The organism is Dactylosporangium cerinum, assembly GCF_042653625.1.
Lineage (GTDB): Bacteria > Actinomycetota > Actinomycetes > Mycobacteriales > Micromonosporaceae > Dactylosporangium > Dactylosporangium cerinum.
The window spans coordinates 1-54,598 of the sequence record NZ_JBHSIU010000105.1 but is presented as its reverse complement, the minus strand read 5'-3'; the positions used below and the strand labels follow the sequence as shown (position 1 = coordinate 54,598).

The window sequence follows — 54,598 nt, the reverse complement described above, 5'->3', positions numbered from 1 at the left end:
CCGCCGATCGGCACCGTGACCCGCCAGCCGCTGTCGGTGGGCGCCACGTCGACGGTGAGCAGCGCCCCCGGCTCGGCGGCGGCCAGCCCGATGCCGATCATCGCGTCGACGAGCCGCCGCAGCAGCACCCGCTCACCCTCGATCGTCGCGTCGGACGCGCCGCCCGCGGTCAGGTGCTCTGCCGGCGGAGCCTGGCCCGGTCGGCGAGGCGGTGCGACACGTCCCGCAGGACGAGACAGCGGCCCTCGTGTGCGGTGCCGGGCAGCAGCTCGCTCCAGCTCCACTCGGCGACCAGGCCGGGGCGCGGCGACCAGCGGTCGGTGTCGCTGCCGGTCATCGCCGCGGCGACGGTGTCGCCGACCGTCTTGCCGGTCGTCGCGTCTTCCAGCAGGTCCCGCGTCGCCTGGTTGGCCGCGACCACGGTGCCGTCGGCGCTGGTGATGAGCAGTCCGGTGCCGAGCTGGTCGAGCGCCGCCGAGAACAGCTCCGGATCGACCGTCATCACCTGACCACGCTTTTCGTCGGTTTTGTCCTCTTGATGCGTTTAAGTGACGGCCACCCGACCGCGCGTAGCGATTGACACCCGCCGACGGCCGCCCATACGGTTCGAGCCACAATGACGCACCTCGGCGGATCGTCCAAGCTGCTCAGGGCCATGAACGACGCGGCCGCCCTGAGTCATGTCCTCGAACGCGGCCCACTCACGCGCGGCGACCTGCGTGAGCTGACCGGCCTGTCCAAACCCACGATCTCCGAGGCGCTGCGGCGGCTCACCGAGGCGAAACTCGTCACGGTCGTCGGGTATGTCAGCGCCGGCCCCGGCCCGAACGCCGAGGTGTACGCGGTCAACCCCGACGCGGCGTACTCCGTGGCGCTGTCCGTGCGGGACCGCACGGTGTCGGCGCCTGATGCCTCCGACCTGTCGGGCTCACTGCCGACGGTCAGCGCGGCGGTCACCGATCTCGCCGGGACCGTCCGCGGCCGGCTGGAGCTCGCCGTCGACTTCACCCGCACCGACCCGGTGTCCGCCGTCGTGGACGCCGTCCAGGACGTGTGCAAGGAGGCCAGGATCGCGCCCGACCCGGTCGCGCAGGTGCAGATCGCCGTCGCCGGGTCGTACGACCCCCGCACCGACGTCTTGCACCACGTCGAGGTCCCCGGCTGGGGCCGCCCCGGGCTCGTCGACGACCTGCGCAGCCGCCTCGGCGTCCCCGTCGGCGTCGACAACGACGTCAACCTCGCCGCCGTGGCCGAACGCGCACACGGCGCCGGCCGCGACGCGGAGAGCTTCGCCCTGCTCTGGCTCGGCGAGGCCGGCCTGGGTCTGGCCATCGACCTCGGCGGCACCCTGCTGCGCGGCGCCCGCGGCGGCGCCGGCGAGATCGGGTACATGCCGATGATGCTGCCCGGCGTCACCGGCGGCCGTGGGTTCACCGGCCGGGTCGACTTCCAGGACCTCGTCGGCGGTGGTGCCGTGCTGGACCTCGCCGCCGAGTACGGCCTGCAGGAGAGCACCGCCGCCGGCACCATGGCCGCCGCCGTGGCCCGGGCGTCGGAGCGCGACGACGCCGCCCGCAGCTTCGTCACCACCCTCGCCGGCCGGATCGCGATCGGCCTGTCCGCCGTGGTCGCGGTGCTCGACCCGCCGCTCGTGGTCATCGGCGGCGAGGTCGGCCAGGCCGGCGGCCCGGTCCTGAGCGCCGCGGTGGCCACCGCGCTGGCCGAGGCCGCGCCGCTGGAGACGGCGATCGCGACCAGCACCCTGGACGACGACGCCGCGCTGCTGGGCGCCCAGGAGGCCGGCCGTTCCTCCGTCCGCGACGGCATCCTCGCCGCGCTGCGCAGACCCGCCAGCTGAGCGAAGTCAGGTCCAGGTGGCCGGGGCGGTGCCGTACGCCGGTGGCAGGTGTGGCCAGGTCAGCGGCGTGCCGTCGAGCGTGCCGGGCGGGGTGACGCCGGTCCAGCCCGCGCCGAGCGGGGCGAGGAACGCGGCGACCGGCGTGTCCACCGGGGGCGACGGGTCGACGGGGGTCTCGAGGAGCCATCGGGCGGTCCGGGCCAGGGAGAGCTCGAGGTGGGCGGCGACGCCGGTGCGCTCGCGGGACGCGAGGGCGCTCAGGGCGCCGGCGGCGGCGAGGTAGCCGGTTGCGTGGTCGAGCAGCTGGCACGGCAGTGCGCCGGGGCGGCCGGTGTGGTCCCTGGTGAGCCAGCCGATGCCCGAGGCGACCTGGACCAGGCTGTCGAAACCGCGGCGGGCGCCCCACGGGCCGGCCGTGCCCCAGGCGGACAGCGTGACCACGATCGTGCCGGGGTGGCGGTCGGCGACCTGGTCCGGGTCCAGGCCGAGGCGGCGCATGGCGCCCGGGCGGTATCCGGTGACGAGCACGTCGGCGCCGGCCAGCAGGCGGTGCAGCGTCTCCAGACCCGCGGGGGTGCCCGCGTCGAGCGTGGTGCTGGCCTTGCCGACGACGCCGTCGACGGCGTGCAGCGGCAGCTCGGGGCGGCCCGGGGCATCGACGCGCAGGACGTCGGCGCCGAGGGCGGCGAGCATGCGGGTGCCGACCGGGCCGGCGATGACCCGGGTCAGGTCCAGCACCCGGATCCCGGCCGCGGGAAGGGACCGGCCCGTAGCGTGGCCTGCGGTGGGCCGGGGGTGGCCGGCCTCGCCGAGCGGCGTGCTGCGCACCAGCGGCCCGGACGGACCCCCGGCCGCCGCACCGTCGAGGGCCGCTGCTGACCACCCGTCCGGCCGCCCGTCGGATCTCTCGGCCTGGCGCCCGCCCAGCGGCTCGGCCTGGCGCCCGGTCGGTGGGCCGTCCGGCCACCCGGCCAGGTGCTCGGTCGGTGGGCCGTCCGGCCACTCGGCGAGCCACTCGGCTGGGTGGCGGGCGGCCACGGCGAGGCCGCCGGCGGCGTACACCAGGCGCTCGACGTCCAGGGCGGACCGGGCCGCGATCGCGCCGGCCACGCCGGCCTCGCCGGTGTCCAGGGCGGTCAGCAGCGCGGCGCGGTGCCACGGGTAGTTCGCATGGGTGCGGACCCAGCCGTCGGCGGCCGGCCAGAGCCGTGACAGCGGGGCGAACCCCTCGATGCCGCGCCCGTCCGGGCCGCGCAGCAGCACCTCACTGCGCACGGCGGCGGCGACGTGAGCGGTGTCGAGGGCGACCGCCGGGCGCCGGCCGGTGCGGGCGTGGGCGAGGTCGGCGGCGGCGTCCAGGCACATCGTCACCGCTGTGGTCGCGCACCCGGCGACGGCGAGGGGCGCTGCCAGCACACCAGGGACAGCGGGACCGGAGAGGTTCATCCTGGCAATTCTCGCTCGACACCCCGCGGCGCGGGAGCGCATGCTCGCGGACACGATGGGTGCTCTGGACATGGTCGCCGCGCGGGTCGCGGCAGGCGCGACGGTGCAGTTCCGGCCGAGCGGATCCTCGATGGTGCCGCTGGTGCGCAGCAGGGACCTGGTCACGGTCAGACCGGTCGACCCGGCGAAGGTCGAGGTCGGCGACATCGTCCTGGCCAAGGTCGCCGGCACGGTCTACCTGCACCTGGTGTCGGCGATCGACGCCGCCGGCGGGCGGGTGCAGATCAGCAACAACCGGGGGCGGATCAACGGCTGGACCGGGCACGCCAAGGTGTACGGCATCTGCGTCGCCGTCGAAGGTGCTCGCCGGCCCCGCGTGGACGGGAAGATCCGCCAGTAAAGTCGGACAACGGTTGTCAGGTTTTGCTGGCACGGTCAACGCCATGAACACACCACTGAAGGGCAAGGTCGCGCTGGTCGCCGGGGCCACGCGGGGCGCGGGCCGGCAGATCGCGGTGCAGCTGGGGGCGGCGGGCGCCACCGTGTACGCGACGGGACGCACCACCCGGCAGCAGCAGTCGGAGATGGGGCGGCCGGAGACGATCGAGGAGACCGCCGAACTCGTCACCGCGGCCGGCGGCGTCGGCATCGCGGTGCAGGTCGACCACCTGGTGCCGGAGCAGGTGCGGGACCTGGTCGCCCGCATCGACGCCGAGCAGGGCCGCCTCGACGTGCTGGTCAACGACATCTGGGGCGCCGAGGGGCTGTTCACCTGGGACAAGCCGCTGTGGGAGGACTCCCTCGAGACCGGCCTGCACATCCTGCGGCTCGCGGTCGACACCCACATCATCACCAGCCACGCCGCGCTGCCGCTGCTCATCCGCCGGCCCGGTGGGCTCGTCGTGGAGGTGACGGACGGCACCCTGGAGTACAACGCCGACAACTACCGGGTGTCGTTCTTCTACGACCTGGCGAAGATGTCCGTGCTGCGGCTGGCGTTCGCGCAGGCGCACGAGCTCAAGGCGCACGGCGCGACCGCGGTCGCGATCACGCCCGGCTGGCTGCGCTCGGAGATGATGCTCGAGCACTTCGGCGTGACCGAGGCCAACTGGCTCGACGCGACCGCCAAGGAGCCGCACTTCGTGATCTCGGAGACACCGGCGTACCTGGGACGCGCCGTCGCCGCGCTCGCCGCCGACCCCGACGTGGCCCGGTGGAACGGGCAGTCGCTGGCCAGCGGGCAGCTGTCCGCCGTGTACGGGTTCACCGACGTCGACGGCAGCCGCCCCGACTGGTGGCGGTACTTCAAGGAGGTCCACGAACCCGGCAAGCCCGCCGACGCGACCGGCTACCGGTAGAGCGCGGTCAGCCGCGCTCCTGGTAGAGCGCGGTCAGCCGGGCTCTTGGTAGAGCGCGGTCATTCGCGCCGCTGCCGTGCGCATGAGGTCGCGCAGTGACGGCGGGTCGAGGACCTCGACCTCCGGGCCGAGCTTCAGCAACTGGGTGTAGGCGACCTCGACCGACTCGACCGGCAGTTGCAGCACCACCCGGCCCTGCTCGTCGGCCGGGTGGTGCACCGCCTCCCGCACGGCGAGGGCCTCGACCGAGTACCGCAGCAGCCACAGGCCGTGCGGCGTCACGCGGATCGTGACCCGCTCGGCCAGGACCTGCCGGACGAAGTCGTCGGCCCGGGCCGCCCAGAACCCGGGCAGGTCGAACGCCGGGTCCCGGGTGAACGCGGCCTCCTCCGTGGTCAGGTCCACGATCCGGTCGACCCGGTACACGCGCAGGTCGTCGCTCGTGCTGACCCGCCCGACGAGATACCAGGCGCCGTTCTTGAGGACCAGGCCGTACGGTTCGACGGTCCGGGTGACGATGTCGCGCCGCCGGTAGCGCAGCCGCACCACCCGGTCGTCCCAGACGGCGCGGGCCAGCTCGGCGAGCCACGGCGGCGGCTGCGCCGGGTCCTCGAACCAGCCGGGCACGTCGAGGTGGAAACGCTGCCGGGCCTGGCCGGCGGCGTCCCGGATCGGTGCCGGCAGCGCCGCGGCGACCTTCAGCTCGGCGACGGCGAGCACGTCACCGAGGCCCATGTCGCGGGCCGGTCCGGGCAGCCCCGACAGGAACAACGCCTCGGCCTCGGCGCGGCTGAGGCCGTTGAGCTTCGTGCGGTAGCCGTCCAGCAGCCGGTAGCCGCCGGCCCGGCCCTGCTCGGCGTACACCGGCACGCCGGCGGCGGACAGGGCGAGGATGTCGCGGTAGATGGTCCGCTCGGACACCTCGAGGGCCTCGGCCAGCTCGCCGGCGGTGACGGTGCCGCCGGCCTGCAGCAGCAGCACGAGCGAGATGAGCCGGGAGGCGCGCACGGGCTACTCCGGTGCCGGTTCCGGGTCCCGTGCCGGTTCCGGGTCGGCGGCCGGCGGGTTTGCGGGCGGCGGGTTCGTGGCCGGCGGGTTTGCGGCCGGCGGATTCGCGGGTGGCGGGTTCGTGGCTGCCGGGTCTGCCGGCGGCGGGTCGAGGGCGTCGACGACGCGGCGGATCTCGTCGGGGGAGCCGTCCAGCTCGACGACCGTGTCGCGGTGGCGGATGCGGACCCGTGGCGGCCGGGGGCGCGAGCCGCGCCACGACGCCACCGCGACGAGCAGGCCACCGAGCGCGATGCCGTTGCTCACCACGGCGCTGATGATCTCGAACGCGGCGCCCATCTCGCCGGGGCGCGGCGGCGTCGGGGTCAGGGTCACCGGCACCGTTCGGCGGATCTCGTCGTCGCGGAGCCAGCGATACAGCATCCGCAGGGATTCCTCGTCGTCGACCTCAAGGCTGATGTCCACGCCCGCACCGTACGCCATGTCTCGGTGCGCCAGGTGGGGGCGGCGCACGTTTCGCCAGGGCGTGCGGCGCTGGTTTGGTGAGGTCACGCTAAGCTTTTTCGAGTGAACGACCTGGAGCAGCACCCCGCCCGGCGCAACACCCGCCAGCGCGACGCCGTGATGACGCTGCTCAGCAACGTCGACGGGTTCCACAGCGCGCAGGAGCTGCACGTCATGCTCCGCGAGCGCGGCGCCAACGTCGGCCTCACCACGGTCTACCGCACGCTGCAGCTGCTCGCCGAGACCAACGAGATCGACGTCATGCAGGTGCCGGGCAGCGACACCCGGTACCGGCGCTGCAGCGACCGCCACCACCATCACCTCGTCTGCCGCGGCTGCGGCCGCACGGTCGAGGTCCTCGGCCCGGCCGTCGAACGGTGGGCGGACCGCGTCGGCGAGGAGCACGGCTTCACCGACGTCAGCCACACCCTTGAGATCTTCGGCACGTGCGGGCGTTGCGCCAGGTGATCGCCGCGGGTGATCGGGTAGGCTGAGGGCGCGCGAAGGGGAGTAGTCCTCCAACTGCGTGGTCGACATACTGGGGCGCTAGCGCTCCCGGCCACGCGGCCTCGTTGCTTCCGGCCCAGCCGGAGCTCCGGGGCGGACGAGACCTTCGACTCAGGCTGAACAAGCCGGGTCGAGGTCGTCCGTGCCCTCCTCCCGGTCCACCGGGAAGGTTTTCACTGCACATGAGCGGTTTCCTCGCTGCCCTCGCCATCAGCTTCGGTGTCATCTTCGTCGCCGAGCTGGGCGACAAGTCCCAGCTGATGGCGTTGACGTTCGCGACCAGGTACAAAACCGTGCCGGTCCTCATCGGCATCACCATCGCCACCGCTGTCGTGCACCTCGTGTCCGTCGCCGTCGGGTACGGCCTCGGCGCCTCCCTCCCCACCGGCTGGATCTCCCTCGTCGCGGCCGTCGCCTTCTTCGCGTTCGGCGCCTGGACCCTGCGCGGCGACTCCCTCACCGACGCCGAACGCGACAAGGCCTCCCAGCCCACCACCCGCTCCGCGATCGTCGCCGTCGGCGTGGCGTTCTTCCTGGCCGAACTCGGCGACAAGACGATGCTCGCCACGATCACCCTCGCCACCCAGCACGGCTGGTTCGGCACCTGGCTCGGCTCGACGATCGGCATGGTCGCCGCCGACGCCCTGGCCATCGTGGCAGGCCGGATGCTGGGCAAACGCCTCCCGGAACGCACCATCAAGTACGGCGCGGCGATCCTGTTCGTCCTGTTCGGCGCCTGGCTCCTGGTCGAAGCCCTCCGCGAGCTCCTGTAACAAGCCTGCCCCATGATCCCGTGCACCTTGCGGGATCATGGGAATTCGGCGTCGCCGGTGGCCAGGAGGAGTTCGATCGCGAACTCGGCGTCGGCCTGGCCGACGGCGAGCCCGACCCATCGGTCCGTGCCGGGTGGCCGCCAGACGGACAGCCGCAGCGTGAGCATGCAGAGCCGGGCCATCGGCTCGGGCACCTCGTCGTCGCTCCAGAGGTACGGCTCGAGGTCAACCACCTGGGGCTCGCCCCAGCGGGCCGTCAGCCCGGCCGCCAGGTCCTGGAAGGCGGCGTCGATCTCCGCCTGGGCCGGCTCGACGACCTCCTCGCTGCGGTCGTCCCAGAATTCCTGGCTGGCCTGCAGGACGTACACGTGGAAGCCGGGTCCGCTGGACTGCGATCCGTCCCGCGTGCCCTCGCCCGGAAAGGGCTGCGCGAGCAGCCGGTCGACGATCGCGAGCCGGTCTTGCACGATCATGGGACGAGGCTAGTCCACGCCCGCGAGATCCGGTGCCGTCGAGCGCGGAGGGGTGCTGGAAGCGCAGGAGCGCAGGGTGGGCGGCGAGGCCGGCCCGCGTCGGTTGTCCGGGCGGGCGGCCTCGCGGCCAGGGTCGTCGGTCGGGCTGGGCTACCGGCGCTTGGTGGGCTTCACGATCCGGTCGGTGCCGACCTTGTCGCGCAGCACCTCGGGCACCAGCACCGAGCCGTCGTCCTGTTGGAACTGCTCGAGGATCGCCGGGAAGATGCGGCTGGTGGCCAGGGCGGAGCCGTTGAGCGTGTGCACGAACCGGTTGTTCTTCGAGCCCGGGACGCGGTAGCGGATGCCGGCGCGGCGGGCCTGGTAGTCGCCGGCCCAGGAGACCGAGGACACTTCCTTGTACTTGCCGGTGCTCGGCATCCACACCTCGATGTCGATGGTCTTGCGCATCGAGGCGCTGGAGTCGCCCGCCGCCAGCAGCGACCGCCGGAAGTGCAGGCCGAGCGAGCTCACCAGGTCCTCGGCGTAGTCGACCATCTCCTCCAGGGTCTTCTCGCCGTCCTCGGGGGAGGTGAACTGGAAGATCTCGACCTTGTTGAACTGGTGGCCGCGCACGGTGCCGCGCTCGTCGGAGTGCGAGCCGGCCTTCTCGCTGCGGTAGCAGGGGGTGTAGGCATATGCCTTGTGGGGCAGGTCCGCCGTCTCGAAGATCTCGTTCTGGTAGGCGCCGAGGATCGCGGTCTCCGAGGTCGGCAGCAGGAAGCGGCCGCGCTCGTCGCCGTCGGTGGCGATGTGGAACACGTCGTCGTAGAACTTCGGGAACTGGCCCGCGGCATAGCCGGCCGAGTCGAGCAGCAGGTGCGGCGGCAGCATGAACTGGTAGCCGGCGGCGAAGTGCCGGTCGATGAACCAGTTGACCAGGGCCCATTCGAGGCGGGCACCCCAGCCGGTGTAGATCCAGAAGCCGGAGCCGCCGAGCTTGACGCCGCGCTCGAAGTCGACGAGGCCGAGCTCGTTGGCGAGGGTCACGTGGTCGCGGACGTTGTCGATCTTCGGTGCCTCGCCGAAGACCTTGACGACGACGTTGGCCTCCTTGCCGCCGGCCACGACGTCCTCGGCGGGCAGGTTGGGCAGCTCGCTCATCACCGTGGTGAGCTGCTCCTGCACGGCGGCGAGGCGGTCCTCGAGCTCCTGCAGCGCGGCCTTGGCGTCGCGGGTGGTCGGCTCGACGGCCTGACCGGCCGCCTTGGCGGCGCCGAAGGCGCGGGCCTCCTCCTTGCGGCGGGCCCGCTCGGCGTCGATGTCGCCGATGAGCTCGCGGCGCTGCTTGTCCAGCTCGGCGATCGCACTGAGCGCGCGGGACACCTCGGACGGCTCGAGCCTCTTGGACAGGGCGGCCTCGACAGAGGCCCGGTCCTTGCGAATCAACTCGATGTCGAGCATGGTTGCCGCGCACCTTTGGCTAGGGTTTTCGGGACACCACGGATGTTACCGGGTGGGTCCGACGGAATTTCCGACCGCCGCCGCCACCCACCCCGGGGATCAAGCCGCCGCCAGAAGGCGACGCGGCGGCGAATTATGCTTGCCGGCATGTCCGGAACAGCCCGGGAATCGATCTGGACCCGGCCCGACCGCCGGTCCCGGGGTCCGGTCCCGCAGCACAGCCGCGCCGAGATCGTGGCCGCCGCGACCGCCCTGGCCGATGCGGGCGGCCTCCCGGCCGTCTCGATGCGCGCCGTGGCAGCGGCCCTGGACACGGGCGCCGGCTCGCTCTACCGGTACCTCTCCTCCCGCGACGACCTGCTCGACCTCATGGTGGACGCGGCCCTCGGCGAGCTCCCCGTCGACCGTCCGCTGCCCGGCGACTGGCTCGACAGCCTCGTCGGGCTCGCCCGTGACCAGCTGGCGCTGTACCGCCGCCACCCTTGGCTCAGCGAAGCCACCCGCCGCCCGGGCGCGTTCGGCCCGCGGACCGTCGACTACTTCGAGCGCTGCCTGGCCATCATGGCGCCGCTGCCGAACGCGCCGGGCGCGAAGATGGAGGCGGTCGCCGTGCTGACCGGGGTGGTGGCCCTGTTCTCCGTGCCGGCACCCATGAACCCGCCGCCCGACGACCCGCAGGCCATGGCGCGCAAGCAGGCCGGTCAGCTGTTCGCCCTGGTCGACCCGGGCCGGCATCCGCACCTGGCCGCGGCGTTCACGACCCCTCAGGACAACGCCGACGCCGGGCCCGACCTGTTCGAACGCACCATCCGCGGCGTCCTGCGCGGCCTCCTGATCAAGCCTGTCTGAGCGGCGCCGCCGGGGGAGCGTCCACGGCGCAGTGCCACGGCGTCTCCGCCGGCACCGGCGCCTTCGGGTTGCGGATCGTGACGGCGGCCACGGCCCCGGCGAGCAGGCACAGCGCGGCGCAGATGAGCACCGCCGTGTGGAAACCGGCGGAGAGCTCGTCCGGGTGGAGGTACGCGGACCCGGTTATGCCGGCGGCGGCGGGCAGCACGGAGACGGCGATGAGCCCCGCGGCCCGGGCGACGTCGTTGTTCACGGCCGAGGCCATGCCCGCGTGGCTGGCGGGGGCGGAGGACAGCGCGGTGGAGGTGAGCGGGGCGACGGTCGTGGCCAGGCCCAGGCCGAGGACCACGACGGCGGGCAGGACCTCGGTCAGGTACGACCCCGACCCGGTGATCCGGGCGAACAGCGCCATGCCCACACCGACGAGGACGGGTCCGGCGCTCATCTGCAGGCGCGGGCCGATGCGGGCGGCGAGGGCGCCGGAGCGGGCCGACAGCAGCAGCATGATGACGGTGATCGGCAGCAGCGAGACGCCGGCCTCCAGCGGGCTGTAGCCGGCGACCTGCTGGAGCTGGATCGGCAGGAGGAACAGGGCGCCGCCGATGGCGCCGTAGATGACGAAGGTGACGACATTGGTGGCGCTGAACTGGGGTGAGGAGAACAGGTCCAGCGGCAGCATCGGATGGGCGGTGCGGCGCTCCCACCAGACGAACCCGGCCAGCAGCAGCCCGCCGGCGACGAGGCTGAGGGGATTGGACTCGATGAGGCCGTAGGTGAGGCCGACCAGGCCGAGGGTGACGAGGGTGCCGCCGGGGACGTCGACGCCTCCGGTGGCGGTGGTGTCGCGGGACTCCGGGACGTGGCGCCAGGCGATCAGGACGACGGCGGCGGCGATCGGGACGTTGATCGCGAAGATCAGCCGCCAGGACGCGGCGCCGACGAGCCAGCCGCCGAGGAACGGGCCGATCGCGGTGGCGACGCCACCCAGGCCGGACCAGGCGCCGATGGCGCGGCTGCGGTCCTCGGGGCGGAAGGAGGCCTGCAGGATCGCGAGGCTGCCGGGAGTGAGCAGCGCCGCGCCGACGCCTTGCAGGCCGCGGGCGGCGATGAGGGTCGGCGCGTCGGGCGCGGCGCCGCACAGGACCGACGCGACGGCGAACCAGATGACACCGATGAGGAAGACCCTGCGCCGCCCGTACCGGTCGCCGAGGGCACCCGCGATGAGCAGCAACCCCGCCAGGGCGAGGGTGTAGGAGGTGACCACCCACTGCAACGTCTCGAGGTCGGTGTCGAACGAGCGGCCGATCGCCGGCAGCGCGATGCCGACGACGGTCGCGTCGATCGCCGCGATGCCGGAGCCGAGGATGGTCGCGGTGAGGACCCAGCGACCGGTCGCGCTGCCGTACGAGAGCGTTGCCATGCGAAGAAGTTAGCCCGGCCCGAGTGAGCGCGGCGGCCCGCACCGGCGGCAGAGTCGGGGAGGAAGGAACAGGGAAAGGAGGCGGCAGTGCATCTCACACCTCGTGAGCTGGACAAGCTCACGATCCTCACCCTGGCGCAGATCGCCAACGCCCGCAAGGAACGCGGGCTGAAGCTCAACCACCCGGAGGCGGTCGCGGTCATCGCGGCCGAGGCGCTGGAGGGGGCGCGGGAAGGGGCGAGCGTCGAGGAGGTCACGGCCCGGGCCCGCACCGTGCTGTCCCGCGACGACGTCATGGACGGGGTGCCGGACATGGTGCCGTTCATCCAGGTCGAGGCGGTCTTCACCGACGGCAGCCGCCTGGTCACGGTGGACGGGCCCATACGATGAAGGAGCTGGGAGCGACGTGCTCGTCGAGCAGATCCGTGGCAACCTCGCCGACGGCGCGTGGCGCCCGGCCAACACCGACGTCCTGCGCCTGGACCAGTGGGAGGCGCAGAAGCGCCGGCTCCGCAAGCTGACCGACGGCGGCGTCGACGTCGCGCTGTCCCTGGACCGCGACAGCCGGCTGCGCGACGGCGACGTGCTGTGGGCCGACGAGGGCGGCGAGTCGGTGATCGTGGCCCGGCTCGAGATCGGCGAGGTGATGCTCGTCGACCTGCCGCGCCGCGACGCCGACGGCGCGCTGCGGGTCGCGGTGGAGCTCGGCCACGCCATCGGCAGCCAGCACTGGCCGGCCGTGGTGAAGGGCGGGCAGGTGTTCGTGCCGGTGACCCTGGACCGCACGGTGATGGACTCGGTGATGCGCAGGCACGCGTTCACCGGGGTCAGCCACCGGTTCGTGCCGGGCGCCGACGTCATGCCGTACCTGGCACCGCAGGACGCCGACCGGCTGTGGGGTACCAGATGAAACCCATCTGCCGCATCGGCATCGCCGGACCCGTGGGCAGCGGCAAGACCGCCCTCATCGAGGAGCTCGTGCCGCGCCTCGTCCAGCGCCGCCTCAAGGTGCTCGTCGTGACGGGGGACGTCGCCAGCACCGAGGACGCCGACCACATCCGGCTGGCGCTCAAGGGCATCCTGCCGGAGGACCGGATCGTCGGCGTGCCGGCCGCCGTCCGCAGGGACGCGGTCGAGGACCTGGAGTCCCGGTTCCCGGACACCGACGTCGTGCTCATCGAGAACGGCGCGGCCGACTTCGTCGTCCACGTCATCGACGTGGCCGCCGGCGACCGGATCCCGCGCAAGAACGGGCCCGGCATCAGCCGCTCCGACATCCTCGTGGTCAACAAGACCGACCTGGCGCCCTACGTCGATGCCGACCTCGGCGTCATGGCCGCCGACGCGGCCGTGCAGCGCGGCGGCAAGCCGGTCGTGTTCACCAACTGCCGCACCGGGTTCGGCATCCCGGAACTCACCGAACGGATCCTGGAGGGCGCGCTGTTCGACGTCGGGGTACGGGTCTGACACCGGGCGCTCAGTGGCGGTACCCCTTCACCTTGACCTTGAAGCTCATCGACGGGCCGGGCGTCGGCGCGGTCTTGGTGACGAGCGTGTAGCCGGGCGGGTCGAGCTCCAGGTCGAGGCGGTGGAACAGGCGCGCCATCGACAGGGCCATCTGCACGTCGGCGAAGCTCTTGCCGAGGCAGGTGTGCGGCCCGCGCCCGTACGGCGAGTACGCGCCCGGCTGCAGGTGCTCCGCGCGGGGCTTGGCGTAGCGGTCGATGTCGAACGTGTCCGGATCCGGGAAGTACTCCTCCATGAAGTGCGGGACGGTGGTGCCGATGTACACCATCTCGCCCTCCTTGATGGTGTGCCCGGCGAACTCGAAGTCCCGCGTCGCGGTCCGGGTCAGCGCGACCGCGATCGGGTAGAGCCGCATCGTCTCCATCAGCGCGTACCGGATCGACGGGATCCTGCTCAGGTCGTCGTCGGTGATCGGGCCGTCCGCGAACAGGGCGTCGGCCTCGGCCTGGACCCGGGCGAGCACCTCGGGGTGCTTGAGGACCGAGTAGATGAACGCCGCGGTCGTGTTCGCCACCGTGTCCAGTCCGGCGACATACGGGCCGGTGAGCGCGAGCACCAGGTCGTTGGCCGGCAGGACGCCCTCGCGGTTGAGGTGCACGTCCATGAGGTCCTCGACCAGGTTGCGCTCCTGCGCGGGCTTGCTGCCGGCGGTGGCCCGCAGGTCGGCGACCATCTTGTCGCCGAGCTCGAACACCCGGGCGCGGGCCTTCTTGTAGCGGGGGTTCTTCAGCAGGATCTTCGGCCGCTGCCTGGTGACGAGCACGTTGAGCACGTACAGCGTCATCGTGCGGATGTCCGGCACGTACTCCAGCGGCGCGTTGCCGGTCAGGATGATGCCGAGCTGGTCGGTGACCAGGTACTGCAGGGCGTGCACGACGGGGACCGACCCGCCGGCCCGCCAGTCACGTTCGATGACCCGGTCGGTGATCTCGACGAGCTCGTTGCCGCGGCCCTTGATGGCGTCGCGGGAGTAGCCGCGGCGCATGATCTCGCGCAGCTCCTTGTGGCTGTCGCCGTCCTCGCCGAGGATCGTGCGGGTGCCGCCGTACTCGTCGAGGAAGCCCTGCCAGAACTCCTTCGACCGCAGGCATTCCCGGCCCTCCTTGGAGCCCATGAAGTTGGCCGCGTCGGCGCCGGCGATGACCGGGTAGGTCTTGTTGAACAGCTTGATCCTGAAGACGGGGCCGTTGTCGCGGTACGCCCGGGCGAAGAACCGCCCCGGGTCCTTGGCCATCTCCAGGACGTTGCCGACGACCGGTCGCCCCTTCGCGAGGGGGATCGGCCGGGCCGCTGCCGGGGCTGTTTCGGTGACAGTCATGGGCGTCGACCCTCCGTGGAATCGGCAAAACGATGCGGATCATATCGAATGTTGTCGGTCCGCGACGTCCCTCGTGTTACCCGCCGGTGACGATCGGTGTGCACCATGATCAGTATGCGGTTGCGGCGGTGGGCGGACGGCGACGTCGAGGCGTTCTACGACATCTACTCCCGGTGGGAGGTGATGCGGCACCTGGGCGCACACCCCCGGCGGGTGGTTGCGGACCGCGAGGAGGCGCTCGCCCGGCTGGCGCGGCTGCAGGGGCGGGAGGACGGGCCGAGAGGGTATTGGGCGATCGAGGAGGATGGTGTACCGGTGGGAACGGTGCTCCTGCTTCCGCTGGACGCGTCGGACGAGGTCGAGATCGGCTGGCACCTGCACCCCGGCCATCAGGGCAAGGGCCTGGCCACCCGCGCGGCCCGGGAGTTGCTGTCCCGGACCGGCGGGCGGGTCCTGGCGCTCACCGACCAGGACAACCTCGCGTCGCAGGCGGTCGCGGTCCGGCTCGGCATGACCGACGAGGGGCTGACCGACCGCTGGTACGGCATCACCGCCCGCCAGTTCGCCATCACGCTCGGCTGAGCCGTTCACGCCCGGCTGAGCCGTTCACGCCCGGCTGAGCCGTTCACGCCCGGCTGAGCCGTTCACGCCCGGCTGAGCCGTGACGCCCGGCTGGGCTGTTACGCCCGGCTGAGGATCAGGTGGGTCGCCGAGTCGGAGGCGACCATCCGGGTGCAGGTGAGCCCGTCGGTGAGGCCGTCGGCGAAGAGGCGCTCGCCGCGGCCGAGCACGATCGGGATGATCGCCACGTGCAGGTGGTCGACGAGCCCGGCGCGCAGGTACTGCTGGATCGTGGAGACCCCGCCGCCGACCTGCACGTCGAGGCCTCCGGCGGCGTCGGTGGCCTGCTCGAGGGCGGCCTCGATGCCGCCGGTGACGAAGTGGAAGACGGTGCCGCCCTCCATGGTCACGCTGGGCCGGGCGTGCCGGGTCAGGACGAAGACCGGGTGGTGGAAGGGCGGGTCGGCGCCCCACCAGCCGGCCCAGGACTCGTCGGCGGCCCAGGGCCCGCGCACCGGCCCGAACATGTTGCGGCCCATGATCGTGGCGCCGATGCCGGTCCGCCCCGCGGCGATCATCTCGTCGTCGACGTCCTCGCTGCCGCCCTCCTCGCCCATCATCTGCCGGCCGGTGCGGGTCTTGAACAGCCACTCGTGCAGCTGTTCGCCGCCGACGCCGAGGGGGTTCTCGGGGGACTGATCGGGTCCGGCGCCGTACCCGTCGACGGAGATGCAGAAGTGGTGCACGCGCAGCATGGCTGTGTCCTCCAGAACAGTTCCAGAAACGGTGTCACCTACTGATCGCAGCGGGACGCCCGTAATCGACACCCTGGACAAAAACTAGCCTCCTAGGATGCCGTACGCGCCGTGGCCCCGGTAACCATGCGTTTTTGACAATCATTGTCAACAGTCGCCAGGATGGGGATCATGTTGCGTCGCGCCGTCCTCGCCGGCCTCACCGCCGGGTCCCTGTTGCTCAGCATCGCCGCGTGCGGTGGCGACGAGCCGAGCCCGCAGCGGCAGCAGGACGGCCGGCTGAAGATCGTGGCGGGGTTCTATCCGCTGCAGTACATCAGCGAGCGGATCGGCGCGGAGAACACCGCCGTCACCAACCTCACCCAGGCCGGCGCCGAGCCGCACGACCTGGAGCTCAAGCCCACCCAGCTGGCCCAGATCACCGACGCGGGCCTGGTGGTGTACCTGGCGGGGTTCCAGCCGGCGGTCGACGAGGCGGTGAAGCTGCAGGCGAAGGACAAGGCGTTCGACGTCGCGTCGGTGGAGTCGCTGCAGGCCGGTGGGGACCTGGACGGAGGGCACGGCGACGACCCGCACGTGTGGCTCGACCCGATCCGGTTCGCCACGATCGTCGGCAAGCTCGCGGACCGCCTCGCCGCCGTCGACCCGGCCAACGCCGACGCGATCAAGGTCCGGGCCGGGCAGTTGCAGGACGAGCTGCGCCGGCTCGACGAGGACTACGCGGCCGGGCTGCAGACCTGCGCGCGGCGCGAGATCGTGACCAGCCACGCCGCGTTCGGGTATCTGGCCGCCCGGTATCACCTGATCCAGGTGCCGATCAGCGGCCTGGACCCGGAGGCGGAGCCGAGCCCGCAGCGGGTGTCGGAGATCGCCGCCCTGGCCAGGCAGAAGGGCGTGACGACGATCTTCTTCGAGGCGCTGGTCAGCCCGAAGCTGTCGGAGACGGTCGCGAAGGAGATCGGGGCGAAGGCGGCCGTGCTGGACCCGATCGAGGGCGTCGAGGAGGGCAACGACTACATCTCCGTCATGGTGCACAACCTCGTCGCGCTGCGTGACGCGCTCGGGTGCAGCTGAGTCATATGCTTGGCCGGGTGCGTCGCCCATCGAGACTCCTCGCCGCCCTGACCGCGACCGCCGTCCTGGCCGGCTGCACGTCGACGGAGGGGCGGACCCTGGTCCCGCAGCCGCCGCCGCAGCAGCTGGACCCCGGCAACCTCGACGGCACGTCGACCCCGGTGGCCGACCCGTTGTATCCGGCGTATGGCAACCCGGCGATCGACGTGCTGCACTACGGGCTGGCGCTGACCTGGGCGCCGCAGACGAAGACCCTCACCGGGAAGGCGACGGTGAAGCTGCGGGTGCTGCGGGCCGAGCCGTCGTTGCGGCTGGACCTGACCGGCCCGTACACCGTGACCACCGCGACGATCGACGGCGCCGAGGCAGCCGGCCGGGTGGCCGACGGCAAGCTGACCGTGGACCGGGCGTTGACCGCCGGCACCACGATCACCCTGGTCGTGGGGTACGCGGGGACGCCGGCGCCCGTGCCGATGCCGTCGCACCGCGGCGACGCCGAGCCGCTGGGGCTGACGGTCACCGCCGACGGCGGGCTGTGGACGATGCAGGAGCCGTTCGGCGCGTCGACCTGGTATCCGGCCAACGACCAGCCGTCGGACAAGGCGCTCTACGACATCTCGGTCACGGTGCCGGAGGGCTGGGAGGCGATCGCCGGCGGCACGCCCGGGCCCGTGCAGGGCAGCACCTTCAGCTACTCCTCGACGCAGCCGGTGGCGACCTACCTGACCACCCTGGCGGTGGGGGAGCGGTATGAGCAGGAGCGGCTGACCGGCCCGAACGGCCTGCCGATCACGCTGTGGACCAGGCCCGGCACCGACGACCGGCTGCTGCCGGTGCTGCGCCGGGCGCCGGAGCAGCTGCGCTGGCTGGAGGCGCGGTTCGGGCGGTACCCGTTCCCGAGCGCCGGCGCGGTGATCGTGCCGTCGCGCTCGGCGATGGAGACCCAGCAGATGGTGACGATCGGCGGTGACGTGCTCGGCAACTCCAAGAGCGTCACGCCGCTGGACGGGATCATGCTGCACGAGTACGCGCACCAGTGGTTCGGCGACGCGGTCAGCCCGGCGAGCTGGAAGGACGTGTGGCTCAACGAGGGCTGGGCGACCTACGCCGAGGCGCTGTACACGGCGGAGCGGGACGGTTACGACATCGAGGACTGGGCGCAGCGGGCCCGCAAGAGCGACGCGGACGCGCGGCAGCGGCTGGGGCCGCCCGGCAACCCGCGGGCCGACAGTTTCGCGGAGGGCAACGTGTACGTGTGCCCGGCGCTGATGCTGCACGAGCTGCACAAGGCCCTGGGCGACCAGGCGTTCTTCGCCCTGGCGCGGGCGTGGGTGTCGCAGCACGCGGGGACGGCGCAGGACCGGGTGGCGTTCACGGCGTTCGTGAACCGGCAGACCGGCCGCGACTTCACCGCGCTGATCAACGCGTGGCTGGACTCGCCGACGACGCCCGCCTGACCTGCAGGCCGGCCTGGCGGCCGGCCTGGCGGCTATTCGTGCAGGCCGCCGGCGACGACGTGGATGAAGGCGGCCTGCACGTCGCTGGTCTGCATCGCGTTGTCGACGTAGGCGTCGATGGGTTTGAGGGCTTCCTTGAGCTTGTCGGCGGATTCCTTCTTGCCGAGCACGACGATGCTGACCTTGACGGGCTTGTTCGGGTCCTGCAGCGCGGTGAGCTTCTGCACGAGGCTCTGGACGGCCTGGGTGTTGGCGCTGTCCCTGTTCTGGTCGTCGGTGAGGATCAGCACCTGGTTGAACATGTCGTCCTGGAAGTCGTCGCGGACGGACTGGTAGCCGGCGACGATGGCGTCGAAGAGGCCGGGGCCGGACTTGTGGGCGGCGAGCTTGGCGACCTGTTTGCCGAACGCGGCGCGGCTGGCGTCGTCGAGCCGGTCGGTCGGCATGAGCTTGCGGTAGCCGGGGGTGCCGGGGTTGACCTCCCACAGGCCGAGGCGGGATCCGACCGGCATGAGGCCGGCCAGGACGGTGCAGCCGTCGCGGAGGACCTCGAGCGGGCCGGCCTTGTTGCCGGGCGGTGGTGAGGAGCCGGCGGTGGGGCTGCTGACGCTGTTGGTGGCGAGGTCGACGATGATGAGCAGGTTGCTGCGCCGGTCCTCGGGGTCCCAGGTGGCGAAGACGTGCTGGACGTGGTGCGGCTGGAGGACCTCGAAGGGTTTCGCGGTCGGCTCGGGCAGCACGTTGGCGCCGTCGAAGATCGGCCGGAGGTTGTCGGGGCCGCGCAGGCCGGCGTCGGCGATGGCGCGGCTGCCCTCGGGGCTGGTGAACGCGGCGTAGAGGCGGCGCAGCGCGGCGGCCTTCTTCGGGTCGGCGGCGGCGGTCGCGGACGGCAGCCAGGTGTAGCGCAGCAGCGCGGTGTGGTCGCTGCCGATGATGTAGCGCCGGTCGGACTTCGCCAGCCGCAGCGTGGCCAGCAGCGCGTACTCGGGGATCAGCCCGACCTCGCCGACGGCGTCGGGGATGGCGGCGAGGTCGTGGTTGACGGTGCGGGTGACGCCCAGGACGTTGGTGAGGACGAGCGAGGACGCGTCCATGCCCTTGTCGAGCCAGACGGCCTCGCCGACGGCGCCGGCGGCAACCATGCCGTCGCCGGACATCGCGGGGTTGCGCACGACCATCCTGACGCCGGAGTTCCTGGTGTTGAGCAGCCCGGCGAGGGCGAGCCAGCTGCCGCCGCCGGCGTTGATCCGGTCGCCGGTCGCGGGGTCGGTGACCATGTAGATCGGGCTCGTCGCCAGGGTGGCGTATGCGTTGAGGGTGCCCTTCTTCGCCAGGTACTGCGGCGGGGCGATCACGTCCCAGGCGGCGTCGTCGGGAATCCACAGGTCGGCGCGGCTCTGGCTGAGCTGCCCGCCGGCGGGGCGGCCGTCGGTGCTGATGGTGTCGACGAGGATGCAGTTGTCGCCGCCGCGCAGGGTGCGGCCGGCGGCGGAGACCACGGTCGCGAACGAGGAGGCGGTGACCACGTGCAGGGTGGTCGGGCAGCCTTCCTCGGCGCCCTTGGCCGCGTTGTTGCGCAGGACGTACCACCCGGCGCTGCCGACGAGGCCGACGGCGAGGAGCAGGACGAGCCCGCGCAGCAGTGCGCCGAGGCGGGGGCCGGTTTGGTGCTTGCCCATCGTTTGGGACCATCCGCGAGGTCAGAGGGGGTTCCGGGGAGGTGACCGACGGAAAGTATGCCATTGAGCAAGGAAGATGCCGGTCCTGCTCGACCGTCCGTCCGGCACCCTGAGCCGTTCAGCCAGGTGGCCCGGCCGGACGGTCATCGTCCGTCCGGCGGCCGGGGCCGTGGACGGCGATCGCCCGGATGTCCACAGTGGACACGGTAAACACGGTCTGAACAGGGAATAGACACCCGGGGATTGCGTATGCAGGGCACACTCGGGGTGTGAAAAGGACCGGATCGCTGATCGTGGTGGTGGCGCTGCTGGTCATCGCCGGCGCCGCCGTCGGCCATGTGCTCGGCCGCCGCGCCGACACCCGCGAGCTGACCGGCGTGATCGGATCGGAGAAGACGGCGTTCTTCGCCGACCCGGCCGTCAAGCAGGCCCTGGCCGGGCACGGCATCAGGCTGCGCCTCGACCCGGCCGGCTCGCGCCGCATGGCCGACATGAACCTCGGCGGCTACGACTTCGCGTTCCCCGGCAGCGCACCCGCCGCCGTCGAGATCACCCGCCGCCGGACCCCCGCCGCGGCGCCGGTCGCGGTGTTCAGCTCACCCCTCGCCGTCGCCGGCACCAGCCCGATCGCCGACCTGCTGCAGAGCACCGGGCTGGCCCGCCGCGGCGCCGGCGGCCACCGGGTCCTGGACCTGAAGGCGTTCGTCGCGGCCAACCAGCGCGGGCTGCGCTGGGATCAGATCCCCGGCAACGCGACGTTCCCGGTCGCCAAGGCGGTCCTGGTCGCCACGACCCGGCCCGCCGACTCCAACTCCGCCGCGCTGTTCGCCGCCGTGCTCAACCAGGTCACCGGCGGTGACCTGGCCGCGGTCACGAAGGTCTTCGCCGACCAGGGCGCGGTGGACACCACCACCGACGAGCCGTTCGAGAGCTGGCTGAGCCGGGGCAAGGACTTCGCGCCGCTGGTCCTGGTCTACGAGGCCCAGTTCCTCGACCGGGGCACCGGCGCCGATCACGTGCTGCTCTACCCGTCGCCGACGATCGTCAGCGAGCACACCGTCGTGCCGTTCACCGCCGCCGGCGCCGACCTGGCGAAGCTGCTCTCCACGGACCCGCAGCTGCAGCGGCTCGCCGCCGCGCACGGGTTCCGCACCGCCGGCGCGCCCGGCCCGGTCGCCCTCGGCGCCGCCGACACCATCCCGTCCCCGGACGAACCCACCCTGCACGCGCTGCTCATCGCGCTGGAAGAGAGACTGACATGAGGAAGCTGCTGATCGTGGCCCTCGCCGCCACGTGCGCCCTCACCGCCTGTACCAAGGAACCCCAGGCAGCGAAGGGGGAGCCGCCGTTCCTCAAGGGCGACGGGACCCTGCGTGTCCTGGCCGGCAGCGAGCTCGCCGACCTCCAGCCGATCCTGGACGAGGCGGCCCGCGCCACCGGCGTCACGGTCAAACTGACCGCGACCGGCACCCTCGACGGCGTCGAGTCCGTCGTCAACGGCGGCGCCGCGAAGCAGTACGACGCGACCTGGTTCGCCAGCAACCGCTACCTGCAGCTGCACCCCGACGCCGCGAACCGCACCGGCACCGCGACCAAGATCGCAACCTCGCCCGTCGTGCTCGGCCTGCGCAGGTCCGTCGCGCAGCAGCTCGGGTGGCTGGAGACCCGCCCGACGTGGAGCGAGATCGCGGTCGCCGCCGGCGACCGCCGCTTCACCTACGGGATGACGAACCCGGCCGGCTCCAACTCCGGGTTCGCGGCCCTCGTCGGGGTCGCCGCCGCGATCGCCGGGACCGGCGCGGCGCTGACCGCCGACCAGATCGGGCCGATCACGCCGCGGCTGCGGGCGTTCTTCGCCGGGCAGAGCCTCACCGCCGGCTCGTCCGGCTGGCTGATGGATGCGTACCTGCGCGCCGCCGCCGAAGGCCGGCCCGTGGACGGACTGGTCAACTACGAGTCGGTGATTCTGTCCCTGAACGCCTCCGGCAAACTCGCCGAGCCGCTCACCGTGATCTACCCGGCCGACGGGGTCGTCACCGCCGACTACCCGCTGACGCTGCTGACGGGCGCGTCGGAGCAGGCCCGCACCAACTACGCCGCCGTCGCCGACTATCTGCGCCGGCCCTCGGTCCAGCGCACGATCATGACCCGGACGTGGCGGCGCCCGGCGGTGCCCGATCCGTCGCTGACGCTCACCGCCGAGTTCGGGCCGAAGAGCGGCAACCTGCCGGAGCTGCCGTTCCCCGGCCGGCTCGACGCCGCCGACGCACTGATCGGGGCGTTCGGCGACTCGCTGCGCCGGCCCGCCCGCACGATCTACGTGCTGGACCTGTCCGGGTCGATGAAGGGCGAGCGGCTGCAGGGGCTCAAGACCGCGCTGAGCGGGCTCACCGGCGCCGACGCCAGCCTGTCCGGGCAGTTCAGCCGCTTCAACGGCCGGGAACAGGTGGTGCTGCTGCCGTTCAGCAGCCGGCCCGGCGCGGCGACGACGTTCGAGCTGCCGGAGGCCGGGTTCGAGCCGGTGCTGGCGCAGATCCGCGGCCACGTGGACAAGCTCAAGGCCGAGGGCGACACGGCGATCTACGACGCGCTGCTGGCCGCGTACGCCCTGGCCGGGTCCGGCGGCGACCGGTTCACCTCGATCGTGCTGCTCACCGACGGCGAACGCACCGCCGGGGCGGACCTCGCCGCGTTCCGGGCGAAGGTGCCGCAACTGCCCAGGGTGCCGGTGTTCACGGTGCTGTTCGGCGAGAGCAACACCGGCGAGATGACCGAGGTCGCCACGCTCACCGGCGGACGGACCTTCGACGCCCGCGCGGCCGGTGCCCTGCCCGCCGCGTTCAAGGAGATCCGGGGCTACCAGTAACACGCTGTTCAAACGCCGGTAGTGGTGAAACGTCGGGCGAGAGGGTACATCAGTGGAATGGCTGACCTCTCGCTCGACGACTACCTTGTCGAGGACGACGACGATGACGATCCCGTGCTGCTGCGCAAGGACGGCCGGCCGATCGACACGTGGCGGGAGGACTACCCGTACGACGAACGGATGACCCGCGACGAGTACGACCGGACCAAGCGCCTCCTGCAGATCGAGCTGCTGAAACTGCAGAACACGCTGAAGTCCCGCGGTGAGCGGCTCGTCATCCTGTTCGAGGGCCGCGACGCCGCCGGCAAGGGCGGCACCATCAAACGGTTCATGGAGCACCTCAACCCGCGCGGCGCCCGGGTCGTCGCGCTGGAGAAGCCCAGCGAACGCGAGCTGACCCAGTGGTACTTCCAGCGGTACGTCCAGTACCTGCCCGCCGCCGGGGAGTTCGTGCTGTTCGACCGGTCCTGGTACAACCGGGCCGGCGTCGAACGGGTCATGGGCTTCTGCACCCGCGCCGAGTACCTGGAGTTCATGCGGGAGGCACCGGAGCTGGAGCGGATGCTTGTGCGGTCCGGGATCAACCTGGTGAAGTTCTGGTTCTCGGTGTCGCGCAACGAGCAGCGGACCCGGTTCCTGATCCGGCAGGTCGACCCGGTCCGGCAGTGGAAGCTGTCCCCGATGGACCTCGCCTCCCTTGACAAATGGGACGATTACACCGAGGCGAAGGAGGCGATGTTCTTCTACACCGACACCGCCGACGCGCCCTGGACCGTGGTCAAGTCCAACGACAAGAAACGCGGCCGGATCGAGGCGATGCGGCACGTGCTCAACCGGTTCAACTACGACGGCAAGGACGTCGGCCTGGTCGGCACCCCCGACCCATTGATCATCGGTGCTGCCGCGCTGGCGGACGAGGCATTGGACGACGCACCCGGGCTCTAGGGCCTGTGTCGAAGTAGGAGTCGGTGCGAGGCGTGGTTCCAGGCGGCGTCTGGGCCCGCCGCAGCCCGGCGCCTACTTCGACACAGGTCCTAGTGCCAGGTCGTGTTTGTCCATACGCTGTGGAGGTGTCGGAGTGGCGCGAGAACCCGTCGTGGCGGCTCGGTGATCATGTCAGCGTCACCTATGCGGCCGACGACGAGTGCCGCGACCTGCTGACGGGTTTCGTGACGACCGGCCTGCGCCCAGGTCAGCGCGTGGTGGTCTTCCTGGACGCCGACGACGTGGACCTGGCCCGGCACCTCACCGAGGCCGCCCCCGCCGCCGCCCCCGGGCAGCTCATGGTGCTCAGGCACGGCACCGGGTTCGATGTGTCCGGGCCCACCCGGGTCCAGCAGATGCTGGACGGGCTGACCGCCGTGCGGGACCAGTCCTACGCCGAGAACTACCAGGGGCTGTTCGTCGCCGGGAAGATGACGTGGACGCTGCGGGCCGGGTTCGACACCCCCCAGCTGCTGGTCTACGAGTCGGCCGTGAACCGGTTCTTCGGTGACGGCCGGGTGGCCGGGCTCTGCCTGTATGACCGCCGCCGATTCGCCAAGGAGGCCCTCACCGCCATCGGCGCGGTCCATCCCGGGCCGCTGCTGCGCTTCAGCGTCGGCGGCTGGGGCGCCCACCTGCGGCTGTCCGGCGAACTCGACGCCTCCAACGCCGGCTCCCTGCCGTCCATCCTCGGCCTGGTCACCGAGGTCGACAGCACCGTCCTGCTCGACGCCAGTGACCTGCGGTTCCTCGACGCCGCCGCGGCCGGCACCATCGTGCGGTTCGCCGCGTCCCGCCCCACCCGGCACACCGTGGTGCGCTGCACCCGCGGCGTCCGGCAGACGCTGAGCCTCGTCGGCGCCGACACCGTGCCGACCCTCGTGCTTCGCGAGCAGGTCAGCGGGGTATGACGGTTCGCGTGCCAGGTTTCCCCCGCGGTGTCGCGACCTACTACGAGACGTCCGGCGGCGAGCGCGTCGACATCGACCCGTCCGTCGTGGAGACGGTCCTGTCGCTGCTCGGACCGCCCGCCGTCCCGCACCCCGCCGCGCCGGTCGTCCCGGCCGGCCCGCTGCCCGAGGTGCCGCGCACCTGGGGTTGGATGCTGCAGCTGTACGGGCTGCGCTCCGCCGGCTCCTGGGGCGTCGGCGACTTCGCGGACCTGGCCGAGTTCACCCGCTGGGCGCGATCCGCCGGCGCCGGCGCGGTCCTGGTCAACCCGCTGCACGCGGTCGCGCCAGTCGACCCGCTGCCGGCCTCGCCGTATTCGCCGTCGTCGCGGCGGTTCGTGAACCCGCTGTACCTGCGGATCACCGACCTGCCGGAGTACCGCGACGCGCCGCCTCCGCTGCGGGCGGCCGTCGACGCGCTGCGGCCGTTGTCGTCACCGGACGGGCTGATCGACTACGACGGGGTGTGGCGGGCGAAACATGCGGCGTTGACGCTGCTGGCGCCGGGTTCGGGCGCAGTTGTTTTGCAACGCTCCGACCTGACCGACTTCGCCGTGTACTGCGCGCTCGTCGCCGACCACGGCCCCGACTGGCGGACCTGGCCGGTGGAGCTGCAGCGGCCAGGCGCCGCCGCCTACGCCGTCGCCGACCCCGCCGCCGTCGCGTTCCACATCTGGCTGCAGCGGCGGTGCGCCGAACAGCTCGCGGTCGCCAACGCCGCCGCCGAGGGCATGGCGGTGGGCATCATCCACGACCTCGCCGTCGGGATCGACCCCGGCGGCGCCGACGCGTGGACGCTGCAGGACGTCATCGCCGCCGGCGCGAAGGTCGGCGCCCCACCCGACGCGTTCAACCAGCAGGGCCAGGACTGGGGCCTCGCGACGTGGAGCCCCGACCGGCTCGCCGACACCGGCTACGCCGCGTGGCGGACCCTCCTGCGGGAGATCTTCCGGCACGCCGGCGGGCTGCGCGTCGACCACGTCGCCGGGCTGTGGCGGCTGTGGTGGGTCCCGCCGGGCCAGTCCCCGGCGCAGGGCACCTACGTGTACTACGACGACGCGGCGATGCTCGGCATCCTCGTCGAGGAGGCGAAACTCGCCGGTGCCGTCGTCGTCGGCGAGGACCTCGGCACCGTCGAGGACGTCGTCACCACGACCCTGCAGGACCGCAACATCCTCGGCTCCGCGGTGCTGTGGTTCACCCGCGACGACGACGGCCGGTTCCTGCCGCCCGGCGACTGGCCGCACAACGCGCTCGCCAGCATCTCCACCCACGACCTGCCGACCGCCGGCGGGTTCCTGTCCGGCGAGCACGTCCTGGCCCGCGCCGAGGCCGGCGTCCTCACCCGCGACGTCAAGGTCGAATGGGCCGCCTTTTCGAAGGAACGCGCCGCGCTGCTGGACCTGCTCGACGCCGAAGGGCTCACCGGGCCGGACAGCACCGACGAGGAGATCGTCCTGGCGATGCATCAGCTGCTGCTGCGCACCCCGTGCCGGATCGTGCTCGCCTCCCCGTACGACGTCCTCGGCGAGCCCCGCCAGCCGAACCTGCCGGGGACCACGTCGCAGTACCCGAACTGGCGGATCCCGCTGCCGCTGTCCCTGGAGGACCTGACCGTCGACGCGCGGATGAAGCAGATCGCGGATTTGTTCAACTCCTGACGCTTTTCAGTGCCTGAGGCTTTTTCAGTGGCGCGTGCTTGACGGCGTTGGCCAATATGGGTGCCCGGAATCCCACGATCAGGGAGCGGGCGGATGTCGAGCGGGAACAGCTACCTCAACCAGGTTGTCGCACAGCAGGAGCGGCTCGAGGCGGACCTGCGGTCCAAGCGCAGCGCGCCGGCCCCGGCGGCGCAGGCCCCGGCCCCGGGCGGGCCGACCCGCGGCGGCGGCCGGCAGCAGGCGACCCAACCGGCGCCGAACGCGGTCGAGGTGCGCGTCACCGGGTTCGGCCGGTGGAAGACCGTGATCGTCCCGCCGAACGCGTTCGTCGTGCACACCCGCCGCGGCCGCAGCGAACCGCTGCACGTGGGGCTCGGTGTGTCGTTCCGGTACAACCCGGCGACCGACTCGTACCTGGTCGTGCCCGGCGCCATGCAGACCATCCTGATCAACGCGTTCTGCATCTGCCGGGAACTGCAGGGCGTCCTCGTCCAGGCGTACGTGCAGTGGATCATCGAGGACTTCTCCACCGCGTACCGCAAACTCGACTTCGGCGACGTCGAGGACCCGATGCGCCTCGTCAACCTGCAGCTCAAGGAGCAGGCCGAGGCCGCCATCAAGGACAAGGTCGCCACCCTCGGGGTCAGCGACGTCCTCAGCGACAAACAGCCGATCATCGAGGAGCTGACCGCCCGGCTGCGCGCCGTGGCCGAAGGCACCTCGTCGGACGCCTCCGCCGGGCTCGGCCTGCGCATCGTCACCGTGCAGATCAAGGAGGCCGTGGTCAGCTCGTCGCGACTGTGGGAGAACCTGCAGAAGCCGTACCGCTCCGAACAGGGTCGCATCGCCCGGCTCGCCGAACTCGCCGCCGACGAGGCGATCGGCACCCGCGAGCTCGCCGCGTCCCGGCTGCGCCAGACCGAGCAGATCGAGAGCGACCGGGAGCTCGCCGAGCTGCGCGCCCGCAACGCCGCGGTCCAGTTCGACCAGGAGTCCGGGGAGCAGCTGCGCCGCTCGCAGCGGCAGGAGGAGGACAGCCGGGCCCTCGCGGACCTGCAGGACGCGACGACCCGGCACGCGATGGCCCTGGAACGGCAACGCGCCGCGGAGGAGGCCGAGATCGGCCGGCTCCGCATCGAACGCGAAACCGAACTGCGCCGCCTCACCGTCAACGGCGACCTCGCCATCGACGCGATCCGCGCCCAGGCGGTGCACGAACAGGGCCTGCTGGAACTGGAACGGATCCGGCTGCGGGCCGAGATCGACAACGCCCAGTCGGTGGAGAGCATCCAGGCGAAGCTCGTCGACGCCCTGCCGGAGATCGTGGCGAAACTGCCGAAACCCGCGGAGCTGCGCGCCGTCACCATCGGCGGCAACGACACCAGCAGCGTCGGCGGCCTGCTCGCCGAGCTCGCCGGCGTCGTCGGTGCCCTGCAGGCGACGCTGAAGAAGCCGTAAGGCGGGTGCGGCGGGCGACTCCGGGTCGCCCGCCGCCGGCCTCAGATGGTGAACGTCAGCAGCCAGTAGTATTCGAGTTCGACGATGTCCGGGTCGCTGCCGTGGCCGCGGGTGGCCTCGCGGAGCTGGGTCGCGGTGGGGAAGTTCTTCAGGATCTCGGTGGCGGTGCCATCGGGAAGCTGCCGGCGCTGGAACGTGTTGCCGGCCTCATCGGTGCGGGTGACCGGTTGGCTGCTGCCTTCGACGTACCGGTTGTCGACGATCACCACCGTGGACCCCGGCCGGAGCCGTGCGCACACGCCGCTCAGGAACCGATCGGTGTCGCTGCGGCGCAGATGCGACCACCAGAACCCGGCGAACGCGGCCGTGAAATCCCCGGCGACCCGGTCGAGGGCGAACGCGTCGGCCCGCCCGAAGCGGACGTTGGCCTTGGGATACTCGCGGGCGGCGGCGATGGCCAGCGGGGCAGGGTTGTAGTCGGTAGCGACGACGGTGTTCGCGGTCGCCGAGACGAACTGCGTCCAGTATCCGGTGCCGGCGGCGATCTCCAGCACGTCGCGGCCGGCCAGGGCGGCGGGAATCAGGTGTTGCAGGGTGCGGATGTCGGCCTGCCGTTCCGGTCTGGCGTACACCGCGTCGTAGTGCGGTGCGCGGCGCTCGTAGTAGTCCGCCATTTCCACGTCGACGTCGGTCACGGTCAATCATCCTGCCCGGGTTGCCCAGCGCCCGCAGACCTGACCGGCCGTCGGGTGTTGCCCGCGCATTCCGGCCTGTGGGAAACCGTGACTCCGTGGGAGCCACTTTTAACCAGGTACGCAAGATCGCTGCTACGGCCCGGTTTGGTGATCGATGGAGTTCGTTCTTTCCCCGGGCAGCGGTGCCGGCCGCACCGAACGCGCTCGACGGACCTGGATCATGTGAGGTCGGAGGCCGGCGAGCAGCACCGCAACGACGACACGGACCGGGACCGCGCCAGCCGTCCCGGATGGCCTGCCAGGGCCGTGCGAAGCCATCGAGCCCCGAGGACCGACACCCGGATCCACTCCACGCGGATGGACCCTCACCAGCAACCGGGCGCTGCCGCAGGCTCTTGGGGGACAACCACCACCAAGGCGCCGCCGCTGGGGATGATCCTGCAACCGTGATCGAAGTCGCGGCCCAGTCGGGGTCATGCAAACACACCGGCGGCCGCGACCGCGCCCGGCCCGGACCATCGCGCTCAGCCTGGTCCGTCGCGTCCTTGCCCTGCCCTGCGCGTCGTGCTCAGCCCGGCCCGTCGCGTCCTTGCCCTGCGCGTGGTGCTCAGCCCTGCGCGTGGTGCTCAGCCCTGCGCGTGGTGCTCAGCCCTGCGCGTGGTGCTCAGCCCGGCCCGTGGTGCTCAGCGCTGCCCTGCCCGTGATGCTCAGCCGATCGGTGTGAACGGGCGTTTGCACCGGCGCTGGGCTGTCGGGTCGAGCCGGCGCCACAGGACCGCTGCGATCTTCCGGCCGTCGGGCAGGGTGTGTGCCACGGTGCCGTCGACCGGCAGGAACCCGGACGAGGTCAGCCAGCGGCGGCTCGCCTCGTTGTCGGGCTCGCACTTCGCCCGCAGCTCGACGATGCCGAAGTGCTGATGGGCGAACGCGCAGACCAGCTCGAGGGTCTCCCGGCCGAACCCGAGCCGGCGGAACGTCGGATGGACCAGGCCGCCGACCTCCATGAACCCGTCGTTGCCGCGGCCGAACCCGATGCTCGCGACGACGCCGCCGGTCAGCGGGTCGCGGGCGACGAACTCGGCGCCCTCGTCGGCGATGACCATCGGGTCGGTGTTGTCGCGTTCGACGACCGGGCCGGCGGGTCCCCAGCCGAGCCGGAAGCTGGCCTCGGCGTCGGTGAGTTGGGCCCAGACGTCGATCAGTTCCTGCCGCCGGGGAACACTCAGCTCCAGCCGCGCGGAACTCGCGGCGTGGAACCCGCCGAAGCCGCACCTGAGCGCGGGCGCCGCTGCCTTGCCGAACATCTCCGAAACGCTACCCGACCGGCGCCGGTCCGCGGCTGCCACACTTCGGCTGAGCCCGGACCAGCGTCGGCCTTCCGTCTCACCCGACCGTACCCCAACCCACCTAATCCCCCGAGCGTCCCATCACCCACCGTAACGCCCATCGGCGTGGTGGCGAAACACGCGGGTCAGGTCAGGCGGAACACCTGGGCGGTGGAGCCGTTGCAGTCCCAGATCTGCAGTCGGGTGCCGTTGGTGACGGCGCCGTTGGGGGAGTCGAGGCAGCGGCCGGAGGCGGGGTTGCGCAGGGAGCCGTTGGTCTGGGGTACCCATTGTTGCGCGCCGCCGCCGTTGCAGTCCCACAGCTGCACCAGGGCGCCGTTGACCACCGACCCGCCGGTGACGTCCAGGCAGCGGCCCAAGGTGCGCAGGGTCCCGCCGGACGGGGTCCAGTGCTGGTCGGCGGCGGAAGCCAGGCAGTCCCACAACTGGACCGCAGCTCCATTGACCCCGACGTCGTCGCCGGAGACGTCGACGCACTTGCCGCCGGGGCCGGTGATCGTGCCGGTGGTCAGGCGGAACACCTGGGCGGCGGAGCCGTTGCAGTCCCAGATGCGCAGCCGGGTGCCGTTGGTGACGGCGCCGTTGGGGGAGTCGAGGCAGCGGCCGGACGCCGGGTTGCGCAGGGAGCCGTTGGTCTGGGGTACCCATTGTTGCGCGCCGCCGCCGTTGCAGTCCCACAGCTGCACCAGGGCGCCGTTGACCACCGACCCGCCGGTGACGTCCAGGCAGCGGCCCAAGGTGCGCAGGGTCCCGCCGGTCGAGGTCCAGTGCTGGTCGGCGGCGGAAGCCAGGCAGTCCCACAACTGGACCGCAGCACCGTTGACCCCGGAGTCGTCGCCGTTGACGTCGACGCATTTGCCACCGGGGCCGGTGAGGAGGCCGCCGGCGGCGGGGGCGGGGCGGGCCTCGACGCCGGCGGAGGTCATCGTGACGCGCTGGATGGAGCCGTCGGCGTTGAAGTACATGCGGTCCAGCGCGGTGTACCGGGTGCTGTAGTTCGCGTTCTGGTACCGGTGATAAACCAGGTACCAGTCGTCGGTGCCCGGGTACTGCAGCAGGCCGTTGTGGCCGGGGCCGTTGTAGGCGCCGGCCGCGGACAGGATCTGGCCGCCGTAGGTCCACGGGCCGAGAGGGCCCGGGCCGGTGGAGTACTGCACGTTGTAGGTGTTGTTGGCGTAGGAGCCGTTGGAGTACTGCAGGTAGTAGCGGCCGGCCCGTTTGAACACGAACGGCGCCTCGGTGAAGTTCTGCGGGCGCTGGACGGTGACCGCCCCGTTGACGGAGATCATGTCGGCGTTGAGGCGGAAGATGCCCATGGTGCCGCCGCCGGCTGAGCCGCCGAAGTACAGGTACGCCTGGCCGTCGTCGTCGACGAAGACCATCGGGTCGATCGCCTCGATGCCGTTGTAGAGCTTGCCCTGCACCAGCGGGGTGCCCTTGTCGCGGCAGGGGCCGACGGGGGAGTCGCACACGGAGACCGACACCGACGTGGCGATCGCCGTGTAGAAGTAGTACTTCCCGTTGCGGTACACCATGTCCGGCGCCCAGGTGCGGGTGTCGGTGGAGGCCCAGGTGACGGTGGCGCGGTCCAGCACGACGCCGGCGTCGACCCAGTTGGTGAGATCGGTGGAGCGCCACGCGTGGAAGTACCGGCCCGGCGCGTCGGTCGAGCCGCCGCTGGCGGTCGTGTACACGTAGTAGGCGCCGTTGAACAGTTCGATCGACGGGTCCGGGTGGTCCCCCGGCAGGATCGGATTCCCTGACGTGGCGGCCAGCGCAGTCGGCGCGGGCGTAAAGCACGCAAGAGCCGAGACGAGCAAAGCCACCAGCAGGGCGAGGACACGTTTCATGGCAACACTCCTGACGCGACACATGGCGGTGTGTCGATGCCCGATTATGCGCACACGCGACGGCTTGTGAAAGATCCTGTTGGAAAATGTTCTGCTTGACGAGGGCGTACACCGGGCGGTTAAATAACCGAGAGGTTAGATAACCAAGTGGTGAGGTAACTGATGGTCACGGATCAGCTCAGCATCACCTTCGCGGCGCTCGCGGACCCGACGCGGCGGGCGATCCTCGCCCGGCTCACGCGCGGCGAGGCGACCGTGAAGGAGCTGTCCGCACCGTTCGCCATGAGTGGCCCGGCGATCTCCAAGCACCTGCGGGTGCTGGAGCACGCCGGCCTGATCAGCCGCGGCCGCGAGGCGCAGTGGCGCCCGTGCCGGCTGGAGGCCGAACCGATGCGCGAGGTGACGGAGTTCGCCGAGGAATACCGGCGGTTCTGGGACGAGAACTACGCACGACTCGACAGCTATCTCAAGACCCTGCAACAGAAGGACGGCACCGATGACGACGACCAATGACCGGCCCGGCGTGACCACGTTCGAGCTGCCCAGCGACACCGACATCCAGATCCGGCGCACGGTCGCCGCGCCGCGCAGCCTGGTCTTCGACTGCTACACCAAGCCCGAGCACCTGCCCAACTGGATGGCCGGCCCGCCCGGGTGGAGCATGCAGGTCTGCGAGATCGACCTGCGGCCCGGCGGCGCGTTCCGCTACGTGCTGCGCGGCGAGGGCGCCGCCGAGCTGATCCTCAGCGGCACGTTCCAGGAGGTCGAGCGCCCGCTGCGGGTCGTCAGCACCGAGTCGTGGGGCCCGGACTGGCCGCAGACCCTCAACACGCTGACGTTCACCGCCATGGGCAGCACCACCATGATCACCACCCTGGTCCGGTACCCGTCGAAAGAGGCGCGCGACGCGGCCCTGCAGTCCGGGATGAAGGAGGGCATGGAGGCCGGCTTCACCAGCCTGGAGACCTACGTCCAGGGCGTCGACCTGCCGCCGGCCCCGGACATGCGCCTCGAGCTGGTCCCGGTCCCGGTGTCCGACGTCGACCGTGCCCTGGCGTTCTACGTCGACCTGCTGGGCTTCAACCTCGACCACGACGTGCAGCCACCCGGCACCGGCGCGCGGATCACGCAGCTCACCCCGCCCGGGTCGGCGTGCTCGATCCTGCTGTACAAGGACCTCCCGGGCCTCGACCTGCCCGTCGGCACGCTGCGCGGCCTGCACCTGGTCGTCACCGACATCCACAAGGCCCGCGAGGCCCTGCTCGCCCGTGGTGTCGAGGTCGGCGGCGTCGACGACCTGGGCGGCGTCTACTACGTCGCCTTCGCCGACCCCGACGGCAACACCTGGCTGCTGCAGGAGATGCCGCCCGGCGCCCGCCGCCCCGAGGGCTCCTGACGCACGGTGCCATAGGCTCGCCGGGTGCCGATGACCTTCCCGTCCCACGCCGCGGCCGTGCTGCCGTTCAAGTTCGCGCGGCGGCGCTGGTTCGACGGGGTGGCGCTGGTCATCGGCTCCGCGGCGCCGGACTTCCCCTACTCGATCGCGCCCTACGTGCAGTACAACGCGCACACCTGGCTGGGCCTGCTGGTCTTCTGCGTGCCGGTGACGGTGCTGCTGACCTGGCTGACCCGCCGCGCCGCACCGGCCGTCGTCGCGCACCTGCCGGCCTGGACCGGCGACTACGCGGCACTGCGGCAGCATCGTTTCCCGGTGTACGTCACGTGCCTGTCCGCCTGGATCGGGGCGTGGTCGCACCGCATGTGGGATCTCGTCAGCCACGCCGGCGTCCCGGCCCGCGGCACCCAGGACTGGACGTTCCTCAACGCCGAGGCGTTCGCCGGCCAGCCCTGGTGGCGGGTGCTGCACTACGGTTCCACGGTCGCCGGCGCGCTGCTGGTGCTGGCCGCCGCCCGGCACATGCACCGCACCCGCTGGCTGCTCACCGACGGTCCGGCGGTCCCCGGCCCGGCGAACCCCCGCCTGTTCTGGACGGTCGCGGCGGTCGTGTGGGTGCCGGGTGCGGCGGTGCAGCCGTTCCTTGCCTGGTTCACCGAACCCCAGGCGATCATCGTGCGCCTCCTGGAGGTCGGCTGCCTCGGCCTCCTCGCCGCGGCCGCGGCCGTCAGCGCCCGCGGTGCGCGTCGCTCTCGGCACGCCGACGAGCACTACAGTCGGTGACGCGCCAAGTCGTTGGTTTGGTAGCCAGGTGTAAGGTCGGATCAACCGGAACGCCGACGCCGAGTCGTGCTCTGATCAAGCGTGGAGCCTCGGACCGGCCCGCCTTGGACCGGCAATCACGAACGCCTCACGCGCGTCAGACCGACTGTTCACGTGCTGGCACCGGCCGGCTGGCGGTGGTCAGAGGATCGCCGCGGACTCCGCGGGCAGAGTCAGGGTGCCGGCCTGCAGCACGACGGTGTCGTCGGTGCTGAAGAGCAGGCAGTCCGCGGACAGCCGGACGGTGCGGGGATCGGCGGTCAGGTTCGCCACGACCACGTGCGGGCCGCGGCGGATCAGCAGCACCCCGTCGTCGTGGGTGACCTCGACCAGGTCCAGGCGCGGGTCGGACAGGGCCGGGTGGCGCTTGCGCAGGGCGATCAGCGACCGGTGCACCGCCAGCATCTCCGGATCCTGGCCGGACCAGTCGAGGTGGGAGCGTTCGAAGGTCGCCGGGTCCTGCGGGTCGGGGACGTCGCCCGGCGGCCAGCCGTGCTCGGCGAACTCGGCCCGCCGGCCCTCCCGCACGGCGGAACCCAGGTCGGCCTCAGGATGGCTGGTGAAGAACTGCCACGGGGTGCGGGCGCCGAACTCCTCGCCCATGAAGAGCATCGGCGTGAACGGGGACGTGAGCAGCAGCGTCGCGCCGACCTTGAGCAGGCCGGGCGACAGCGTCGCGGTCAGGCGGTCGCCGGTGGCGCGGTTGCCGATCTGGTCGTGGTTCTGCAGGCAGACCACGAACCGGTGGCCGGGGATGCGCCGGGTGTCGACCGGCCGGCCGTGCACGCGCTTGCGGAACGAGGACCAGATGCCGGCGTGGAAGAACGCCCGCGTCCACACGGTCGCGAAGCAGGCGGGCGAGCCGAAGTCGCCGTAGTACCCCTGCCGCTCGCCGGTGAGCAGGGCGTGCAGGGCGTGGTGGACGTCGTCGTCCCACTGGGCGTGCAGGCCGTAGCCGCCGGCCTCGCGGGCGGTGACGAGCTTGGCGTCGTTGAGGTCGGACTCGGCGATCAGCGACAGCGGCCGGCCGACCGCGGTGGACAGGGCGTCGACCTCGACGGCGAGCTCCTCCAGGAGGTGGGTGGCGCCGCGGTCGACGAGGGCGTGCACGGCGTCGAGGCGCAGGCCGTCGGCGTGGTAGTCGCGCAGCCACTGCAGGGCGCTGTCGATGATGAACGCGCGGACCTCACCGGAGTCGGCCTCGTCGAGGTTCAGTGAGCGGCCCCACGTGTTCGCGCCGGCGGACAGGTACGGACCGAACGACGGGGTGTACGCGCCCGACGGGCCGAAGTGGTTGTAGACCGCGTCGATGATGACGCCCAGGCCGGCACCGTGGGCGGCGTCGACGAACCGTTTCAGGCCGTCGGGGCCGCCGTAGGACTCCTGGACCGCGTGCCAGCCGACACCGTCGTAGCCCCAGTTCCACTCGCCGTTGAACGTGTTGACGGGCAGCAGCTCGACCAGGTCGACGCCGAGGTCGCGCAGGTAGGGCAGCTTGTCGATGGCGGCGTCGAACGTGCCCGCCGGGGTGAACGTGCCGACGTGCAGCTCGTAGATCACGCTGCCGGGCAGCTGCCGGCCCGTCCATTCCCGGTCGTTCCAGGTGTACCGGTCGTGCTCGTAGACCTGGCTCGGCCCGTGCACGCCGGCGGGTTGGCGGCGCGAGCGCGGGTCGGGCCGCACCGGGCCGTCGTCGAGGCTGAACCCGTAGTCGGTGCCGTGGCCGGCGTCCGGCAGGGTGAGCGTCCACCAGCCGCCGTCGCCGGCCGTCATCGGCAGCGTGGTGCCGCCGGTCGACAGCGCGGCGGTGCGGGCCGACGGGGCCCAGACGCGGAACTCGTGCACGGGCTACTCCCTCACCAAGAGCGCGACGGGATATGTCGAGAGGATGTCGCCGATCCGGGTGGAGCCGATGCGGCGGCCGGTCAGGACGTCGGTCCAGGCGCCGCCGGGCAGCTTGAGGTCCTCGCCGTCCCAGCCGCCGGCGGCGGCGAGGCGCAGCGGCAGCCGGGTGGCGACGGTCAGGGCGCCGCCCCGGTCGAAGGCGACCACGTGGCCGCTGCTGTCCCCGGTGACGTCCACCGGGTGGTAGCGCTGGAACAGCTCCGGCCGGTCCCGCCGCAGCCGCAGCGCCCGGCTGGTGACGAGGAGCTTCGCCACCCCGGAGGAGTCGACGGGTGGCGGTGCCGCCGCCGAGTCCAACGCAAGCAGGAGGTCGCGGCGTTCGGCGAAGTCGACCGGGCGCCGGTTGTCGGGGTCGACGAGGGAGTCCTCCCACAGCTCGGTGCCCTGGTAGACGTCGGGGACGCCGGGCATGGTCAGCTGCACCAGCTTCTGGCCGAGGGCGTTGGACCAGCCGTGCGGCCGGATCAGGGTCACGACCGCCTCGACGTCGGCGCGCAGCTGCGGGTCGTCGTCGAGCAGCCGCACGGCGGCGGCGAACCGGGCCTCGAACGCCTCGTCGGGCGCGTCCCAGGAGGTGGAGCGGTTCGCCTCGCGGGCGGCCTTCGTCAGGTACGCCTGGAGCCGGTCGGCGCCGATCGGCCAGGCACCGACGACGGTCTGCCAGAACAGCGCCTCGAACGACGGGTCGGGGATGCCGGCACGGCCGAGCAGCGGCGCGAGCAGGTCGGGGACCCCCGGGACCGCCTCGGACAGCACGGCGAGGCGGGCCCGGACGTCCTCGCCGCGTTTCGTGTCGTGGGTCGACAGGGTCGTCATCCCGGCCGGCCAGTCCTCGAGGCGGCGGGCCGCGGCGGTGTGGAACTCCTCCGGCGGCACCCCGAACCGGGACGGGTCGCCGCCGACCTCGTTCAGGGCGATGAACCGGTTCCAGCGGTACATCGCGGTGTCCTCGACGCCCTTGGCCATGACGGCGCCGGTGAGCTGCTGGAACCGGGCGCACAGCTCGTCGGCCGGGTCGGTGAGCCGTGGTTGCAGGTCGTCGAGGGCGCCGGCGAGGTCGGGCCGGCGGCGTTTCGTCTCCGCGACGGCCGCGTCGAAGTCGGCCCGGCCGTACGGCAGGTAGGTGCGGTACACGTGGAAGTTCGCGGCGAGCTCGCCCAGAACGACAGCGGATCCCGGTGCGAGGGCGTCGAGGCGGCGCAGCTCGGCCGGGAACAGCCGCCGGGTCACGTCCAGCTTCTGCTCGTGCGCCTCCTCGGCCCAGTCCTGGCCGTCGACCGGGGGAGCGCCGTCGGGGTCGACGAACAGGCCGCAGACGTCGCCGAGGGCGTCGTAGCCGGTGGTGCCGTCGACCGGCCAGTGCGGCGGCAGCGGCTCGCCGCGTTCCAGGATCTTCTCCACCACCAGCCACGCGTCCGGGGCGCGTTCGCGCAGGGTGTGCAGGTAGCCGTCGGGGTCGCGCAGGCCGTCGGGGTGGTCGACCCGGATGCCGTCGACGTCACCGGCGGCCACCCAGCGCAGCACCTCGGCGTGGGTGGCGTCGAAGACCGCCGGGTCCTCCACCCGTACCCCCGCCAACTCGGTCACGGCGAAGAACCTGCGGTAGTTGAGCAGCTCGTTGCCGCGCCGCCAGTCCACGAGCCGGTAGTGCTGCCGGTCGTGGACGTCCTGCGGGCTGCCGCCGGTGGTGCCGGGCGCGATCGGGAAGCGGTGCTCGTAGTACCGCAGCTCACCGCCCTCGATCGACAGTTCGGCGAGGTCGGACGCCGCGCCGAGGACCGGCACGACGATCGGGCCGGCTGACCAGTCGATGTCGAACCAGTCCGCGAACGCCGAGGAACGGCCGTGGGTGAGGACGTCCCACCAGGCGGGGTTGGCGGCTGGCTGGAACAGGCCCATGTGGTTGGGCACGATGTCGACGATCAGGCCGAGCCTCTGCTGCCGCAGCGCGCCGGCCAGGCGCCGCAGCGCGTCCGGGCCGCCGAGCTGCGGGTTGACCGCGGTCGGGTCGACGACGTCGTAGCCGTGCGGTGAGCCGGGCGTCGCGGTGAGCAGCGGCGCCGAGTACAGGTGGCTGACCCCGAGGTCGTGCAGGTAGCCGGCGAGCCCGGCGGCGGCGTCGAGGTCGAAGTCGGGCCGGACCTGCACCCGGTAGGTGCCGGTCGGGAAGTTCGCGACCACGGCGGTCACACCGTCCGGTCGAGCACGACGAGGGACCGGTCCGGCACGACGAGGGTGCCGCCGGCCGTGTAGGACACCCCGCCGCGGGCCGAACCCGGCGCGGTCGCGATCACCAGCTCCCACTCCTTGCCGTAGTCCGGCTGCGGGATGACGAAGTCGACGGGCTCGTAGTGGGCGTTGAAGCACAGCAGGAACGAGTCGTCGACGTGCCGCTCGCCGTGCGAACCCCGCTCGGTGATCGACTCGCCGTTGACGAACAGCATGAGGGCCTTGCCGAACTGGTTGTCCCAGTCCTCCTCGGTCATCTGCCGGCCGTCGGTGGCGAACCACGCCACGTCCGGGATCGGCGTGCCCTCCTCCCGCGCCACGGGCCGGCCGGTGAAGAACCGCCGCCGCCGGAACACCCGGTGCCGTTCGCGGAACGCGGCCAGGCCGCGGGTGAACGCCAGGAGCTGTTCGTCGACGTTGTGCCAGTCGATCCAGCTGATCTCGTTGTCCTGGCAGTAGGCGTTGTTGTTGCCGCCCTGGGTGCGGCCCAGTTCGTCGCCGGCGCCGAGCATCGGCACCCCCTGGGACAGCATCAGCGTGGTGAGGAAGTTGCGTCGCTGCTTGGCCCGCAGCGCGTTGATCTCATGGTCGTCGGTGGGGCCTTCGACGCCGCAGTTCCAGGACCGGTTGTGGCTCTCCCCGTCGCGGTTGTCCTCGGTGTTGGCGGCGTTGTGCTTCTCGTTGTACGACACCAGGTCGTTGAGCGTGAACCCGTCGTGGCAGGTGACGAAGTTGATGCTGGCGAACGGGCGGCGGCCGTCGTCCTGGTACAGGTCCGCCGAGCCGCAGATCCGGCTGGCGAACTCGCTGAGCGTCGCGGGTTCGCCGCGCCAGAAGTCGCGGACGGTGTCGCGGAACTTGCCGTTCCACTCCGTCCACAGCGGCGGGAAGTTGCCGACCTGGTAGCCGCCGGGGCCGACGTCCCACGGCTCGGCGATCAGCTTCACCTGGTTGACGACCGGGTCCTGCTGCACGACCTCGAAGAACGTGGACAGCCGGTCGACCTCGTAGAACTCCCGCGCGAGGGTGGAGGCGAGGTCGAAGCGGAAGCCGTCGACGCGCATCTCCGTCACCCAGTACCGCAACGAGTCCATGATCAGTTGCAGGGTGTGCGGGTTGCGGACGTTGAGGCTGTTGCCGGTGCCCGTGTAGTCGGTGTAATACCGGTTGTCGTCGTCCTCGAGCTTGTAGTAGTGGCCGTTGTCCAGGCCCTTGAAGCCGAGCGTGGGGCCCAGGTGGTTGCCCTCGGCGGTGTGGTTGTAGACCACGTCGAGGATGACCTCGATGCCGGCCGCGTGCAGTGCTTTGACCATGCCGCGGAACTCCTGGACCTGCTGGCCGCGGTGCCGGCGGGCGTAGCCGTGATACGGGGCGAAGAAGCCGATCGTGTTGTAGCCCCAGTAGTTGGACAGGCCGAGCTCGACCAGGCGCTGGTCGTGCACGAAGTGGTGCACCGGCAGCAGTTCCAGGGCGGTGACGCCGAGCCGGCGCAGGTGCTCGATGATCGCCGGGTGGGCGATCCCGGCGTACGTGCCGCGCAGCTCCTCCGGCACCTCGGGGTGCCGCATCGTCAGGCCCTTCACGTGCGCCTCGTAGACCACGGTGTGGTGGTACGGCACCCGCGGCGCGGCGTCGTTGGCCCAGTCGAAGTACGGGTTGACCACGACCGCCTTCGGCATGAACGGCGCCGAGTCGGCGGTGGACATCTGCTCCGGGTCGTTGAAGTCGTAGCCGTAGACGGCCGGGTCCCAGGAGATGTCGCCGTCGATCGCCTTCGCGTACGGGTCCAGCAGCAGCTTGTGCGGGTTGCAGCGCAGCCCGCGGGCCGGGTCGTACTCGCCGTGCACCCGGAAGCCGTATCGCTGCCCCGGGTCGATGCCCGGCAGGTAGGCGTGCCACACGAACGCGTCGACCTCGACGAGCTTGATGCGCTCCTCGACGTCGTTGTCGTCGAACAGGCACAGTTCGACGCTGGAAGCCACCTCGGAGAAGATCGCGAAGTTCGTGCCCTGCCCGTCGTACGTAGCACCCAACGGGTACCGGTTGCCCGGCCAAACCTGCATCTCAGCTCCTGCTCTATCGGCCGGCACCGGTGTCTGACCGGGGCCGCGTTGCCACAGTGTTACGTGCGTCGAAAGTTCACGCGCGGGTACGCGCGAAGCTGGCTGCCATATGCCCAGTGCCGTCAATAATGAATCGTGCCCGAAGGCTGATCGGATTTCCGACAGCAGCCTGACGAGGGGCGACTTTGTCGTTGGGGTGAATCACACGGGAATTCTGCCGTGGCGCGCGTTTCAACCGAGGGGGTTTGGATCATAGTTGGGCACATGCCCCCGGGATCGGTCATGACCGTCGGCCCCCATGCCTGCAGCTCGGCAACCGGGTTCGAACACGAATGGCTCGTCGCCGACGGGACCGGCGGATACGCGACCGGAACGGTCGCGGGTCTGCGCACACGCCGCTACCACGGCCTGCTCGTGACACCGCAGCGACACCTCGCACTCGCCGCGCTCGACCCCGTCATCACCCTGCCCGGTGGCGCCGTCGTGCGCCTCGCCGTGCACGAGTGGGCGTCCGGCGCGGTCGACCCGTCGGGGCACCACCACCTGGAACATTTCGAGCTGGCGGACGGCGTGCCCCGGTGGCGCTGGCGGATCGGTGAGTTCGTCCTCGAACGCGAGCTCGCGATGACCCACGGCCGCAACAGCGTCGCCGTCGTGCACCGGCTCGTCGCCGCGCCCGCCGGGGCGTCGGTCGAGCTGTCGCTGACCGCGTTGTGCACGTGGCGGCACGCCGACGCCGAACGCGACCGGACCGCCGGGGCGCCGGAGGTCGCCGTGGTGCCCGGCGGCTTCACCGTCGACGGCGCCTACCAGGTCAGCGGGCCGGACTTCCGGCCGATCGGGGAGTGGTACCTCGGCGCGTACGCCCGTGAGGAGGCCGCGCGGGGGCTCAGACCGGTCGAGGACCTGTGGGCGGCCGGCACGTTCCAGGCCACGCTGGTGCCCGGCGGGATCCTGTCGGTGTCCGCGTTCTCCGGGGACCTGGACCTGCCGCCGCCGGCTGCCCCGGTGGTGGTCGCCGACGCGCGGCGCCGGGCCCGGAAGGTGCTGCGGACCGCCGCCACCGCGGGCGCCCGCGACGGCGTCGACAAGGCCCTGGCGCTCGCCGCCGACACGTTCATCGTCACCTCGCCCGACGGGTCGCCCGCCGTGATCGCGGGATACCCGTGGTTCGGCAGCTACCTGCGCGACACCATGACCGCATACGAGGGGCTGTTCCTGGCCACCGGCCGTTTCGAGGAGGGCGCGCGGCTGCTGCGTGCGCACCGGGACCTGCCGGCGCAGATGCGGGCCGGTGCGTTGCAGGATTCCGACGGGCCGCTCTGGTACGTGCATGCGGCCGAACGGCACATCGCCCGCACCGGCGACACCGACCTCGCCACGGAGCTGCTGCCCGTGCTGGAGGGGGTGATCGCGGCGTACACCAAGGGCACCAGCGACGGCGTGCGCGTCGACCCGGCCGACGGGCTCCTGCTCATCGACGCCGACGAGTCCGGCCTGACCTGGATGAACGCCCGGCTGCCCCGCGGACCCGTCACGCCGCGCGACGGCAAACCCGTCGAGCTCAACGCGCTGTGGGCCAACGCCCTCGGCGCCGTCGGCGCGCTGCGGGAACGCTGCGGCCGCGACGCCTCCGTCGTGCACGCCCGCCGCGACGCGGTCAAGGCGCAGGTCATCAAGCGGTTCCGCGCCCCCGACGGCTGGTTCTTCGACGTGGTCGACGCGCAGCCGGCCGCCTACCCGAAGGGCGGCGGCAGCGTCCACGACGACGCCGTCCTGCGCCCCAACCAGCTGCTCGCGTTCAGCCTGCCGTACGCGCCGGCCGCCGACGAGGCGCACCTGCGCTCGCGGGTCCTGGACGCGGTCGGGTCGGCCCTGCTCACGCCGCTCGGCCTGCGCAGCCTCGCCCCCGCCGAATACGGCTACCACGGTGCCCACCGCGGCGGGGTGGTCTCCCGGGACACCGCGTATCACCAGGGGACCGCGTGGGTGTGGTGGCTCGGCCCGTACGTCGAAGCCCGCCTCGCCGCCGGACTCCCGGTCGACGGGCTGCTCGCCGCCGTCGAGGCGCACCTCGCCGAAGGCGGCCTCGGCTCGGTCAGCGAGATCGCGGAGGGTGACGCCCCGCACCGCCCGACCGGCGCCCCGTTCTCCGCCCGCTCCGTCGCCGCCGTGCTGCACGCGAGGGCCGTGATCAGGGAGAACCGCAAGTTGCAAACCGCATCTTCTGGGAAGAGCGGAAAGATGAAATTGGCCCGCGATGCTGCTCCGCGCAAGCGCCGGAACGCGCTACGGTGACAGTCGGCGACGAGAGGTATCCGCTATGCGCGTATTGATGATCGCCTGGGACGTCCAACAGCCGTCGACCGATGATGCACCCCGCGGGCGCATCGCAGCTCTGTCCGCCGCCCTCGCGGCCGCAGGTCATGCCGTGACCGTCGTGACCAGGTTCTCGCGTGATCTGCCGGAGATCGCTGTCCATGGCGGCGTCAGGGTCGTGCGCGCCGCGCCGCTGACCGGCGCCGGGCCCGACGGCCGCCTGGACCAGACCATGGCCGTCAACCATCTGCTGGCCGAGGCCGCGCTGCGCACCGTCCCCGCCGACGGCTACGACGTCATCCACGCCCACGACTGGCTCGTCACCCACGCCGCGGTGACCCTCAAGGAGGCCCTCGGCCTGCCGTTCGTCGCCTCGATGCAGGCCACCGAGGCGGGCAGGCACCAGGGGTATCTCACCGGCGAGGCGAGCCGCTCCGTGCACTCCGTCGAGTGGTGGCTCGGCTCCGAGGCCTGCCGGGTGATCGTCCCGACCGCTTATCTCGGCTGGGAGGTCCAGCACCTCTTCGACGTGCCGGCCGAACGCGTCGACGTCGTGCCCAACGGCATCGACCCCGACATGTGGACCGCCACGCCCCGCGAGGTCCTCGCCGCCCGGCTCCGCTTCGCCGGTGAGGGCCCGCTGCTGGTCTACGCCGGCCGGCTCATCGCCGAGAAGGGTGTCCAGGACCTCCTCGAGGCGCTCCCCGCGATCCGCGACCGGCACCCCGGCACCCGCGCCGTCGTCGCCGGTGACGGCGACTACCGGGCCGCCCTCATCGAGGAGGCCCGCAAGCGCAAGCTGCACCGCGCCGTCAGCTTCCCCGGCCACCTCGACCAGCGCACCCTCGCCGCGGTCCTCGCCGCCGCCGACGCGTTCGTCATGCCCAGCCGCTACGAGGCCACCGGCACCGTCGCCCTCGAGGCCGCCGCGTCCGGCGCCGCCCTGGTCGTCGCGTCCACCGGCGGGCTCGCCTCGATCGTCGAGCACGGCGTCACCGGGGTCCGCTTCCCCGTCGGTGAACCCGACGGGCTCGCCGACGCGGTCAACGCGCTGCTGCAGGACCCGATGTTCGCGCAGAACCTCGCGTCGAAGGCCCGGCAGATGGTCCGCGACCGGCACTCGTGGCACGCCACGGCGTCGCGCACGGCGGCCGTGTATGCCGCAGCTGTCGCCGAGGCGCCGGCGTTCGAGGCGCGGCGGCAGGCCGCGGTCGCCGGCAGCGGCCTGCCGGTCGTGTTCGTGCCGCCGGGCAACCTGCTCGCCGACCCGCCGGCCGTGCCGGTGGGCGAGCGGCCGGCGCTGCTGGTCCGCGCCGCCGCCGACGAGGCCGCCTGGCAGGCGGGGGCGTCCGCGGCGCGGGAGGCGTTGCGCGCCGAGAGCGGGCTGTGGCTGGATGCGGCCGAGCGGGAGGCGGCGGATCGGGCCGAGGCGGCCCGGGCTGCCTCGGCGCCGTTCGACGTGGTCCTCGCCGCGGTGGAGCGCCGCTGAGACTTCCCCATGATCCGGTGGACCCTGGGTATCCAGGGGTGCACAAGGTCCACCGGATCATGGGACGTCACGTGTGGACGGCCAGCCACTCCTGCAACGGCGCGCACGAGCGCAGGAACTTCACCACATGGGTCTTCGCCTTGGCGGTCCCGAGCCACGGCGCCGGCTCGAACTGATGCCAGGCGATCAGCCCCTTGTGCCGCAGCAGATCCCCCCGCGGATGATCGCGGGGAAACCCGCGCGGCACCGACTTCAGCTGCTCGTGCGACGTCACCGACGTGCCCTGGGCCTCCAGGTCGGCCGCGATCGACGTGAGCGGGACGCCGCTGGAGTCGTCGGCGACCGCCTGGCGGTACTTCGCCAGCCGCGGCGAGTCCATCATGTACGCCCCGGCACCCGCCGCCAGACCGGCCGCGGTCAGCTGGAGGTAGCCGCCACGTTCGAAGGACGCCGCGCACGAGGTCTTGTACGGGGACCTGTCGGCGCTGAACCGCACGTCGCGATACGGGCGGAAGATCTTCGCCGGGCCGAACTCGGCCTCCAGCTCGGCGAGGAGCTCGGCCATCGGGGCGCGGACCTTGTCGTCATAAACAGCCTTGTTCGCCGTCCAGTACGTCTTGGAGTTGTCCGCCTCGAGGCCGTCGTAGAAGTCGAGGGCCTCGGCGGGCCAGCCACGGAACGCCACGCACCGCAGTCTACGTGGACATGACGAGATGGGCGTTGGCGCGCAGGTGTGACACCAGCTCCGGCGGTGCCGAGGCGGGGGAGCCGGCCGTGAACGGCGGCTGCGGGTCGTACTCGGTGGCGAGCTGGATCGTCTGGGCGACGGCCGGACCGGCGATGGTGGCGGCGAGGGTGAGCGCCAGGTCGATGCCGGCCGAGACGCCGGCGCCGGTGACGTACTTGCCGTCCCGCACGACGCGCCGCGGCGACGGGGTCACGTCGTAGGCGGGGAGGCGGTCCAGGGCGAGCCAGTGCGACGTCGCCGTGCGGCCCCGCAGCAGGCCCGCGGCGGCCAGGATGAGGGAGCCGGTGCAGACCGACGTGGTCCAGGTGGTGGCCGGGTCGACGGCGCGGAGCCAGTCGTGCAGGGCGGTGTCCGAGGTCTGCGCGGCGACGTGGGGGCCGCCGGGGACGAGCACCAGGTCCGGGGCGTCGCAGTCGGCCAGGGCCCGCTCGGCGACCAGCGACAGGGCGCCCGTGTCGGTGCGGACCGGGCCGGCGTGCACCCCGGCGAACGTGACGCGGGCGCCGGGGAGGCGGGACAGGATCTCGTACGGGCCGACGGCGTCGAGCGCGGTCATCCCCTCGTACACCACGAAGATCATTTGCATGAGAAGCGCTCCTTGTAGTCGGTCGGGGTGACGCCGAGGGTCCGGATGAACGCGCGGCGCATGGCCTCGCTGGTGCCGTAGCCGCAGGCGCGGGCCGCGTCCTCGACGAACGCGCCGTCTTCGAGGTGCCGGCGGGCGGTCTCCAGGCGGACCCGGTCGACGTAGCGGCCCGGCGGGGTGCCGACCTCGGCCGCGAACGCCCGGCTGAACTGCCGGGGTGACAGGTTGGCGAGCCTGGCCAGGGCGTCGACGCTGAGGTCGCCGGACGGATGTTCGGCGATGTGCCGCTGGACCTCCCGCAGCGGGTCCCGGCTCGCGACCTGCGCCTCCAGTTGCGCGCTGAACTGCCGCTGCCCGCCGGGCCGGCGCACAAACATCACCAGGTGCCGGGCGATCTCGAGCGCGACGTCGCGGCCGTGGTCCTCCTCCACGACGGCGAGCGAGAGGTCGATGCCGGCGGTGACCCCGGCGGACGTCCACACGTCGCCGTCGCGGACGAAGATCGGTTCGGTGTCGACGGCGACCTGCGGGAACCGGCGGGCGAGGGAGTGGGTGTACTGCCAGTGGGTGGTGGCGCGCCGGCCGTCGAGCAGCCCGGCCTCGGCGAGCAGGAACGCCCCGGTGCACACCGACGCGACCCGCCCGGCGGCCGGCCCGGCGGTGCGCAGCCAGTCGACGAGCCGCGGGTCGCCGGTGCGGGTGCCGGCGCCGCCGGGGACGATCAGCAGGTCGGGCGGGTCGGTGCCGGCCAGGTCGACGTCGGGGTGCAGCCGCAGCCCGCTGGAGGTGCGGACCATGGCGCCGCTGATGCTGCCGGTGTGGATGGTGTAGGACCCGGGCCGGGCCGTCTCAGCACCGGCGAACACCTCGACCGGCCCGGTGACGTCAAGGCTCTGCACCCCGTCGAAGAGGACGACGAGCACCCGTTGCGCTGCCATGCATCCGATCGTCGTCGCACCTCGGGAGTGTCCGCAACGACGCCGACCCCACCTTTCCTGCCACGGCCCTCCCGTGATCCGGAAGACCTTGGGCACCCCTGGGTACACAAGGTCTTCCGGATCACGAAAACACCGGCCGACCTGGGGTCGACCGGTGTGTGATGGGTTGTGCTGGTGGGGTCAGCCGGCGCGGCGCCGGGCGCGGCGCATGGCGAGTTCGTCGCCGCCGGTCTGGGCGAGGTCGTCGGCGTGCGCCGGGACCTCCTCGGCGGGGGTGGCCGCCTCGGCGGGCAGGTGCGACAGGGTGCCTTCGATCTCCTTGAACGCGCCGGAGATGGCGATGCCGAACACGCCCTGGCCGCCCTGGAGCAGGTCGACGACCTCTTCGGGGGAGCGGCACTCGTAGACGGTGGTGCCGTCGGAGATCAGGGTGATGCCGGCCAGGTCGGCGACGCCGCGGGAGCGCAGGGTTTCGATCGCCTTGCGGATGTTCTGCAGTGACACCCCGGCGTCCAGGAGGCGCTTGACCACCTTGAGCACGACGATGTCGCGGAACGAGTAGAGCCGCTGGCTGCCGGAGCCCGCCGCGTCCCGCACGCTCGGCACGACCAGCCCGGTGCGGGCCCAGTAGTCGAGCTGCCGGTAGCTGATCCCGGCGGCGTGGCAGGCGGTCGGACCGCGGTAGCCGACGTCGTCGGAATTGACGAACGCACTCACCGAAACGGTGTCAGCAGCATGACCGGGTATCCCGGGATCGGGCGGCTGTTGCATTTGCACCCACCTCCAGCGTCAACACCCGCAACCCTATAGCGCACCTTGAGGGTCTGCGGGGAGGTAACGCCGCGACACGCCGCGTGTCGGTGCGCCGAATTTTCCGCGCGTCACCACTGTGACCATTTGTCCCGGTTTGGAGCCCCTGCTGGTGCCGCTGCCGGGACGTGGTCGCAGTGCCGAACCTACCCGGCGAAGTCCTCCGGGCGGACCTGCTCGAGGAACTCGCGGAACTTCTCGACCTCGTCCTCCTGCTCGTCCGGGATGACGATCGCGGCCTCGGTGAGCACCTGGTCCGCGCACCGGATCGGCGCGCCGACGCGCAACGCCAGGGCGATCGAGTCACTCGGCCGGGCGGAGACCCGGACGTTGTCGCCGATCACGAGCTCGGCATAGAAGATGTTGTCCCGCATCTCGACGATCTCGACCGCCTTCAGCGGGGCCTTGAGCGCCGCCAGCATGTCGCGCATCAGGTCATGGGTGAGCGGGCGGGCCGGCTTGACCCCCTGCTGCTCATAGGCGATCGCGGTCGCCTCCACCGCACCGATCCAGATCGGCAGGTAGCGGTCGCCGTCGACCTCCTTCAGCAACACGATGGGCTGATTGGTAGGCAGCTCCACGCGAACACCGACCACATTCAGCTCTCGCACTGCCCGCCTCCGTGTCGACTTGCCACTCCCTGCACGGTACACGGACCGGGGGGTGGTCGTGCCACTCGCGCCACCGCCCAAGTGCGCTCAGTGGCGAAGATCGCTCCGGTCGAGGGTGTCGGGGAGGGTGCCCGGACGATGTCCAGCGGTCATTTCCCCAGGATCTCCCGCAGCCCCGCCCGCACCAGCGCGGCGTGCACCCGCTGGGTCAGCGCCGCCAGCTCGTGCACCGTGTCGGCGGCCCGGACCCGCGACGCCGGGCCGCTCTGCCGGGTCATCGGGGTCACCAGCTGGCTGAACAGGCCGATCTCGCGGTCCGCGGCGGCCCGGTACGCGCGCAGGTGGCGCGGCTCGACGCCGAACTCGGCCAGCCGCGCCGCCGCCGTGGCGACCTCCAGGGCGTCCGCGTCGTAGCCCCCGCCCGCCCGCGGGCGCAGCAGCCCGTGCTCCTCCAGCGCGCGCAGGGTGGCGTCGCCCAGGCCGGCCTTGTCGAGCAGTTCGTCCCGGCTGAGGCGCACCTCGGCGGGCGCCTCGGTCGGCATCGCGGACTGCGACACGTCGGTCAGCGGATCGCCCATCGTGGCGAGATGCTCGCGGATCACCCGCAGCGGCAGATACTGGTCGCGCTGCGCGGTCAGCACGTAGCGCAGCCGCGAGATGTCGGTCCAGGTGTACTTGCGATACCCGGCCGGCGTCCGCCGTGGCTCGACGAGACCCTCGGTCTCCAGGAACCGCAGCTTCGAGATGGTGATGTCGGGGAACTCGGCGCGCAGCTGCGCGAGCACCTCACCGATGCTCATCAGCCGCTCCCCGCGGCCGGTGCCCTGGGCACCGCCACGGGCAGCGTTTTGAGGACCGCCACGGTCAGTGCCGTCGCGGTCCTGCGGTGTGTCCCAGGCGGCTGCCGTAGCCCCCGTCATCGCCTCAGCTCTCGTCGGGGCGCGGTCCTGCCACGAACACGAGGCGGAACTTGCCGATCTGGACCTCGTCGCCGTTGCTGAGGGTCGCGGCCTCGACCCGCTCGCGGTTGACATACGTGCCGTTGAGGCTGCCGACGTCGCGGACCGTGAACGTGCCACCCTCGCGGTGGAACTCGGCGTGGCGGCGGGACACCGTGACGTCGTCGAGGAAGATGTCACTGTCGGGGTGACGGCCGCTGGTCGTCACGTCGTGATCGAGCAGGAAGCGCGCGCCGGCGTTGGGTCCGCGGCGCACCGCCAGCAGTGCCGTGCCCGGCGGGAGCGATCCCGACACGCGGGTGGGCACCACGTCGTCGTCCGTGCCAGCGATGGCATCCTCAATGGCGCCAAGGTTGAGCGTGGACGTGACGTCGAGCGGGGGGAACTCGTCGTCTGGGCGCGTCATGGAACCACCTCACGGTCGTCTTCTCGGGTGTCCTCCGATGCGACAGGCCGATGCATACGGTTGACTGAGCGAGCCTAGTCACGCCCGAAATCACGGGTCAACCAGACGCGCGGCAGCCTATCGCCGTATTTCCTGTCGATGGTCGTCGGACTTTTGTCTTCTGGTGCGCGTCGCTTTCGCTCTTCGTCGAGCGGCTTCTGTGCAGCGGTCCAGCTCAGCTGCTCGCGGTCAGCTCCCGGTATGCCGCGGCGTCGAGCAACGCCTCGACCGCGGCCGGGTCGTCGGCCTTGAGCTCGACGATCCAGCCCGCGCCATACGGGTCGTCGTTGATCACCTCGGCCGCGGTGTCGAGCGCCGAGTTGACCGCGACGACCTCACCCGACACGGGCGCGTAGATCTCCGACACGCTCTTCGTGGACTCGACCTCGCCGAACGCGTCGCCGGCCTGCACCGTCGTGCCGACCTCGGGCAGCTGCACGAACACGATGCCGCCGAGCTCGTCCTGGGCGTAGTCGGTGATGCCGACCTTGAAGGTGCCGGCGTCCGTCGGCGCGAGCCACTCGTGCTTCGCCGTGTAGCGCAGATCCTCGGGAATCACGTCGGTCCTCAATCGTCAGGCGGGCTTTGCGTACTTCAACTCACCGGCAGTGTGCAGCGCGGTCACGCGCACGGGATCCGCTTCGCGCACCAAGACCGTACCGCCGTGCTGCCGCACGCTGTCCACCACCCCTCCGGGGATGTTCAGCGCGGTGCGCATGGTGTCCGGTCCTCCGATGACCATGATCGTATACGGTGCGGCGAGACTCAGCCCGGCGACCACCAGCCGGTCGTTGTCGCCGTCGGCGAACCAGGTGGCCGCGACGATGCGCACCGTGCCGCCGTCGTGCCCGTTGATCTGCATCGCCTCGGCCCCGGCGCCGCGCAGCTCCTCGACCGCGTCGAGGATCACCTCCGCCTTGACCTTCTCCGTGCCCGGTGTGATCTCGATCGACAGCCCCGGCCCCTCCGCCGGCAGCGTCCCGGCCAGGATGCCCAGCTCGTCGGCGCGCTTGCGGGCCTCGGCGAGCGCGGCGTCGCGCCCCTGCGCGCCGGAGTCGAGCTGCCGCCGGGTTTCCTCGAGGTCGCTGATCTCCCGCCGCAGCCGGTCCTGCTGCGCGTCGAGGTCCGACAGGATGCGCACCAGGTCCTCGGGCCGGGCCGCGGCGAGCCCGGCGTCGGAGTTGCTCGCCTTGAACTGCACCGAGATCGCGAACCCGAGCAGGGCGATCAGCAGTGCGATGACCAGTCCGGTCCCGCCGCGCTGCCGTCCGCCCCGCCCGGCAGGAGCGGCGCCGGGCGTTTCCGCGGCGGTGTCGTCGGGCTCCGCATCCCCTTCGGCCTCCCCGGCCACATCGGATATTTCGGAAATGTCATCTGAAAGGGGGAGCGGATGTGGAGATCGGGAACGACGGGCGGACCTGGTCGGCGCATCCGGGTGCTGCTCCTCGGGCACCTGGTCCGCGTCGTTGTCGTCCGCGCCGTTCGCGGCAGGGGTGTCCGTCACGCGCGGAAGAGGTGTCGGCGGATGGCGGCGGCGTTGCCGAAGATGCGCACGCCCAGGACGACCACGACGCCCGTGGAGAGCTGGCCGCCGACGCCGAGCTGGTCGCCCAGGTAGACGATGAGCGCGGCGACGAGCACGTTCGACACGAACGAGATGACGAACTGCTTGTCGTCGAAGATGCCGTCGAGCTTGGCCCGGACCCCGCCGAACACCGCGTCCAGCGCGGCGACCACGGCGATCGGCAGGTACGGCTGCAGGCCCAGCGGCACGGTCGGCTCGAGGAAGATCCCCGCTGCGACCCCGATGGCAAGCGCGATGACCGCGATCACCGGCGACCTCCAGAGGGTGATGGTGAAACTGAGGGTGACGAAACCGAGGGTGCGGGCGGGTGGGCGTACCGCAGGGGTGGTTCTGGGGCGGCGGCCAGGGTGAGATTCTTGCGGGCCTTCACGCCGAACTGCATACGGTAGTTGTCCACGTACCGGCGGAAGCGCTTCGCGGTCGCGGAGGCGGAGAAGGTGTCGGCGAGGTCGGGCGGGCCGATCGCGGACACGTCGTAGGGGCTGGTCACGGGCTTGAAGTCGACCAGGATGACGCCGCCGGCGGCGCGGATGGTGCTGGTGGCGGTGAGGCGCTGGCCGTTGACCGCGATGGCCTCGGCGCCGGCCTGCCACAGGCCGTTGGCGACGTCCTGCAGGTCCCGGTCCAGCACGATGCCGAGGTTCTCCTCCTCGGTCTTGCCGGTGACCGGGTCGACCTGCGGGGGAGCGTCGACGACGCGGACCACGACCCCGTCGCCGGTGACCTTGCCGGTGCCGCTGCGGGCGGCGAGCCCGCGCAGCTGGGCGGCGCCGGACGCGTCGGCGAGGGCGTCGTCGCGGGCCTGGTCGACCTGGGTCCGCAGCACGTCGACCTGGCGCTGCAGGTCCTCGACGGTGCGTTGCCGGGAGCGCACGTCGGCCACCAGGTCGTCGCGGGCCCGGCTCGCCGAAGGCGCCTCGGCCACCGCCTGGTGGTACGCGACGGCGAGGAGGAAACCGACGGCGGCGAGGGTCACGGCGCGGGCGGTGCGGCCCCACCGTGGCGGTGGTTCGCCGGTCGCGGCGCGGCGGGCGGCGGCCTGTGCGTAGCCGGGGTCCAGCGGCGTGCGGAACAGGTCACCGAGCAGGTCGTCGCGGCGCGCGAAGGTCACGACGCGAGCCGGCCGGCCCGGATGTGGATCGAGGCCTGGATGAAGTAGAAGACGGCGGCGACCCAGTACAGGACGATGCCCCACCACAGCAGCGCCCAGCCGCTCGGCAGCGCCCACGGGCGGGCCGCGTCGCTGAACCTGGCCAGGAGCATCATCGGGAAGCCCATGAGCAGCACCGCGGTGGCGGTCTTGCCCACGTAGTGCACCGGCGGCGGGCCGTGGCCGAGGATCCGCAGGACGACCAGGCACAGAATCATGACCGCTTCGCGGGCCAGCAGCGCGATGGTGAACCACCACGGCACGACGTCCTTGAACGTCAGCGCGAACAGGGTGGCCAGGATGTACAGCCGGTCGGCGAGCGGATCGAGAAGCTCGCCGAGGCGGCTGACCTGCTTGAGGCGCCGGGCGGCGAAGCCGTCGACCCAGTCGCTGAGGCCGCCGACGACCAGCACGACGACCGCCCAGCCGGTGGCGTCGGTGGCGAGGAAGAGGTACAGGAAGAGCGGCACGCCCAGCAGGCGGGTGAAACTGATCAGGTTCGGCACCGTGAGCACCGGGCCGAGGCCCCGCGTGCCGCTGGTAGTAGTGCCTTCGTCGCGGTCCACCGTCCGCCCGCTTTCCCCGATCAGCTGTTCGACGCCCGGAATGCTAGCAGTTCACGATCGTGGTCTCGCGCAGGCGCGGCGAGGAGTGCGACGATCGTGCGATGGTGCAGGCATCCGGGGTGCGGATCGGCTGGGACGACCTGCCGTCGACGATTCACGCGGCGGTCGCCGCCATCCTCGGTGGGCCGGTGGTGGAGGCGGTGTCGCAGGTCGGCGGGTTCTCGCCCGGCACCGCGGACAGGGTCCGGCTGGCCGACGGCTCGCGGGCGTTCGTGAAGGCGGTCAGCGCCGCGCAGAACGCGCAGAGCGTGCGGATGCACCGCACCGAGGCCAGGGTCACCGCGGCGCTGCCGGCGGACGTCCCCGCGCCCCGGCTGCTCGGGTTCCACGACGACGGCACCTGGGTCGCGCTCGTCTTCGCCGACATCGACGGCCGGCAGCCGCACGTGCCGTGGCAGGACGACGAGGTGGCGGCCGTCCTGGACGCCCTGCGGCGCCTGGCGGTCCCGGTGTCCGGCCTGCCGACGCTGTCGTCGTTGCTGGCCGACAACTTCGGCGGGTGGCGCCGGCTGGCGGCGGACCCGCCGGTGTCGCTCGACCCGTGGGCGGCGGCCAACCTGGACCTGCTCGTCGAGCTCGCCGACCGCGCCGCCGCGGCGGTCGCCGGGGACCGGCTCGTGCACGTCGACATCCGCGCCGACAACCTGCTCATCCGCCCGGACGGTTCGGTCATGGTCGTGGACTGGCCGGCCGCGGCCGTCGGCGCGCCGTGGTTCGACACGCTGTCGTTGCTGCTCAACATCCGGCTGTACGGCGGCGAGATCTCCGACTCGGTCCTCGACGTGTTCGAGCCGGACCCGGCCGACGTGACCGCGGTGGTCGCCGGCCTGGCCGCGTTCTTCACCGACCGGGCCCGCGAGCCCGACCCGCCGGGCCTGCCGACGCTGCGCCGCTTCCAGCAGGACCAGGCCGACGTGATGCTGCCCTGGCTGCGTGCCCGCCTGGACGCCGGCCTGGCCTGACTACTGCGGACGTTCCTCGTCGCGGCGGCGCAGCTCCTCCTCGCGGCGGCGCAGGTCGGCCTCCCACTTGCTGAACATCTCCTCGTCGTCGCGGCGGGTCCGGGCGATCTCGCGCAGGAACGCGGGGTCGTCGTCCGGTGCCACGGCGCGCGGCCGCTCCCGCTCCGGGAAGCCGCTGCCGGGCCGCCACTGCCCGCCGGCCCGCACGGTCTGCGGGCGGCCGGCGACGTACCAGGCGATCCAGCCGACCGGGGAGAACAGCAGGATGATGAAGACCCAGGCGACCTTGGGCAGGTTGCGGATCCGGTCCTCGTCGGAGGACAGGCAGTCGATGAGCGCGACGACCAGCATCACCAGGTCGATCAGGAACAACAGTCCATAGAGGCGAATCACGACGGCCATGATGGCAGCCCTGGCCGCCGTTGTCTGTCCCCGGAAATGGGATGATTCGCGCCTGTGGAACCTGAGATGACCCTTGCCGCCACTGTCGCCGCCCGCTGCCGCCTGACCGGCACGTTCGTGCTGCGCTCCGGCCGGACCGCGACGGAGTACTTCGACAAGTACCAGTTCGAGGCCGACCCCGTGCTGCTCGACGCGATCGGCGCCGGCCTGGCCCCGCTGGTCCCGCCGGGCACGGAGGTCCTCGCCGGCCTGGAGATGGGCGGTATCGCCGTCGTCGTCGCCCTCGCCCGGCACGCGGGCCTGCCGTGCGCGTTCGTCCGGAAGGCCGCGAAGCCCTACGGCACCAACCGTCTCGCCGAGGGCACCGACCTCACCGGCCGCCGCGTCCTGCTGGTCGAGGACGTCGTCACCTCGGGCGGGCAGATCGCGATCTCGGCCGCCGAACTCCGCAACGCCGGGGCGGTCATCGAGCACGCGGTGTGCGTCATCGACCGCCAGGAGGGCGGCACCGAGGCCCTCGCCGCCGAGGGCATCACCCTGCACGCCCTGCTGACCAGGCAGCAGCTGGACGCCGCCTGACCGGCCGACCCGTCGACACGGATGGCGGGGCCGGTATCGCGCGAGACTCTGCGATCACCTAGTGCTGTGACCGGCCAACGTTTCCGGTCACAGGCCCTAGTAGTGCTTTGTCATAATTTTCGGCATTGGGTGATGGTGGATGCCGGTTTTGGGT

The 54,598-nt window shown here is 71.9% G+C and carries 55 protein-coding genes (1 of these 55 cut by a window edge); 25 read left to right on the top strand and 30 right to left on the bottom strand.

Translation table 11 applies throughout. The features are described 5' to 3' along the window. Both ACFPIJ_RS52790 and ACFPIJ_RS52785 read right to left on the bottom strand, forming a co-directional pair. Positions 1 to 128: the 5' portion of an ATP-binding protein gene (locus tag ACFPIJ_RS52790; RefSeq protein ID WP_380127110.1), read on the bottom strand. 172 nt of this gene lie to the left of the window's left edge; 128 of the gene's 300 nt are visible here — the first part of the coding sequence; its start codon is at positions 126 to 128; the stop codon falls past the left edge of the window. Positions 129 to 169: 41 nt separating this feature from the next. Further along, positions 170 to 502: a nitrogen regulation protein NR(II) gene (locus ACFPIJ_RS52785; protein WP_380127109.1), complete on the bottom strand. Its 333-nt coding sequence runs from the start codon at positions 500 to 502 to the stop codon at positions 170 to 172. 114 nt (positions 503 to 616) lie between these two features. On the opposite strand from ACFPIJ_RS52785, the gene ACFPIJ_RS52780 reads away from it, so the two are divergent. Continuing rightward, positions 617 to 1,858 (top strand): ROK family transcriptional regulator, encoded by a 1,242-nt coding sequence (locus ACFPIJ_RS52780; RefSeq protein WP_380127107.1) that lies wholly within the window; start codon positions 617 to 619, stop codon positions 1,856 to 1,858. Between the two features lie 6 nt (positions 1,859 to 1,864). Here ACFPIJ_RS52780 and ACFPIJ_RS52775 read toward each other — a convergent pair whose 3' ends face one another. Beyond that, positions 1,865 to 3,304 (bottom strand): CoA transferase, encoded by a 1,440-nt coding sequence (locus ACFPIJ_RS52775; RefSeq protein ID WP_380127105.1) that lies wholly within the window; start codon positions 3,302 to 3,304, stop codon positions 1,865 to 1,867. Positions 3,305 to 3,359: 55 nt separating this feature from the next. Here ACFPIJ_RS52775 and ACFPIJ_RS52770 point away from each other — a divergent pair, with 55 nt between their 5' ends. Next, positions 3,360 to 3,704, top strand: coding sequence for a S24/S26 family peptidase (locus ACFPIJ_RS52770; RefSeq protein ID WP_380127104.1), 345 nt, complete (start codon positions 3,360 to 3,362; stop codon positions 3,702 to 3,704). A gap of 43 nt (positions 3,705 to 3,747) precedes the next feature. Further along, on the top strand, positions 3,748 to 4,662 hold the full coding sequence (locus ACFPIJ_RS52765) for an SDR family oxidoreductase (RefSeq protein WP_380127103.1): 915 nt from the start codon (positions 3,748 to 3,750) through the stop codon (positions 4,660 to 4,662). 33 nt (positions 4,663 to 4,695) lie between these two features. Here ACFPIJ_RS52765 and ACFPIJ_RS52760 read toward each other — a convergent pair whose 3' ends face one another. Both ACFPIJ_RS52760 and ACFPIJ_RS52755 read right to left on the bottom strand, forming a co-directional pair. Then, positions 4,696 to 5,670: a helix-turn-helix transcriptional regulator gene (locus ACFPIJ_RS52760; protein WP_380127102.1), complete on the bottom strand. Its 975-nt coding sequence runs from the start codon at positions 5,668 to 5,670 to the stop codon at positions 4,696 to 4,698. A 3-nt stretch (positions 5,671 to 5,673) separates the two neighbouring features. Further along, a complete protein-coding gene (locus ACFPIJ_RS52755; protein ID WP_380127101.1) occupies positions 5,674 to 6,135 on the bottom strand; it encodes an effector-associated constant component EACC1 in 462 nt (153 codons plus the stop codon). Positions 6,136 to 6,237: 102 nt separating this feature from the next. On the opposite strand from ACFPIJ_RS52755, the gene ACFPIJ_RS52750 reads away from it, so the two are divergent. Together ACFPIJ_RS52750 and ACFPIJ_RS52745 are read left to right on the top strand one after the other, a co-directional pair. After that, positions 6,238 to 6,642 carry a Fur family transcriptional regulator gene (locus ACFPIJ_RS52750; protein ID WP_380127100.1) on the top strand — a complete coding sequence of 135 codons (405 nt, stop codon included), beginning with the start codon at positions 6,238 to 6,240 and terminating at the stop codon, positions 6,640 to 6,642. A gap of 221 nt (positions 6,643 to 6,863) precedes the next feature. Then, positions 6,864 to 7,454, top strand: a complete 591-nt coding sequence (locus ACFPIJ_RS52745) for a TMEM165/GDT1 family protein (protein WP_380127099.1) — start codon at positions 6,864 to 6,866, stop codon at positions 7,452 to 7,454. Between the two features lie 35 nt (positions 7,455 to 7,489). Here ACFPIJ_RS52745 and ACFPIJ_RS52740 read toward each other — a convergent pair whose 3' ends face one another. Both ACFPIJ_RS52740 and serS read right to left on the bottom strand, forming a co-directional pair. Further along, on the bottom strand, positions 7,490 to 7,927 hold the full coding sequence (locus ACFPIJ_RS52740; protein ID WP_380127098.1) for a hypothetical protein: 438 nt from the start codon (positions 7,925 to 7,927) through the stop codon (positions 7,490 to 7,492). A 150-nt stretch (positions 7,928 to 8,077) separates the two neighbouring features. Continuing rightward, a complete protein-coding gene (gene serS, locus ACFPIJ_RS52735; RefSeq protein WP_380127097.1) occupies positions 8,078 to 9,370 on the bottom strand; it encodes a serine--tRNA ligase in 1,293 nt (430 codons plus the stop codon). Between the two features lie 147 nt (positions 9,371 to 9,517). Here serS and ACFPIJ_RS52730 point away from each other — a divergent pair, with 147 nt between their 5' ends. After that, positions 9,518 to 10,219, top strand: a complete 702-nt coding sequence (locus tag ACFPIJ_RS52730; protein ID WP_380127096.1) for a TetR/AcrR family transcriptional regulator — start codon at positions 9,518 to 9,520, stop codon at positions 10,217 to 10,219. Here the strand turns inward: ACFPIJ_RS52730 and ACFPIJ_RS52725 are convergent. Beyond that, positions 10,206 to 11,639: an MFS transporter gene (locus ACFPIJ_RS52725; protein ID WP_380127095.1), complete on the bottom strand. Its 1,434-nt coding sequence runs from the start codon at positions 11,637 to 11,639 to the stop codon at positions 10,206 to 10,208. The genes ACFPIJ_RS52730 and ACFPIJ_RS52725 overlap by 14 nt on opposite strands. An 87-nt stretch (positions 11,640 to 11,726) precedes the next feature. Here ACFPIJ_RS52725 and ACFPIJ_RS52720 point away from each other — a divergent pair, with 87 nt between their 5' ends. From ACFPIJ_RS52720 to ACFPIJ_RS52710, 3 genes are read left to right on the top strand one after another with little or no spacing between them, the layout of a single operon-like run. Continuing rightward, positions 11,727 to 12,029 (top strand): urease subunit gamma, encoded by a 303-nt coding sequence (locus ACFPIJ_RS52720; RefSeq protein WP_380127094.1) that lies wholly within the window; start codon positions 11,727 to 11,729, stop codon positions 12,027 to 12,029. A 16-nt stretch (positions 12,030 to 12,045) separates the two neighbouring features. Beyond that, positions 12,046 to 12,549: an urease accessory protein UreE gene (locus ACFPIJ_RS52715; RefSeq protein ID WP_380127093.1), complete on the top strand. Its 504-nt coding sequence runs from the start codon at positions 12,046 to 12,048 to the stop codon at positions 12,547 to 12,549. Continuing rightward, positions 12,546 to 13,106 carry a GTP-binding protein gene (locus tag ACFPIJ_RS52710; protein WP_380127092.1) on the top strand — a complete coding sequence of 187 codons (561 nt, stop codon included), beginning with the start codon at positions 12,546 to 12,548 and terminating at the stop codon, positions 13,104 to 13,106. The genes ACFPIJ_RS52715 and ACFPIJ_RS52710 overlap by 4 nt, the downstream gene beginning before the upstream one ends. 10 nt (positions 13,107 to 13,116) lie before the next feature. On the opposite strand, the gene ACFPIJ_RS52705 is transcribed toward ACFPIJ_RS52710, so the two are convergent. Next, positions 13,117 to 14,484: a cytochrome P450 gene (locus ACFPIJ_RS52705; RefSeq protein ID WP_380127091.1), complete on the bottom strand. Its 1,368-nt coding sequence runs from the start codon at positions 14,482 to 14,484 to the stop codon at positions 13,117 to 13,119. A 114-nt stretch (positions 14,485 to 14,598) separates the two neighbouring features. On the opposite strand from ACFPIJ_RS52705, the gene ACFPIJ_RS52700 reads away from it, so the two are divergent. Then, the gene (locus ACFPIJ_RS52700; protein WP_380127090.1) at positions 14,599 to 15,066 is read left to right on the top strand and encodes a GNAT family N-acetyltransferase; all 468 of its coding nucleotides are present in this window, start codon (positions 14,599 to 14,601) and stop codon (positions 15,064 to 15,066) included. A 98-nt stretch (positions 15,067 to 15,164) separates the two neighbouring features. Here ACFPIJ_RS52700 and ACFPIJ_RS52695 read toward each other — a convergent pair whose 3' ends face one another. Continuing rightward, positions 15,165 to 15,800 carry a dihydrofolate reductase family protein gene (locus ACFPIJ_RS52695; protein ID WP_380127089.1) on the bottom strand — a complete coding sequence of 212 codons (636 nt, stop codon included), beginning with the start codon at positions 15,798 to 15,800 and terminating at the stop codon, positions 15,165 to 15,167. Positions 15,801 to 15,971: 171 nt separating this feature from the next. On the opposite strand from ACFPIJ_RS52695, the gene ACFPIJ_RS52690 reads away from it, so the two are divergent. Together ACFPIJ_RS52690 and ACFPIJ_RS52685 are read left to right on the top strand one after the other, a co-directional pair. Further along, on the top strand, positions 15,972 to 16,874 hold the full coding sequence (locus tag ACFPIJ_RS52690) for a metal ABC transporter substrate-binding protein (protein ID WP_380127088.1): 903 nt from the start codon (positions 15,972 to 15,974) through the stop codon (positions 16,872 to 16,874). Positions 16,875 to 16,891: 17 nt separating this feature from the next. Then, the gene (locus ACFPIJ_RS52685) at positions 16,892 to 18,331 is read left to right on the top strand and encodes a M1 family metallopeptidase (protein ID WP_380127087.1); all 1,440 of its coding nucleotides are present in this window, start codon (positions 16,892 to 16,894) and stop codon (positions 18,329 to 18,331) included. A gap of 32 nt (positions 18,332 to 18,363) precedes the next feature. Here ACFPIJ_RS52685 and ACFPIJ_RS52680 read toward each other — a convergent pair whose 3' ends face one another. Continuing rightward, entirely contained in the window at positions 18,364 to 20,010 is a 1,647-nt protein-coding gene (locus ACFPIJ_RS52680; RefSeq protein WP_380127086.1) for a substrate-binding domain-containing protein, read from the bottom strand. 269 nt (positions 20,011 to 20,279) lie between these two features. Between ACFPIJ_RS52680 and ACFPIJ_RS52675 the strand changes: the two genes are divergently transcribed. From ACFPIJ_RS52675 to ACFPIJ_RS52650, 6 genes are all read left to right on the top strand, one after another. Further along, complete coding sequence (locus ACFPIJ_RS52675; protein ID WP_380127085.1) at positions 20,280 to 21,272, top strand: hypothetical protein; 993 nt, start codon at positions 20,280 to 20,282, stop codon at positions 21,270 to 21,272. After that, complete coding sequence (locus ACFPIJ_RS52670) at positions 21,269 to 22,876, top strand: vWA domain-containing protein (RefSeq protein ID WP_380127084.1); 1,608 nt, start codon at positions 21,269 to 21,271, stop codon at positions 22,874 to 22,876. The genes ACFPIJ_RS52675 and ACFPIJ_RS52670 overlap by 4 nt, the downstream gene beginning before the upstream one ends. Before the next feature lie 57 nt (positions 22,877 to 22,933). Further along, complete coding sequence (ppk2, locus tag ACFPIJ_RS52665; protein ID WP_380127083.1) at positions 22,934 to 23,821, top strand: polyphosphate kinase 2; 888 nt, start codon at positions 22,934 to 22,936, stop codon at positions 23,819 to 23,821. Between the two features lie 125 nt (positions 23,822 to 23,946). After that, complete coding sequence (locus tag ACFPIJ_RS52660; RefSeq protein ID WP_380127082.1) at positions 23,947 to 24,771, top strand: MEDS domain-containing protein; 825 nt, start codon at positions 23,947 to 23,949, stop codon at positions 24,769 to 24,771. 8 nt (positions 24,772 to 24,779) lie between these two features. Next, positions 24,780 to 26,471 carry a 4-alpha-glucanotransferase gene (locus ACFPIJ_RS52655; RefSeq protein WP_380127081.1) on the top strand — a complete coding sequence of 564 codons (1,692 nt, stop codon included), beginning with the start codon at positions 24,780 to 24,782 and terminating at the stop codon, positions 26,469 to 26,471. 93 nt (positions 26,472 to 26,564) lie between these two features. Then, the gene (locus tag ACFPIJ_RS52650; RefSeq protein WP_380127080.1) at positions 26,565 to 27,929 is read left to right on the top strand and encodes an SPFH domain-containing protein; all 1,365 of its coding nucleotides are present in this window, start codon (positions 26,565 to 26,567) and stop codon (positions 27,927 to 27,929) included. 41 nt (positions 27,930 to 27,970) lie between these two features. Here the strand turns inward: ACFPIJ_RS52650 and ACFPIJ_RS52645 are convergent, their stop codons facing one another. The 3 genes from ACFPIJ_RS52645 to ACFPIJ_RS52635 all read right to left on the bottom strand — a co-directional run bounded on the left by ACFPIJ_RS52645 (position 27,971) and on the right by ACFPIJ_RS52635 (position 31,820). Continuing rightward, positions 27,971 to 28,624 carry a class I SAM-dependent methyltransferase gene (locus tag ACFPIJ_RS52645; protein ID WP_380127079.1) on the bottom strand — a complete coding sequence of 218 codons (654 nt, stop codon included), beginning with the start codon at positions 28,622 to 28,624 and terminating at the stop codon, positions 27,971 to 27,973. 707 nt (positions 28,625 to 29,331) lie between these two features. Further along, complete coding sequence (locus ACFPIJ_RS52640) at positions 29,332 to 29,928, bottom strand: GNAT family N-acetyltransferase (protein WP_380127078.1); 597 nt, start codon at positions 29,926 to 29,928, stop codon at positions 29,332 to 29,334. Positions 29,929 to 30,095: 167 nt separating this feature from the next. Then, positions 30,096 to 31,820, bottom strand: coding sequence for a family 43 glycosylhydrolase (locus tag ACFPIJ_RS52635; RefSeq protein WP_380127077.1), 1,725 nt, complete (start codon positions 31,818 to 31,820; stop codon positions 30,096 to 30,098). A 162-nt stretch (positions 31,821 to 31,982) separates the two neighbouring features. Here ACFPIJ_RS52635 and ACFPIJ_RS52630 point away from each other — a divergent pair, with 162 nt between their 5' ends. From ACFPIJ_RS52630 to ACFPIJ_RS52615, 3 genes are read left to right on the top strand one after another with little or no spacing between them, the layout of a single operon-like run. Beyond that, entirely contained in the window at positions 31,983 to 32,333 is a 351-nt protein-coding gene (locus tag ACFPIJ_RS52630; protein WP_203846464.1) for an ArsR/SmtB family transcription factor, read from the top strand. Further along, positions 32,317 to 33,216 (top strand): SRPBCC domain-containing protein, encoded by a 900-nt coding sequence (locus tag ACFPIJ_RS64620; protein ID WP_460493162.1) that lies wholly within the window; start codon positions 32,317 to 32,319, stop codon positions 33,214 to 33,216. The genes ACFPIJ_RS52630 and ACFPIJ_RS64620 overlap by 17 nt, the downstream gene beginning before the upstream one ends. 30 nt (positions 33,217 to 33,246) lie before the next feature. Beyond that, entirely contained in the window at positions 33,247 to 33,999 is a 753-nt protein-coding gene (locus tag ACFPIJ_RS52615) for a DUF4184 family protein (protein WP_380127371.1), read from the top strand. 180 nt (positions 34,000 to 34,179) lie between these two features. On the opposite strand, the gene treZ is transcribed toward ACFPIJ_RS52615, so the two are convergent. Genes treZ through glgX form a run of 3 tightly spaced genes read right to left on the bottom strand, consistent with a single transcriptional unit; the run spans position 34,180 to position 40,235 of the window. Then, entirely contained in the window at positions 34,180 to 35,883 is a 1,704-nt protein-coding gene (gene treZ / locus ACFPIJ_RS52610; protein WP_380127076.1) for a malto-oligosyltrehalose trehalohydrolase, read from the bottom strand. Positions 35,884 to 35,886: 3 nt separating this feature from the next. Then, entirely contained in the window at positions 35,887 to 38,124 is a 2,238-nt protein-coding gene (treY, locus tag ACFPIJ_RS52605; protein ID WP_380127075.1) for a malto-oligosyltrehalose synthase, read from the bottom strand. Between the two features lie 5 nt (positions 38,125 to 38,129). Then, positions 38,130 to 40,235, bottom strand: coding sequence for a glycogen debranching protein GlgX (glgX, locus tag ACFPIJ_RS52600; protein WP_380127074.1), 2,106 nt, complete (start codon positions 40,233 to 40,235; stop codon positions 38,130 to 38,132). 264 nt (positions 40,236 to 40,499) lie between these two features. Between glgX and ACFPIJ_RS52595 the strand changes: the two genes are divergently transcribed. Next, positions 40,500 to 42,533 (top strand): amylo-alpha-1,6-glucosidase, encoded by a 2,034-nt coding sequence (locus tag ACFPIJ_RS52595; RefSeq protein ID WP_380127073.1) that lies wholly within the window; start codon positions 40,500 to 40,502, stop codon positions 42,531 to 42,533. Next, the gene (locus tag ACFPIJ_RS52590) at positions 42,496 to 44,043 is read left to right on the top strand and encodes a glycosyltransferase family 4 protein (protein ID WP_380127071.1); all 1,548 of its coding nucleotides are present in this window, start codon (positions 42,496 to 42,498) and stop codon (positions 44,041 to 44,043) included. Before ACFPIJ_RS52595 ends, ACFPIJ_RS52590 begins: the two co-directional genes overlap by 38 nt. A 67-nt stretch (positions 44,044 to 44,110) precedes the next feature. On the opposite strand, the gene ACFPIJ_RS52585 is transcribed toward ACFPIJ_RS52590, so the two are convergent. From ACFPIJ_RS52585 to ACFPIJ_RS52530, 12 genes are all read right to left on the bottom strand, one after another. Further along, positions 44,111 to 44,728 carry a DUF2461 domain-containing protein gene (locus ACFPIJ_RS52585; RefSeq protein WP_380127070.1) on the bottom strand — a complete coding sequence of 206 codons (618 nt, stop codon included), beginning with the start codon at positions 44,726 to 44,728 and terminating at the stop codon, positions 44,111 to 44,113. A gap of 10 nt (positions 44,729 to 44,738) precedes the next feature. Beyond that, a complete protein-coding gene (locus ACFPIJ_RS52580) occupies positions 44,739 to 45,377 on the bottom strand; it encodes a DJ-1/PfpI family protein (protein ID WP_380127069.1) in 639 nt (212 codons plus the stop codon). Beyond that, entirely contained in the window at positions 45,368 to 46,315 is a 948-nt protein-coding gene (locus ACFPIJ_RS52575; protein WP_380127068.1) for a GlxA family transcriptional regulator, read from the bottom strand. The genes ACFPIJ_RS52580 and ACFPIJ_RS52575 overlap by 10 nt, the downstream gene beginning before the upstream one ends. 180 nt (positions 46,316 to 46,495) lie before the next feature. Further along, complete coding sequence (locus tag ACFPIJ_RS52570) at positions 46,496 to 47,086, bottom strand: MerR family transcriptional regulator (RefSeq protein ID WP_380127066.1); 591 nt, start codon at positions 47,084 to 47,086, stop codon at positions 46,496 to 46,498. A 185-nt stretch (positions 47,087 to 47,271) separates the two neighbouring features. Then, complete coding sequence (locus ACFPIJ_RS52565) at positions 47,272 to 47,736, bottom strand: bifunctional nuclease family protein (protein ID WP_033358824.1); 465 nt, start codon at positions 47,734 to 47,736, stop codon at positions 47,272 to 47,274. A 149-nt stretch (positions 47,737 to 47,885) separates the two neighbouring features. Beyond that, the gene (ftsR, locus tag ACFPIJ_RS52560) at positions 47,886 to 48,536 is read right to left on the bottom strand and encodes a transcriptional regulator FtsR (RefSeq protein ID WP_380127065.1); all 651 of its coding nucleotides are present in this window, start codon (positions 48,534 to 48,536) and stop codon (positions 47,886 to 47,888) included. Between the two features lie 124 nt (positions 48,537 to 48,660). After that, positions 48,661 to 49,101, bottom strand: a complete 441-nt coding sequence (gene odhI / locus ACFPIJ_RS52555; RefSeq protein WP_203846451.1) for an oxoglutarate dehydrogenase inhibitor Odhl — start codon at positions 49,099 to 49,101, stop codon at positions 48,661 to 48,663. A 214-nt stretch (positions 49,102 to 49,315) separates the two neighbouring features. Next, positions 49,316 to 49,699: a glycine cleavage system protein GcvH gene (gene gcvH / locus ACFPIJ_RS52550; protein ID WP_380127064.1), complete on the bottom strand. Its 384-nt coding sequence runs from the start codon at positions 49,697 to 49,699 to the stop codon at positions 49,316 to 49,318. Positions 49,700 to 49,714: 15 nt separating this feature from the next. After that, positions 49,715 to 50,593, bottom strand: coding sequence for a DUF881 domain-containing protein (locus tag ACFPIJ_RS52545; protein WP_380127370.1), 879 nt, complete (start codon positions 50,591 to 50,593; stop codon positions 49,715 to 49,717). 47 nt (positions 50,594 to 50,640) lie between these two features. Then, on the bottom strand, positions 50,641 to 50,973 hold the full coding sequence (locus ACFPIJ_RS52540) for a small basic family protein (RefSeq protein WP_203846448.1): 333 nt from the start codon (positions 50,971 to 50,973) through the stop codon (positions 50,641 to 50,643). Then, positions 50,970 to 51,836: a DUF881 domain-containing protein gene (locus ACFPIJ_RS52535; RefSeq protein WP_380127062.1), complete on the bottom strand. Its 867-nt coding sequence runs from the start codon at positions 51,834 to 51,836 to the stop codon at positions 50,970 to 50,972. The genes ACFPIJ_RS52540 and ACFPIJ_RS52535 overlap by 4 nt, the downstream gene beginning before the upstream one ends. After that, the gene (locus ACFPIJ_RS52530) at positions 51,833 to 52,441 is read right to left on the bottom strand and encodes a CDP-alcohol phosphatidyltransferase family protein (protein ID WP_380127061.1); all 609 of its coding nucleotides are present in this window, start codon (positions 52,439 to 52,441) and stop codon (positions 51,833 to 51,835) included. The genes ACFPIJ_RS52535 and ACFPIJ_RS52530 overlap by 4 nt, the downstream gene beginning before the upstream one ends. A gap of 101 nt (positions 52,442 to 52,542) precedes the next feature. Between ACFPIJ_RS52530 and ACFPIJ_RS52525 the strand changes: the two genes are divergently transcribed. Further along, positions 52,543 to 53,463 (top strand): phosphotransferase family protein, encoded by a 921-nt coding sequence (locus ACFPIJ_RS52525; RefSeq protein ID WP_380127060.1) that lies wholly within the window; start codon positions 52,543 to 52,545, stop codon positions 53,461 to 53,463. Here the strand turns inward: ACFPIJ_RS52525 and ACFPIJ_RS52520 are convergent, their stop codons facing one another. Further along, positions 53,464 to 53,814, bottom strand: a complete 351-nt coding sequence (locus ACFPIJ_RS52520; RefSeq protein WP_380127369.1) for a PLD nuclease N-terminal domain-containing protein — start codon at positions 53,812 to 53,814, stop codon at positions 53,464 to 53,466. It lies immediately after the preceding gene. A 117-nt stretch (positions 53,815 to 53,931) separates the two neighbouring features. Here ACFPIJ_RS52520 and ACFPIJ_RS52515 point away from each other — a divergent pair, with 117 nt between their 5' ends. Further along, the gene (locus ACFPIJ_RS52515; RefSeq protein ID WP_380127368.1) at positions 53,932 to 54,444 is read left to right on the top strand and encodes an orotate phosphoribosyltransferase; all 513 of its coding nucleotides are present in this window, start codon (positions 53,932 to 53,934) and stop codon (positions 54,442 to 54,444) included. Positions 54,445 to 54,598 lie beyond the last annotated feature (154 nt).

Coding starts and splice junctions, on each gene's coding strand:
- ACFPIJ_RS52785 (WP_380127109.1), bottom strand. CDS start 502: ATGACGGTCGATCCGGAGCTGTTCTCGGCGGCGCTCGACCAGCTCGGC.
- ACFPIJ_RS52780 (WP_380127107.1), top strand. CDS start 617: ATGACGCACCTCGGCGGATCGTCCAAGCTGCTCAGGGCCATGAACGAC.
- ACFPIJ_RS52775 (WP_380127105.1), bottom strand. CDS start 3,304: ATGAACCTCTCCGGTCCCGCTGTCCCTGGTGTGCTGGCAGCGCCCCTC.
- ACFPIJ_RS52770 (WP_380127104.1), top strand. CDS start 3,360: ATGGGTGCTCTGGACATGGTCGCCGCGCGGGTCGCGGCAGGCGCGACG.
- ACFPIJ_RS52765 (WP_380127103.1), top strand. CDS start 3,748: ATGAACACACCACTGAAGGGCAAGGTCGCGCTGGTCGCCGGGGCCACG.
- ACFPIJ_RS52745 (WP_380127099.1), top strand. CDS start 6,864: ATGAGCGGTTTCCTCGCTGCCCTCGCCATCAGCTTCGGTGTCATCTTC.
- ACFPIJ_RS52740 (WP_380127098.1), bottom strand. CDS start 7,927: ATGATCGTGCAAGACCGGCTCGCGATCGTCGACCGGCTGCTCGCGCAG.
- serS (WP_380127097.1), bottom strand. CDS start 9,370: ATGCTCGACATCGAGTTGATTCGCAAGGACCGGGCCTCTGTCGAGGCC.
- ACFPIJ_RS52730 (WP_380127096.1), top strand. CDS start 9,518: ATGTCCGGAACAGCCCGGGAATCGATCTGGACCCGGCCCGACCGCCGG.
- ACFPIJ_RS52725 (WP_380127095.1), bottom strand. CDS start 11,639: ATGGCAACGCTCTCGTACGGCAGCGCGACCGGTCGCTGGGTCCTCACC.
- ACFPIJ_RS52710 (WP_380127092.1), top strand. CDS start 12,546: ATGAAACCCATCTGCCGCATCGGCATCGCCGGACCCGTGGGCAGCGGC.
- ACFPIJ_RS52705 (WP_380127091.1), bottom strand. CDS start 14,484: ATGACTGTCACCGAAACAGCCCCGGCAGCGGCCCGGCCGATCCCCCTC.
- ACFPIJ_RS52700 (WP_380127090.1), top strand. CDS start 14,599: ATGCGGTTGCGGCGGTGGGCGGACGGCGACGTCGAGGCGTTCTACGAC.
- ACFPIJ_RS52695 (WP_380127089.1), bottom strand. CDS start 15,800: ATGCTGCGCGTGCACCACTTCTGCATCTCCGTCGACGGGTACGGCGCC.
- ACFPIJ_RS52690 (WP_380127088.1), top strand. CDS start 15,972: ATGTTGCGTCGCGCCGTCCTCGCCGGCCTCACCGCCGGGTCCCTGTTG.
- ACFPIJ_RS52680 (WP_380127086.1), bottom strand. CDS start 20,010: ATGGGCAAGCACCAAACCGGCCCCCGCCTCGGCGCACTGCTGCGCGGG.
- ACFPIJ_RS52670 (WP_380127084.1), top strand. CDS start 21,269: ATGAGGAAGCTGCTGATCGTGGCCCTCGCCGCCACGTGCGCCCTCACC.
- ppk2 (WP_380127083.1), top strand. CDS start 22,934: ATGGCTGACCTCTCGCTCGACGACTACCTTGTCGAGGACGACGACGAT.
- ACFPIJ_RS52650 (WP_380127080.1), top strand. CDS start 26,565: ATGTCGAGCGGGAACAGCTACCTCAACCAGGTTGTCGCACAGCAGGAG.
- ACFPIJ_RS52640 (WP_380127078.1), bottom strand. CDS start 29,928: ATGTTCGGCAAGGCAGCGGCGCCCGCGCTCAGGTGCGGCTTCGGCGGG.
- ACFPIJ_RS52635 (WP_380127077.1), bottom strand. CDS start 31,820: ATGAAACGTGTCCTCGCCCTGCTGGTGGCTTTGCTCGTCTCGGCTCTT.
- ACFPIJ_RS52630 (WP_203846464.1), top strand. CDS start 31,983: ATGGTCACGGATCAGCTCAGCATCACCTTCGCGGCGCTCGCGGACCCG.
- ACFPIJ_RS64620 (WP_460493162.1), top strand. CDS start 32,317: ATGACGACGACCAATGACCGGCCCGGCGTGACCACGTTCGAGCTGCCC.
- ACFPIJ_RS52615 (WP_380127371.1), top strand. CDS start 33,247: ATGACCTTCCCGTCCCACGCCGCGGCCGTGCTGCCGTTCAAGTTCGCG.
- glgX (WP_380127074.1), bottom strand. CDS start 40,235: ATGCAGGTTTGGCCGGGCAACCGGTACCCGTTGGGTGCTACGTACGAC.
- ACFPIJ_RS52595 (WP_380127073.1), top strand. CDS start 40,500: ATGCCCCCGGGATCGGTCATGACCGTCGGCCCCCATGCCTGCAGCTCG.
- ACFPIJ_RS52590 (WP_380127071.1), top strand. CDS start 42,496: ATGCTGCTCCGCGCAAGCGCCGGAACGCGCTACGGTGACAGTCGGCGA.
- ACFPIJ_RS52580 (WP_380127069.1), bottom strand. CDS start 45,377: ATGCAAATGATCTTCGTGGTGTACGAGGGGATGACCGCGCTCGACGCC.
- ACFPIJ_RS52575 (WP_380127068.1), bottom strand. CDS start 46,315: ATGGCAGCGCAACGGGTGCTCGTCGTCCTCTTCGACGGGGTGCAGAGC.
- ACFPIJ_RS52570 (WP_380127066.1), bottom strand. CDS start 47,086: ATGCAACAGCCGCCCGATCCCGGGATACCCGGTCATGCTGCTGACACC.
- ftsR (WP_380127065.1), bottom strand. CDS start 48,536: ATGAGCATCGGTGAGGTGCTCGCGCAGCTGCGCGCCGAGTTCCCCGAC.
- odhI (WP_203846451.1), bottom strand. CDS start 49,101: ATGACGCGCCCAGACGACGAGTTCCCCCCGCTCGACGTCACGTCCACG.
- ACFPIJ_RS52525 (WP_380127060.1), top strand. CDS start 52,543: ATGGTGCAGGCATCCGGGGTGCGGATCGGCTGGGACGACCTGCCGTCG.
- ACFPIJ_RS52520 (WP_380127369.1), bottom strand. CDS start 53,814: ATGCTGGTCGTCGCGCTCATCGACTGCCTGTCCTCCGACGAGGACCGG.
- ACFPIJ_RS52515 (WP_380127368.1), top strand. CDS start 53,932: ATGACCCTTGCCGCCACTGTCGCCGCCCGCTGCCGCCTGACCGGCACG.